We start from the raw sequence: 57,671 nt of genomic DNA on the forward strand, positions 1-57,671 counted from the left end.
TGAAACCTAATTTGAAGCCTAAGCTTCTAATTGGATTATCATCAACGAGTGCCCACACAGATTGATAGGTCTATATTTTTAAAGAGCACACTTCGAAGTCCTCTTCAAAGTGGACGGCTATTTTAGCTAGATAACTTATCGTGTCAAACACTTTTTTAAGTTATTTATCTGCGAGTTAATTTTAACTCACTAACCGTAGTTGTTTAGGTTCCGCTTCACTTGCTTTCCCGTGACAACGGAGGCGCATTATAGGGAGTTCATTAAAGAACACAAGTGCATTTTTTAAAAAAACTCACCTTTTTAGTTTATTCGTATAGAAAACAGACAAAAGACTCTAAAAAACTATAGAAAAGGGGCCAAACGGCCCCTTTAGTGTGATTTTTATCTCAATTTTACTGTATCCATACAATTATTGATGAGCACAAATTTGGTCATTAGTAACAATTAGCTGCACTGTCTTGTCTGGAACGATTTCACCAGAAAGAATTGATTTGGCTAACGGGTTCTCGACATTCTGCTGAATTGCACGTTTTAAAGGACGCGCACCATACACAGGATCGAAACCAACTTGAGCGATCAAATCGAGCGCTTTGTCGGAAACTTCTAGTTGATAGCCTTTCTCCTCTAGTCGTTTCGCCAAACGTTCCAATTGAATAGAAGCAATGGACTTAATGTGTTCTTGACCAAGTGGATGGAACACCACGATTTCGTCAACACGGTTCAAGAACTCTGGGCGGAAGTGTTTGCTAACCACATCCATCACTTCACTCTTGATACCTTGATAGTCTAATGTTGCGAAATTCTCTTGGATACGAGATGAACCCAAGTTAGATGTCATGATCACAACCGTATTACGGAAGTCAACAGTACGACCTTGACCATCCGTTAAACGCCCATCATCGAGAACTTGCAGCAGAATGTTAAATACATCCGGATGCGCTTTCTCTACTTCGTCTAACAAAATTACCGAATACGGCTTGCGACGAACCGCTTCAGTTAAGTAACCACCCTCTTCATATCCGACATAGCCTGGAGGTGCACCAACCAACCTTGCCACTGAGTGTTTCTCCATGAACTCAGACATATCGATACGGACCATCGCATCTTCACTGTCGAACATAAAGCTCGCAAGTGTCTTACAAAGCTCTGTTTTGCCCACACCAGTTGGACCTAAAAATAAGAAGGAGCCAATTGGTCGGTTTGGATCAGAAAGCCCAGCTCGACTACGACGAATGGCATTCGATACAACAGAGACCGCTTCGCTTTGCCCTACCACACGATTATGCAGCACGTCTTCCATACGAAGTAGTTTCTCTTTTTCCGCTTCTAGCATCTTGGATACCGGAATGCCGGTTTGCTTAGAAAGTACTTCTGCAATCTCGTTGTCGGTTACTTTATTACGCAATAGCGTCATTTCCTGCATTTCAGCTTGGGTTGCAAGATCTAACTGCTTCTCAAGTTCAGGAATACGACCATATTGAAGCTCCGACATACGGTTTAGATCGCCAGCACGGCGAGCAAACTCCATGTCCATACGAGCTTGTTCAAGCTCAGACTTAATATGTTGAGTGCCAGAAAGAGCTGCTTTTTCTGTATTCCAAACCTCTTCTAGTTCAGCGTACTCACGTTCTTTTTCATTGAGTTCTTCATTAAGCGCTTTCAAACGCTTTTCACTCGCTTCATCGTGCTCGTTACTTAGTGCTTGCTGCTCAATTTTGAGTTGGATGATTTTACGCTCAAGCTTATCCAAGGACTCCGGCTTAGAGTCAATTTGTAAACGAATGCTTGAAGCCGCTTCGTCGATTAAGTCGATCGCTTTATCCGGCAACTGACGGTCGGAGACATAGCGATGTGACAAGCTCGCCGCAGCAACAATCGCTGGGTCAGTAATTTCGACGTGATGATGAAGCTCATAACGCTCCTTCAAGCCACGTAAAATCGCCACGGTATCCTCAACGGTCGGCTCATCCACCAGCACTTTTTGGAAACGACGTTCTAATGCTGCATCTTTTTCGATGTACTGACGATATTCATCCAATGTTGTTGCGCCAACACAGTGCAGCTCACCACGAGCTAATGCCGGTTTTAGCATGTTGCCCGCATCCATTGAGCCTTCACCTTTACCAGCACCGACCATAGTGTGTAGTTCATCAATGAAGAGGATGACGTTGCCTTCTTCTTTAGCAAGTTCATTCAATACTGATTTTAAACGCTCTTCAAATTCCCCACGGTATTTCGCGCCAGCAACCAGTGCGCCCATATCCAGTGATAGCACACGGCGACCACGCAGACCTTCAGGTACTTCATTGTTAACTATGCGCTGCGCTAAGCCTTCAACAATTGCTGTCTTACCTACGCCTGGTTCACCGATAATCACAGGGTTGTTTTTAGTACGACGCTGCAATACCTGGATAGTACGACGGATTTCATCATCACGGCCGATAACCGGATCCAATTTACCTTGCTCTGCACGTTCGGTAAGGTCTATGGTGAACTTTTCCAATGCTTGACGAAGCTCTTCTGCATTCGGATCATTGACCTTTTGACCACCTCTGATCTTTTCGATTGCCTGGCTGACTTTTTGCTCTGTTAAGCCGATCTCTTTGAGCAATTGCCCCAATGGTCCGCGATCTTCTAAAGCGGCAAGCAGGAAGACTTCAGACGAGATATAGGAGTCTTGACGCTTTTGCGCCACTTTGTCACACAGGTTAAACAATGTGCCCATCGAGCTAGAGAGCTGAACATCCCCACCGATGCCACTGACTTTTGGTAATCGATCTAACATTTCACTCAATTTAGAGCGTAAATGCGTTACGTCCACATCCAGCATAGTAAGCAATGGACGAATTGGACTGCCATTTTGATCAAGCAAAGCCACCATGAGGTGAACTGGCTCGATATATTGATGATCGCGCCCTAACGCTAGTGATTGAGCATCAGAGATAGCGATTTGAAACTTACTTGTGAATCGATCAAGACGCATATCTACCTTCCTAACCTCAACTAAAGGAAATTCTTTTGACAGTTAGAAAGATGGATACTCGGGTGGGGAATTTCAAGGGAGTGAATGAATAAAGATAGCTTTGCAAAAATAGTAGTATGCATCTTAGCACTTTGGTGCTTATAGCTAGTCTTCGATCCAAATAAAGGTTGCTTGTCGACCAGTCTTACCATCACGGCGATAAGAGTAAAAAGAGGCTTTATCTTGGTAAGTACAAAGTCCAGAATCAAACACTTGTGTCACACCAGCCCGGTTTAGACGTTGCGTTGCCAGCACCGACATGTCAGCAAACCATTTACCGTCGATATCGCGTGGAGCAAATGCTTGATTCGCCTGTGAATCAAAATCAACAAAAGCTTGCAGAACATCTTCACCCACTTCGAAGGCTTGAGGGCCAATGGCGGGGCCAAGCCACGCTATCACTTCACCAGAAAACAACGCTAACGCATTTTCGACAATGCCATTTGCTAAGCCGCGCCAACCTGCGTGAACAGCGGCTACTTGCGTACCTTGTGTATTAGTCAATAATACAGGTAAACAATCGGCGGTCATCGCTGAACAAATAACATGGCTTGAAGAAGTAAATACACCATCCGCATCAAGCACCTGTGTTGTTGGTTCATTTGCTTGAGCCACAACGGTTGAATGCGTTTGGTTTAACCAGATTGGCGCATTTGGCATGCTTGCCTGTTGCGCCAACCAAGCTCGGTTCTTCTCTACTAAAGACAAATCATCCCCAACGTGAGCACCTAAATTTAGCCCTTGGTAAGGGCCTGTCGAAAATCCGCCTATGCGTGTTGAGGCGAAAGCTTTGACATTTTTAGGCGCTGGCCAATTCGGAATGATTCTCTTCATATTAGAACTCTTCCGGTAAGCCGTGCTCTTCTGTATCTTGACGAAGCGCTTCAGTCATCACAACCATGTCATCAGGCACTGGAGCATGAAACTCAAGAACTTCGCCCGTAATTGGGTGCTCAAAGCGCAGCATTACTGCGTGCAATGCTTGGCGATCGAAACCCCGGATCATTGCCGTTAGCTCTTCAGACGCACCTGTCGGGATGCGAGCACGTCCACCATATGCAATATCACCGAGCAACGGATGCTGAAGGTAAGACATGTGCACACGAATCTGGTGCGTACGACCCGTTTCTAGACGCAAGCGAATACGCGTGTGTTCGCGGAAGCGTTCAGCAACACGGTAGTGCGTTACTGCTGGTTTGCCCATTGGTGCTACCGCCATAAGCGTGCGCTTAGTAGAGTGACGACCAATCGGTTGATCCACTTTGCCGCCCGCAGTCATACGACCAATAGCGATCGCTTCGTACTCACGAGTAATATTACGTTTTTGCAGTGCGCGAACCAGACGAGTTTGTGCAGGAACAGTTTTCGCCACCACCATCAAACCCGTTGTGTCTTTATCCAAACGGTGCACGATACCTGCACGAGGTACTTCTGCAATATCAGGGTAATGATGCAACAACGCATTAAGTACAGTGCCATCAGGCGTACCAGCGCCCGGATGAACCACAAAGTCACGAGGTTTGTTGATAACGATAATATCTTCATCTTCATAGACGATATCTAGCGGGATATCTTGCGCTTCCCAGCGTTCTTCATCTTCTAACTCGGCTTGCAATGTAATTTCCTCGCCACCCATTACTTTGGTACGAGGTTTAGTGACAACTTCACCATCAACTTGAACTTTCCCATCAAGCAGCCACTCTTTTAGGCGCGAGCGAGAGAAGTCCGCGAATAATTCGGCGATAGCTTGGTCTAAACGTTGACCTAACTGGCTATCTTTTACGGTATTTGTTAATACAATCTGCTGAGCCATATCGAACTTTTTTAAAAACTGTGAGACTAATGCTCACGACTGTGAAAAAATAGACTATTACGTCATTGTATCTGTTACTGGAAAGAAAGTAACGGCAGCTTAAGAAATATTTAGATTCAAGGAACAGACTCCTGATATGAAACGTCAGACTTTAACAGGCCTTTTAGCGGTATCCCTTCTGTTTGGATGTGCAAGCAAAGAAGAAATCGTTCCTGATGTGCCGCCTTCGGAACTGTATGCAGACGCACAGATTTCTCTTCAAAGTGGTAATTGGCTTTCTGCAATTGAGAAACTGGAAGCATTAGACTCACGTTACCCATTCGGTGCCTACTCTGAACAGGTGCAGCTTGACCTAATCTATGCGTACTACAAAAACGACGACCTTGCTTTGGGCTTGGCAACCATTTCTCGCTTTATGCGTTTAAACCCAACCCATGAAAAGATGGATTGGGTGCTGTACATGCGAGGTCTAAGCCACATGGCGCAAGATCGTAACTTTATGCATGATTTATTCAGCGTAGATCGAAGCGATCGCGATCCTGAACCGGTAAAAAAAGCGTTTGATGACTTCAAAAAACTACTTCAACGCTACCCGAATAGCCCATATGCAGAAGATTCACAAAAACGTATGGTTGCGCTGAAAAACCGTCTAGCGAACTATGATTTAGCGACTGCTGACTTCTACCTTCGCCGTGAAGCTTGGGTCGCTGCTATTAATCGCAGCCAAGAGCTACAAAAAGCGTATCCAGACACAGAAGCTGCACGTAAGTCACTGACTATCCAGCTAGAGGCCTACAAGCAACTTGGTTTGGAAGACGCCGTAGCAAGAACTGAAAAGCTTATAGAGCTCAACCCTGTGAAGTAATTGAACTTGCTTTAAACTGAACCGCCACCGTTTTTACCGTGGCGGTTTTTTATTACTCTCAATAGTGTATTCAGCCCTTTCTTGATGATCTTCCTAGCTCCACATATGCTTAAAGTTCTCCTCCCCCCTTTATAAAAAGGATGTGAACGTGACGATATCTAAGCTTTGCGCAGTTATGCTGCTCCTATTGTCTACTTCCGTTTGCGCACTGCAAATCTCGCCGCTCAAACAGCCTCCTTATACCGGAGACCTCGATGTCATCAAGGAGAAGAATGTACTGCGCGTCTTAGTTTCTGCTGATTTAGGCTTTTACTACATTGAGGGCGGCACACCAAAAGGCATAGGCGCGGAATTGCTGGCGCATTTCGAAAAAGACCTTCGTAAACTCAAACCAAAACTTAACGTACAAATTATTCCTGTTGCCCGCGACCAGCTACTGCCAGCTTTAGAAAACGGTTCAGGTGACTTAGTTGTCGCCAACCTGACTATTACCGACACGCGCAAACAGAAAGTGGAGTTCAGTTCACCCATTCTCACTGACATTCATGAGTGGGTAGTGACAAACAAAAGCACACCAACGATGACGAAAATCGAACAACTGAGCGGCAAAGAGATTTGGGTGCGCGCCAGCTCTAGCTACTTTGAAAGCATTCAGACACTAAATAAGAAACTAAACAAAAAAGGCTTACCGCCTGTTATCGTGCACTTTATTGAAGAAACACTTCAAGATTATGAGCTGGTCGGAATGCTCAACAATGGTTACGTCAGAGCCATTGTTCTCGATAGCCATAAAGCCAAGCTTTGGCTGAAAGTGATGGATGATATTCGGGTGCATAAAAAAATCCCTATCCGCAAAAATGGCAAAATTGCTTGGGCAATGCGAGAAAATAGTCCCAAATTAAAAGCCGTCGTGAATAAGTTCATCCAGAAGTCTCGCTCTGGGACACTACTCGGTAACGTTATTTACGGTAAATACATCGATAACACGGGATGGTTGAACAGAGCTCTTAACCCTAAGAAAATTGCTCAACTAGAAAAACTCGCGGCGCTATTTTCACGCTATGGTGAGAAATACGATATCGACTATTTACTGATCGCTGCAATCGCTTACAAGGAATCAGGATTTAATAACGACCTAGTTGGAAGCCGAGGTGCCGTTGGCATAATGCAAGTCCTACCCAGCACCGCTCAAGATCCGAATATCAATATCAAAAATGTTCGACAATTAGAAAACAACATTCATGCTGGAGTGAAATACTTAGCTTTTTTGCGTAAGCAGTACTTCAGTGATCCTGATATTACTGCACAAAATAAACTCTACTTTACATTGGCGGCTTACAATGCGGGCCCCGGCAATGTAGAGCGTATTCGTAAGCGTGCAGCCCAACAAGGTTACGATCCTAATGTTTGGTTTAATAACGTGGAAGTCGTTATGCGGAAAAGTTTAAGCTCAACGGTTGGGTACGTCACAAGCATTAATCGCTACTACATAATATACAAACAACTAGAAAGTTTGGACCAAGTCAAAAGTTTAGAAGGGGTTTCACTAGCCCCAAAAGACCCCATTTTCATGATACCGCTACGAAAAGTCAGCCAAATGCCAGACAGTAAAAAGCCGCTTGTACAGCAAGCGGCTTTTTAAATGGATTCATTGGAGAGACTCAGTGATCGTCATCACACCTTACGTGTAGTTAAATTTTAACCACCTCAAATATTAGGCCGTAAAACTTCCCTAAAAACGAGGCCGTTTTCAGCTGAGTACTCTATCCAATCTACGGATTTACTAACCGATAACAAGCAATTTCACGATAAATCTCAGAAGTTCTTGAGTGAGATCACATTCATTTTTCATCATAAAAAACCCGAGCAAAATAATGATCTGAATCACATTTTTTTATGCTTAAAGCGGTAATCTGAACTCAACCCATGAGGGATGCAACAGAGGAAAAACACTTATGACAATGAATATCACTGGCAAAAACATCGAAATCACCTCTGCAATCCGAGCTCATATTGAGAGCAAATTTAAAAAACTGGAGAAATGGCAAGTAGACCTAATTGGTTGCCAAGCAACTTTCAGTGAGGAACCAAACAAACAGAAGAAATTCGAAGCGGTTATCAAAGTTCCTAAAGGCCAGCTCATTGCCTCAGCAACTCACGAAGATCTTTACGCAGCTATCAACGAAGTGGAGCAAAAACTAGAACGACAATTGAACAAGCTGACCCACAAACCTGAAGCTCGACGTGCAAGTAAGCCTGAGCTAGTGGAAGAAGAAGAGTAAACTGAACAGATTGAGGAAATAGCGCCGAAAGGCGCTATTTTTTTGCTTGACGCTCTCCCCAGCCTTGCTTATTGTGTTTAAACACTCATAAATTAAGCACTATTTATGCATTTAACCTCACTGTTTATTTTTGACTTCTTTTTCCTCCCATAGTTGGAGGGGCGAACTCGTTTGTGAAAGAAAAGTCAAAAACAAACAGAAAGCCTCCCAAATCGGGAGGCTTTTTTATAAGGAAAGAATTGATGACTGACCAACCTATTTCCCTTGAAGAAATTCGTTTACGCTTGAATGAGTTGGATGACCAACTTCTCAGCTTATTGTCTGAGCGCCGTAAACTCAGCATTGAAGTAGCCAAAAGCAAAGTACAAACCTCAAAGCCTGTTCGCGACGCCGTCCGTGAACAGCAATTATTGGTCAAGCTGATTTCTAATGGCCAAGATAAATACGAACTTGACGCGCAGTACATCACTAAACTTTTCCATACCATCATTGAAGACTCAGTTCTGCTTCAACAAAGTTATCTGCAAAATCTCGTTAACCCACAGCAAAGCCGTAAGCCACTTGCTCGCGTCGCTTTTTTAGGAGCCAAAGGCTCTTATTCGCACTTGGCAAGTCGCGAATACTTCAGTCGTAAAAATACAGAGCTTATCGAGCTCAACTGCGAGCACTTTAAAGAAGTGACTCAAACGGTTGAATCTGGCCATGCTGATTATGGCGTTCTGCCAATCGAAAACACCAGCTCAGGCTCTATTAATGAAGTGTATGACTTACTACAACACACGACGCTTTACATCGTTGGAGAGCTGACTCAACCAATCGAACACTGCTTGGTTGCGAAAAAAGACATTCGTCTGGAAGATATTAAAACGCTGTATTCTCATCCTCAGCCACACCAACAGTGCAGTGAGTTTTTAAGCCGTATGAAAGGGGTAAAGCTGGAGTCCTGCGCGAGCACAGCAGATGCAATGCAGAAAGTCCAAGAGATGGATCGTGATGATGTGGCTGCAATTGGTAATGCATCAAGCGGTAAGCTATATGGCTTGCAAGCAATTCAAGGCAACATCGCAAACCAAACCGAAAACTATACTCGCTTTATCGTGGTTGCTCGTAAACCGGTTGAAGTTTCTACTCAGATTCCAGCAAAAACCACATTGATCATGTCGACCTCCCAAGAGGCAGGTTCATTGGTTGAAACACTATTAGTGCTGCAACGTTACGGCATCAATATGACCAAGCTAGAATCACGCCCAATTATGGGGAACCCGTGGGAAGAGATGTTCTACGTAGACTTGACATCACATCTTGCTTCGACAGAAATGCAACAGGCACTTGAAGAGCTAACAAAAATCACTAAACACTTGAAAGTATTAGGCTGTTACCCGAGTGAGAACGTAAAGCCTACGCAAGTAAAATTGAGTTAATAGACACCAGTGAGTAAAAAGATCATGGCAACCCCAAAAGTCGTAATCGCATCGCTAAACCCAGCCAAAATTAATGCAGTTCAAAGTGCATTTCGTAATGCATTTCCGCATCAAGAGTTCAACTTCGTTGGCATCAGTGTACCGAGTGAGGTCGCAGATCAGCCCATGACGAATGAAGAAACTCATCGTGGTGCGCTAAACCGCGTTAAAAACGCAAAAGTAGAGATGCCAAACGCGGATTACTATGTCGGTCTCGAAGCGGGAATTGAAGCAAACGTGACGTTTGCTTGGATGGTGGTTGAGTCAGAGACTCACCGCGGTGAATCTCGTTCTGCAAGCTTAATGTTGCCGCCAAAAGTCTTGGAAAAACTCAAGGATGCGAATGAGTTGGGAGATGTAATGGACGAAGTGTTTGGTACTGATAATATCAAACAGAAAGGTGGCGCTATTAGCCTGCTAACCCAAAACCAGCTAACTCGAAGCTCGGTCTATCACCAAGCCTTGATTCTGGCTTTAATTCCATTCACAAACCCTGAGCATTTTCCTTCAAATTTATAACACTCAGCCTAGTCTCTAGATACGCAAAAGGGCGGATATTTCCGCCCTTTGTAATACGTTATCTTAGTCACTTGTAACACCAAGGCCTAAAAGCAAATTGGATATACTGTCTACTTAGATACCGCAACTTGTTCTAACAAGACTTTCAACTTGTCTTTTTCTTCATCAGATTTCGACTTTAGTTCGTTAGAGCCACGAGTAATGGTGGCAATGCCCACACCAAGCATCTGACTGATCTGACGTTGAGATAATTCTCCTTTAAGAAGTTCGTTAATTATATTAACGCGTGATATTAATGACTCTCTCTCATCACGTGACATCAGCATAGTTAACAGCATGTCATCTTGCTGGGTGCCCATACTTGTTCGAATTAGCTCAATAATCTGTTGCCAGTCTTTATACTCGGGTTCGTGCGACATCAAGTTACCTCACTCAATACTTGGTATTGATCTCATGTTGATTCAAGAACGCGCCATCGATACCCAAAAGATCACGATAGTATGTTTCAAACATCAAGATGTTTTGTACATAACCGCGCGTCTCTTTAAATGGAATTGCCTCAATAAAGGCATAAGCATCCACTTTTCCTTGGGTACGCTCTCGCCACGTTTTTACTCTGTTAGGACCTGCATTATAAGCAGCAAGAGCAAAAATACGATTATTATCGTAATCCTCTAATAAACCTTGCAAATAATGGCTACCAATTTCGATATTTTTTCCTACATTGTAGAGATCCTGCGTACCTTGATAACTCAACTTATATTTACGTGCCGTGTACTTCGCCGTTGCAGGCATGATCTGCATAAGACCACGAGCGCCAACTGGAGAGCGGGCTTCAACATCTAACGCACTTTCCTGTCGAGCGAGAGACATCATCGTGACGGGATCAATGTTGTGCTTTTTCGCATAAAAATTAAACCACCAGCGGTGTGCTATTGGGAACCTAAGTTCGATATTATCCCACATCTGCGCTTGGATACTCGCGGTCACCGTTAGGTTATGCCAACGTTTAAATGATGCATAAGCCGCCAACATCACCTTTTCATCTTTCCCTACGCGGCGCAGTAAGTGTGCCCATTCACTCTTCGCTGCTGCGATTTTATCCGTCGCGATCAACTCTTCGATACGAGCTAGCGAGTCTTGATAGGGTTGAACAACTTTCTTGTCCAACTTAACCGTATGCGTTGGGTATTTGATTGATTGCCCGATTGCATTGGCGGCAGCCACACTGTAGAAGTTTCGTTGCCCAAGCAGAGTTGCTAAACGCTGTTTCCCCGCGATGTCATCACCTAACGCTATTTCACTTCTTCCAAGCCAATATTGCCAGCGTAGCGTGGCTTGTTCTTCTTTATTTAGAACAGCAATCCACTCTTGTACGCCTTTCCAATCTGCATTTTGAATCGCTAAGCGGATGCGCGTTTCAATCAACGGTAAGTACTGACTGGTTTTCGTTTTATCATCGCGCCATTTAGCTAATGACTCAGACTCCGTACGAGTCAATCGAAATGCAATATAGTCGGCAAGTTCTTGCGCTTTTTCTGGAGAAAACTTCTGTCCTTTAATGACGGCATCGTACGCACCTTGTGCTTGGCTAGTGTTCATGCGAGCCAACTTTTCTAACGCATATTCACTTTGCGCTCGATTAAAATCATTCGCAGGTTTTTTCTTCGCGAATTCCGCAACACTTGAAGGATTATCAAACAACGCTTTCATTTCTTTGGCTTGTTGCTTTGCCTGCGCGGATTTAGGCAGTTTGAGCAAGTAACTCATCAAACCGCCATTACGAGCATCAAACGCCAGTAACATACGCTGTAGAATCAGTTCATCGGTACGCTCACCCGCCTTGTCCCATGCTTCAAATAATGGGTCACACTCATCAGCAATGCTGATGCCACGTAACCACATATGTTCAGCCCCTTTAAACGCCGCGACTTTCTTGCCTTGCTTTAATTGAGCGACGTAGAAAATACATTGGTAACGCTCACCACTAGGAATGACTTTTTGAAACTCAGTAATGGTTTTCCAATCTTTTTGCTTATAAAGATGATTGAGGTATGGAGCGCGAACTCGACGAGAAAATGGAAAAGACTCGTGCTCAGAAATAAACTCGTTCACCTGTTGTGGTGACTTTTCCGGTAACTGTCTAATAAAAGTGCGGTAATCCACATAAGGCGTTAGTGGATAGTCAGAAATTTTAGGACGAATCGAAAGGTATCCGTCGATGTCATTTTTATCTAATAAATCTTGAGCTTGCTCATATACTTCGCGCTGCTTTTCCAAACTCAGCGCGGCATTAGCACTCAAACTCATAGCACACAACGCGGCGGCGCAGCATACGTTTTTAGCCAATTCAGATACGTTGAATCTCATTTGTGTCATTTTCCCCAGACATATACTGCCCTAAAGCCTAGTTTTGTTAGAGTTCATGTGATGTTAAGGCAATTTTCACACATGCATCTATTTACACAGAATGCAGATGTCCATGTAAAGCAACTTAGTGTATTAAAAATTGTACTCGTCAAACTTTTAAGACGATGGAGACAAAGCGTTTCTAACTCGCATAGAAAACACTTCGTCATTCTTAACGAATAACAAAAGTGTATACCCTAACCGTGTAAGTTTCCGGTCAGCTCAAAATAAGAAATCCATTCGTTAGGGAAATTCTTGCAATGCGGTAACAAAAACAAAGCACTTGGTATAAAATGATGGGTTTGAATGACAGTTAATTTAGGAACGATCGGCAATGGCTGAATACGTATATACCATGTCGCGGGTGAGCAAAATTGTGCCACCTAAGCGTCAAATTCTTAAAGACATCTCTCTGAGCTTCTTCCCTGGTGCGAAAATCGGTGTTTTAGGTCTGAACGGTGCAGGTAAATCCACACTGCTACGTATCATGGCAGGTATCGACACGGATATCGACGGTGAAGCGCGTCCACAACCTGGTCTAAACGTAGGTTACCTACCTCAGGAACCAGTATTAGACGAATCAAAAACCGTTCGTGAAGTTGTTGAAGAAGCGGTTGCTGACGTTGCTGACGCTCTGAAACGTTTGGACGCAGTCTACGCAGCATACGCTGAACCAGATGCAGACTTCGACGCACTTGCAAAAGAGCAAGGCGAGCTAGAAGCCCTTATCCAAGCGAAAGATGGCCACAACCTAGAAAATGCGCTTGAGCGTGCGGCAAACGCACTTCGTTTACCTGAATGGGACCAAAAAATTGCGCACCTATCAGGTGGTGAACGCCGCCGTGTGGCTATTTGTCGCTTGCTACTTTCTAAGCCAGACATGCTACTGCTTGATGAGCCTACCAACCACCTAGATGCAGAATCAGTGGCTTGGCTAGAGCGCTTCTTAGTGGATTACACAGGTACCGTAGTAGCCATCACCCACGACCGTTACTTCCTAGATAACGCTGCGGGCTGGATCTTAGAACTGGACCGTGGTGAAGGTATCCCATGGGAAGGCAACTACACCTCATGGCTGGAGCAAAAAGACGCTCGTCTACAACAAGAAGCCTCCCAAGAGAGTGCTCGCCAAAAGACTATCGAGAAAGAGCTTGAGTGGGTACGTAAAAACCCTAAAGGTCGTCAAGCGAAGTCAAAAGCACGTATGGCTCGCTTTGAAGAACTGCAAAGCTCTGATCACCAAAAACGTAATGAAACCAATGAACTATTTATCCCACCAGGTGAGCGTCTAGGTGATAAGGTTATTGAAGTGAAGAACCTGACCAAGTCATTTGACGGTCGAGTTCTGATTGATGACCTGTCATTCAGCATCCCTAAAGGTGCAATTGTTGGTATCATCGGTGCTAACGGCGCAGGTAAATCGACGCTATTCAAGATGTTAAGTGGTACTGAACAACCAGACTCGGGCACAATTGAGATGGGCGATACAGTAAAACTGGCATCGGTCGATCAGTTCCGTGACAGCATGGACGATTCTAAAACCGTATTCCAAGAGATCTCTGAAGGTGCTGATATCATTAAGATCAACAACTTCGAAATCCCAGCTCGTGCATACTGTTCACGCTTTAACTTTAAAGGCAGTGACCAACAAAAGATTATTGGTGAACTATCGGGTGGTGAGCGTAACCGTGTCCACCTTGCGAAGCTGCTTAAAGCGGGCGGTAACGTGTTGCTACTCGACGAACCAACCAATGACCTTGACGTTGAAACACTGCGTGCTCTAGAAGAAGCGTTACTAGAGTTCCCTGGTTGTGCAATGGTTATCTCGCACGACCGTTGGTTCCTTGACCGTATCGCTACCCACATCATTGACTACCGTGACGAAGGCCAAGTTAACTTCTACGAAGGTAACTACACAGAGTACATGGATTGGTTGAAGAAAACATTGGGTCCTGAAGCCGCAGAACCACACCGTATCAAATACAAGCGTATTGCGAAGTAATCGCAACCCACAAAGTTTGATTGTAATTTGTACAAAGGCCGCTATCATAGCGGCCTTTGTTTTCTTTGTTATAAAAAGAGCTCATTAGCCCGTCTCGTTCGTTAAGAACATGACATTGCACTTACGTCACTCTGTAGCGACTTCGACACTTTTCAAACAACAATCGAACATTTTTTGTTCGTATTGATATACTATTCAATTCTGTTTGACGACCTGACGAGAATATTCATATGACAGAGAGACGACGCTTTTCACGTATTCTCCATCAAGCTCCAGCTAAGATAGAACAACGTGACTTGGCAATTGAAGCTAGGATTCAAGATCTTTCCTTGCATGGTTTACTCATGAAAGTGGAAGAGACTGAGGCTTTGGATCCAACCCTTCCAGTCCATGTGACTTTTTCATTTGATCAATCCGAACAAGTGATTACGTTAAAAGCGCAAATTGTGAATGTCTCTAAGTGTGAGGTTAGGTTGAAGATCGCTAAGATAGACATCGAAAGCATTAGCCAACTAAAACGATTTATAGAATTGAATGTAGGCAATAACGACCTTCTGAATCGAGAGTTAGAGCACCTCTCTGGTTTTTAGGAGAAAAATAAATGAACGCCTATTTAAGTAACAATAACTATGTCTAAAAAAATCATCATGCAGATCCCGACGAAAGACGGCGATCAGCAGTTCTATTTGGGCCGCAGTTCGGTCCTAGCAGTATTTGCTTCAGTATTGGCATTACCCGCCGTCGTTGGTGGTGCGTGGTACCTTAATCAGCAGCAGATGCACAATAAAGACGAACTAACACAAATCATCGCCAAACTGGAAAGTGAAAAGGCCGAAGTGACGGCTCTTTACGAAGAGCAGCTTGATACCAATCATTCGCTTTCCCAATCTTTGACGGACAAAAACAATCAAATTCAGCTATTGGGCAAACGGGTATTCGACGTTGAATCGGTTTTAGGTCTCGCAGACGAAGAGTTGATGATCGATGAGAACAGCATGGGGTTAGAGGAGCGAATTGACGCAGCCGCTATCGATTCTGCTGTTCGCGCGACGATGTTCCGTTTGATACCAAATGACAGTCCAGTCACATACCAACGTATTTCTTCTTCTTACGGCAGTCGTATTAATCCGATTTCAGGTAAGAGACATGTTCATACTGGTATCGATCTGACTTGTAAAAGAGGAGAAGAGATCCTGGCACCGGCTGACGGTGTGGTGGAAACCGTTCGCCCGAGCAATCGTGGTTATGGTAACTATGTCACCATTCGTCACTCATTTGGCTTTATGAGCTCCTTTGCTCATCTACAACGCTTCAAAGTGAAAAGCGGTCAGTTTGTTAGTAAAGGCGACATCATTGCTCAATGCGGTAACTCTGGCAACTCCACAGGGCCACACTTGCACTATGAAGTACGCTTCCTCGGACGAGCACTCAACCCTCAATACTTAATGGAGTGGACACCAGAAAACTTCAATGACGTCTTTGAAAAAGAGAAAAAAGTGAAATGGGGACCTTTGGTTCAATTGATTGATAACGTTGTACGCCTACAAGTCAATTTAACCAATTCACCCTATCGCGATACCAGTATCAACACAGTATCAAGTGAAGATACGAGTAATACTGCGACGAACTGATTTGTCCATCAACACGAAAAAGAGCAGCTTACGCTGCTCTTTTTGTTTCGGACTCTGCACGGCTAAATGACCCGTGATTAGCCGCGATGAATATTATCATTCGCCTGTTTGAGTAAGTTTTGGCTCTCATTCATAAATTGTTGAGAATAAGTACCAAACCAATCACTCACCTGCTTAAAGCTTTCGATGAATCGCGCTTTGTCTCTGCTATCCAGAATCGCTACCGCATCACCTAAACGCTGATGGAATCGCTTGATCATATCGATATTCTCTTGAGAAGAGAAAATGATATCACCGTACAAGCTCGGATCCTGACCAAACAGTCGTCCCACCATCGCCAATTCAAGGCGGTAGATTGGCGAGCTTAACTTCAACAACTGATCGATGTTCGGGTTCTCTTTGCTTAGGTGCATACCGTAAGCAAACGACGTGAAGTGGCGCAACGCCTGAATCAACGTCATGCCATGATCGTGCTCTTGTGCATCGATTTGGCACAAGCTTGCGCCCCAAATTCCAAACTGTTGCAATAGCCATTGGTAATGCTCGTGACCACGACCATCACAGTACACAATAACCTGCTTGGCAAGGCTCGGAACATCTGGGCCAAACATTGGGTGTAAACCAACTACAGGACCTTGGTGCACATTCAACATTGCTTGCAGAGGCTTCGACTTGATAGAAGTCAGGTCACACAGAATGCAGTCTTGCGGCAAGTTCCCCAGTTTTTCGATCACCCCTTCCGTTAGATGAATCGGCACCGTGACCACGACTAAACCCGCGTTGTCTAGAATCTCATCCGCATGATCCCAGTCTTTACTGCCGAGAACTTTGACCTGGTAGCCCGACAATTTGAACATACGCCCAAACAGGCCACCCAATTGACCATTACCACCAATAATAACAACTGAGCGTAAATCAGGGTTCAAACACTTAAAACCGGAATCTTTCTCGCTGGCATAAGACTCACGCATTGTTCGACGCAGAATATCTTCAATAAGCTGTGGAGGAATTCCCATTTTTTCAGCTTCAGCGCGACGAGAAGCTAACATCGCCGCTTCGCGGTCTGGAGCATAAATTGGCAAACCATGTTCGCTTTTTACTTCCCCAACTTTCTCTACGAGCGCTAAACGCTGAGCCAATAGCTCCAACATTTGCTTGTCGACTGCATCAATCTGATCGCGTAATGCGTTAAGTTCAACTGCCATTGATGTTCCTTAAATCCTGTATTAATTAGCCTTTAGACGATTTTCTAAGAAAGGCACTAGCTCTTCATGTGCATGACGTAATAGTGCCTCAGTTGAATCCCAATTGATACATGCGTCAGTGATAGATACACCGTATTTCATCTCTTCAAGAGCTAAGTCAGAAGATTGATTTCCTTCATTGATATGGCTTTCAATCATAAGACCGATAATAGATTTATTGCCTTCACGGATTTGATGAATCACATCCTCCGCGACTAATGGCTGGCGACGGTAATCTTTACGTGAGTTGGCGTGACTGCAATCCACCATTAATGAAGCATCAAGACCAGATTTCGCCATCTCTTGCTCACACTCAGTGACTGATACCGAATCGTAGTTAGTTTGCTTGCCGCCACGTAAGATCACATGTCCATTAGCATTGCCCTGGGTGGTCAACAGTGCGACTTGTCCCTCACGGTTAATTCCCATAAAACGGTGGCTAGAGGACGCAGCTTGCATCGCGTTAATTGCGGTTGCCAAACTGCCATCGGTGCCATTCTTAAAACCGATTGGCATAGACAGGCCGCTTGCCATTTCACGGTGAGTTTGTGACTCCGTCGTACGAGCACCGATGGCTGCCCAGCTAAAAGTATCCGCCAAGTATTGTGGGCTAATTGGGTCTAGAGCCTCAGTCGCGAGCGGGATTTCCATCTCTGCCAACTCCACCAGAAGTTCGCGTCCAACATGCAGACCGTGTTCAATATCGAAACTGCCGTCTAGGTGTGGGTCATTGATCAGGCCTTTCCAGCCGACCGTGGTGCGCGGCTTCTCAAAGTAAACACGCATAACAATATACAGTTGGTCACTTAGTTGTTCAGAGAGTGCTTTAAGTCGCTTTGCGTAATCCTTCGCCGCTTCTACGTCGTGGATAGAACATGGACCGCATACAACAAGCAGGCGGTGATCCTTCTTGTGAATAATATTAGCGATAGTTTGACGAGACTCTTGAATAAAGCGACGTGCTTTTTCACTCAAAGGAAGCTTGGTTTTTAGTTCCTCCGGAGTAATAAGAACCTGTTCTTCGATAATATTAATATTGCTCAACTCACTTTTCTGCATAACTCTAACCTGTATATTTATTTTTACACCCAACCAAACCTTTGGTGAGACAACTAAGCTTTAACGACAAGATAACAGGCTAAAAAAGAAAAACAAGCGTACAGAATAAAAAACATTTAGTGTAAACTTAAGCTTACAGTCAAATGAAAAGCCAAAGTATAATTAACTTTGGCTTCTCATCGCTGTTTTGAATCTTTTACAAGAGGTTTAGCTAGTCAAGCGTTTCATCGCTTCACTCGCCGCTTTCCACTCTTGAGATAGCTTAAGTTCGCTTGGAGAAAATGACTGTTTTTTCAGTAATCCATCCGCGAGTGGCACGGTTGAAACCGGTAAGTTGTCTAATACCTCAACGTGCGCTTCTCGTTTATTACACATTAACAACATATCGCAACCAGCTCTCAATGCTTGAGCACCTCGCTCGGCTGAGCTGCCCATAATCGCAGCGCCTTCCATGGTCAAGTCATCCGAAAAAACCAAACCTTTAAAACCCAATTGCTGACGCAGGACCTGTTTTAACCAGTATTCAGAACCGCTGGCTGGTTGAGCATCATAATGTGGGAAAATCACGTGAGCAGGCATCATGGCATCTAAAATACCGGCATCAATTTGCGCTTTGAAGATCGCCATATCTTGTTCAAAAATATCACTGCGCTCATCGTATGGTGTTTCTAGATGTGAGTCTGCAATCACGCCACCATGTCCAGGGAAGTGCTTGCCTGTCGTTGCCATGCCAACACTCTTCATTCCCTGCATATATGCAGTGCTATAGCGAAGAATGGTATCGGCATCTTCACCGAATGCGCGGTTACCGATCGCTTTACATTGATGGCCTTGGTCAAGTACCGGGGCAAAGCTTAAATCAATATCATGGGCAATCAGCTCTGCTGCCATTAACCAACCGCCCATACGAGCAAGCTCTTCACCATTTTGATGTTTAGCGTACTCATCAGCAGCAGGAATTAATGAGAAACCTTCACGAAAGCGCTGCACTCGGCCGCCTTCTTGATCCACACCGATCAAAAACGGGCGCTTAGCCGCCTTTCGGATGGATTGAGTAAGTGCTTGAAGCTGTTCGCTATCATGATAGTTGCGAGCAAATAGAATTAAGCCACCAACCGTAGGATGCTCCAAGATTTCTTTGTCTTCAGCGGTCAGTTCATACCCCGCAACGTCAACCCATAACGGTCCCATGTTTTCTCCTCAAAATCGGCTGAATATCTCGTATTCGATGAGGTTATTCGCTTCAGATTTGCTTTACAATAAGTGAATGAAGAATTGACGAGATCGGCTATGAAATTTAACGAACTGTACATTGGTGTGATGTCTGGAACGAGTATGGATGGTGTTGATACCGCTCTAGTTGAAATAAGCGATGAGCACGTTCGTCTGATTGCGCACGACGACTACCCAATGCCCGCAGCACTAAAAGACATGCTGTTATCTGTTTGTACCGGTCAAGCAACAAATTTAAAAGCCATAGGTGAACTTGACCATCAGCTCGGCCACCTATTTGCAGATGCTGTGTTACAGCTGCTCAATAAGTCTGATTACGTCGCAGATCAAATTCGTGCGATTGGTAATCACGGTCAAACAGTGTTCCATCAGCCTACCGGAAACTTGCCGTTTACCACTCAATTGGGCGATGCAAACATTATCGCGGTCAAGACAGGCATTGATACGGTAGCGGATTTTCGTCGTAAAGACATGGCGCTAGGTGGACAAGGTGCCCCACTCGTCCCTGCTTTCCATAAAAGCATTTTTGCGATGCAGGATTCCACAACTGTGGTGCTTAACATTGGAGGCATTGCCAATATCTCGGTACTGCATCCAGAACAACCAGTCATTGGCTATGACACAGGCCCGGGCAATATGTTGATGGACGCATGGTGTGCGCTGCATACTGGGCAAAGCTTCGACGAAGATGCACAATTTGCACTTAAAGGAACGGTAAACGCTACTTTGTTGACTCAATTACTCAAAGAAGCTTACCTCGCCATGCCTGCCCCTAAAAGTACCGGGCGAGAACTGTTCAATATTGACTGGCTGCATCTACAACTGGCCCATCACAATTTACCAATCGAAGACGTACAACGTACACTTTGCGAGTATTCTGCAATTACCATTGCCAACGAAGTCGACAAGTTTTCTCATGGCATCACACCTCAACTATTGGTCTGTGGCGGTGGAGCAAGAAACCCGCTTTTGATGCAACGACTGGCCAAGTTATTGCCACAATGGAGCGTTGCGACAACGGCAGAAAAAGGTGTTGATGGCGATTACATGGAGGCAATGGCGTTTGCTTGGCTTGCGCAGCGTCATATTCACGGCCTCCCTAGCAACTTACCGGAAGTTACGGGGGCAAGTCGTCTCGCTTCACTGGGTGTACTCTATTCAAAAAATTAAGGGCAATAGATCCTAAACAAAAAGGCTTAATTCATTATGACGAACGATGCACTTATCGCAGCTTTATCCCATCTGGTATCTGAAGGGCGAAATCCAGACACCATGGACATCGACTTGCTGCCTTCTCTCGATATTGTTCAACGCATCAACCAACAGGACAAACTCGTTCCTCTTGCCGTTGAAAAAGTATTGCCTGAGATCGCTGAAGCCGTTGATAAGATCACGGAAGCATTTAAGGTCGGAGGTCGGTTGTTTTACATCGGTGCGGGTACCAGTGGTCGACTTGGCGTTTTGGACGCTTCAGAATGCCCACCAACTTTTGGCACAGACCCAGAGATGGTCGTTGGTATTATTGCCGGTGGAAAAGAGGCAATGTTCCGTGCAAAAGAAGGGGCGGAGGACGACCCAGCATTGGGCGAGCAAGATCTTAAAGAGAATACGCTAACACAACGCGATGTCGTCGTTGGTATTGCGGCAAGTGGACGAACACCTTACGTGATTGGTGGCTTAGAGTATGCGAACGAGCTTGGTGCCACCACTGTAGCACTATCTTGTAACCCTGACTCTCCGATTGCAGATATTGCTGATATTGCGATTAGCCCCGTTGTTGGACCTGAAGCGTTAACGGGATCCACTCGCTTAAAATCAGGGACAGCACAAAAACTCGTACTGAACATGCTCACTACCGCAAGCATGATTCGCCTGGGCAAAAGTTATCAGAACTTAATGGTAGATGTGAAAGCGACGAATGCAAAGCTAGTTGCAAGAGCGGCTCGTATTGTTATGCAAGCAACAGATTGTACTAACCAAGAGGCTAAAACGGCGCTCAAAGAAACGGACTACGACGCCAAGTTAGCGATTTTGATGATTTTAACCGGGCTGGATAAAGAAAGCGCAACTGAGCAACTGAACGCCAAGCAAGGATATTTAAGAAAAGTCGTGATCGAGCAAGCTAATCAATCTTAATCAATAAAGCGCCTCACTTATTTAAAAGTCAGGCGCCTTTTATGGCTTAATTTAGTAGTTCAATCGTTCAATGTGAGTAATACCGACTTTACCTTCAAGGTCACTGAACATATGAACCATTGCTGGGTATGGTTGTGCTCCAGGGTAGACAACTTCTGCATTACAGAAAAACGCATAGTTTTGTCCGGCTACGACTTGAGTAGCCACAACCAAAGGGGAGTATTTGACACCGACAAACCCCTCGATACCTTTAGCAAATACTTCTTTATTATCTGCTGTGAGTTCATGAAATGGACTCCAGCCACCAGCCATTTGCGTTGACATAATGTGATTCCTTTTTTCTGTGCTCACTATCAAGCAGTATGAACATAGTTTAATAAGGAAGATTTTGCCACATTTATGTGATGCAGACAGTGTAACAACGGCTTTATTGACTATTAATTTGAGTATTCATTCCAACCACGTTGCCATTCCATGCGGAATTTTTGCGCTTGCTCAGTACCTTCACAAACCCCTTCGTAATACTGACCAGATAACCCCATTTGATACGCAAAAGCAGGATTACAGTACTCACGTAAACCTTCTAAATAACCTTGGTCGTAGTCACTTTGCTTAACACTACCCAACTCACGAAGCTCGCTCATCGTGCGCGATGTGTGTCCGGTTATGCCATCTTGATATCCGATCTGATGCCAATCTCCCGACTTGGCAAGATCTGCTGTCGTTGCTGTGCATCCTGCAAGTAAAGCCAGTGCCAGACCTACCGTTACCTTTTTCATGGTTCTTCCTTAAGTAGTTGTTTTCAAAAATAAGCTTACCACTAATTATTGGCGCTTGCCGCTGAGCTTGCAGATTTAACCACTGATGACTCAAATCAGCCACTCAAGACTGTCATCAACCTTTCGCCATTTTTAAAAACCGCTCAAGCAGCATATCGACCACTCAGTGCTCTATTCGACCACTCATCTACTAACCGAATGCATTTAACACAAGTGACGCATAACATGCATCCTGAGATTAAAAAATTACCCTACCCAACTAAGACCAAGGACAATTGCTATGATGTGGTTTCTAACCTGTGTCGCAGCCCTAATCGGCGGATATTTCATCTACGGCGCTTTCGTCGAGAAGATTTTCGGCATCAATGAAAAACGCCAAACGCCAGCTCACACCAAATCGGACGGTGTTGACTTCGTTCCAATGTCAACAAAGAAAGTTTACCTAGTTCAACTACTAAACATCGCAGGTGTGGGTCCAATTTTTGGCCCGATCATGGGGGCACTATACGGTCCTGCGGCGATGCTTTGGATTGTAGTCGGTTGTATTTTTGCTGGTGCAGTACACGATTACTTCTCAGGCATGCTTTCAGTGCGTAACGGCGGTGCATCTGTACCTACCATTACAGGTCGCTACCTAGGTAATGGCGCAAAACACTTTATGAATATTTTTGCCATTGTCCTATTGCTTCTAGTTGGCGTAGTGTTCGTTTCAGCCCCTGCTGGCATGATTACTAACCTCATCAATGATCAAACAAGCTTGAGTGTAAGCATGACAACGATGGTTATTGCTATCTTTGCTTACTACATCATTGCGACGATTGTTCCTGTCGATAAAATCATTGGTCGTTTCTACCCACTGTTTGGCGCCCTACTTATCTTTATGTCTGTTGGCCTAATGACAGCCGTTGCTTTCTCTAGCGAACACACAGTAATGGGTGACTTCCAAGTTTCGGACATGTTCTCTAACCTCAACCCAAATGACATGCCGTTATGGCCTGCATTGTTCATCACTATTGCATGTGGTGCTATCTCTGGCTTCCACGCAACTCAGTCTCCACTGATGGCGCGTTGTATGGAAAATGAGAAAAACGGTCGCTTCGTATTCTACGGTGCAATGATTGGTGAAGGTGTTATCGCGCTAATTTGGTGTGCTATCGCTCTGTCTTTCTTCGGCTCTCTAGACGCTCTATCAGAAGCTGTGAAAAACGGTGGCCCTGGTAACGTGGTATACAGCGCATCATTTGGTCTGCTAGGTGTGTTCGGTGGTATCCTTGCGTTCCTGGGTGTGGTTATCCTACCAATTACGTCTGGCGATACAGCGTTCCGTTCAAGCCGCTTGATCCTTGCTGAATACTTCAACATGGAACAAAAAACGCTACGTAACCGTCTACTGATGGCACTTCCACTGTTCGTTATCGGCGGTATCTTAACTCAAGTAGACTTCGGCATTATCTGGCGCTACTTCGGTTTTGCAAACCAAACAACAGCGGTAATGATGCTTTGGACTGCGTCCGCTTACCTACTGCGTCACAACAAGCTGCACTGGATTACCACTATCCCAGCTATCTTCATGACCACGGTATGTGTCACGTTCATCTTAAACAACAGCTCGCTAGGTTTTGGTCTGCCAATGCAACTATCAACTATCGTAGGTATTGTGTTTGCCCTAGCTGTGACAGGTTACGTTATCAAAACCTCTAAGGGTAAAGGTGAAACTGAACTGGCTGACGAAGAGAAACCACAAGCCGTATCAGAAACAGCGTAATACTCGTCACATCTGAGTGACTAAGATAGGAGCCTGCCAATTGCAGGCTCTTTTTGTTTTATACCCAAGTCACTTTAAGGTTCAGAAAGCACAGCGCAGCATCATTTACTTAGCTGTTCTTATCTATCTGAGCCAAGCATCTTGAGGTTACTTAGGTATACAATAACAACATTGATTCTAGGTTAGGTTCACTATGGAACTGGTCATCTCCCTTTTACAACAGATGTGTGTGTACTTAGTTTTGGCTTACATGCTAAGTAAAACGCCAATCATCTTACCTTTGCTGAGTATTTCTTCGCGCTTAAGCCACCGCCTAATTTGTTACGTACTCTTCTCTGGCTTTTGTATTCTCGGCACCTATTTCGGTCTGCACATCAACGATGCTATTGCCAATACTCGTGCGATCGGCGCAGTTATGGGCGGGCTGTTTGGTGGACCTGTTGTAGGTTTCGCCGTCGGATTTACTGGTGGCATCCATCGATACTCTCTTGGTGGCTTTACTGACCTAGCCTGCGCAATTTCAACCACCGCCGAGGGCGTAATTGGTGGCTTGCTCCACGTTTACCTTATCAAGCGAAATAAAGGCGCATTGCTGTTTAATCCAAGCGTCGTATTCAGCGTCACGTTTGTTGCAGAAGTGGTGCAAATGATTTTGCTGCTCGCCGTCGCGAAACCTTTTGATCAAGCCTATGAACTGGTGTCCGCTATTGCAGCGCCTATGATCATCGCGAACTCATTTGGTGCAGCGTTGTTCATGAGTATCCTGCAAGACAGAAAAGCAATCTTTGAAAAGTTTTCTGCGACGTTTTCGCGTCGAGCGCTCACCATTGCTGATCGCTCAGTGGGAATTCTAAGCAACGGCTTCAACACCGAAAACGCAGAGAAAATCGCACGTATTATTTACGAAGAAACCAAAGTGGGCGCTGTCGCGATTACTGACCAAGAAAAGATCTTGGCGTTTGTGGGCATTGGCGATGATCACCATAAACCGAACACGCCGATTTCATCGCAAAGCACATTAGACTCCATGGAGAAAAACGACATCATTTATCTTGATGGTGCGGAGCGTCCATACCAATGCTCCATTGCAAAAGATTGCAAGCTCGGATCTGCGCTGATCATCCCACTGCGTGCAGGGAAAGAGGTCATTGGTACCATAAAGCTGTATGAACCGAAGCGTAAATTGTTCTCGACGGCCAACATGTCGATGGCGGAAGGAATAGCCCAGCTTCTATCTAGCCAAATCCTTTATGGCGATTACCAACAACAACAAGCCTTACTCGCCCAAGCAGAAATAAAATTGCTTCACGCTCAGGTGAATCCACACTTTTTGTTTAATGCACTCAATACTATTAGTGCGATTACTCGTCGTGACCCTGACAAAGCGCGCGAGCTAATCCAAAATTTATCGCACTTCTTCCGCAGCAATTTAAAGCAGAACATTAATACCGTGACGCTAAAGGAAGAGCTTGCACATGTGAACTCGTACTTGAGCATCGAAAAAGCGCGTTTTACGGACCGCTTAGAGGTTGAAATCGATATTCAACCTGAATTGCTGGACATCAAATTACCAAGCTTTACACTCCAGCCTTTGGTTGAGAATGCCATTAAGCATGGCATTTCAAACATGCTTGAAGGTGGTAAAGTTCATATATACAGCGAAGCACACCCACAAGGTCACTTGATTACCGTCGAAGACAACGCAGGCAGTTTTGAACCGCCAAAAGAAAACCACTCAGGGCTAGGTTTAGAAATTGTCGACAAACGTCTCACTAATCAATTTGGACGTGATGCAGCGCTAAAAATTACGTGCGAGCCACATCAATTTACTAAAATGAGCTTTATCATTCCCCCAAAATCATAAAAGCACGCTGAAGCAATAAAGGTAATGTTGGATGTTAACCGCACTCGTCATTGATGATGAACAGTTTGCTCGTGAAGAGCTAGCAGAGTTACTGGATGAAACAGGCCAAGTTGAGGTCGTGGGCGATGCCTCAAACGCAATCCTTGGCCTAAAAAAAATCAATGAACTTAAGCCTGATGTGGTGTTTCTCGATATCCAAATGCCTCAAGTCACGGGGATTGAACTACTTGGGATGCTTGATCCAGAAACCATGCCTTATGTGGTTTTTGTCACGGCTTATGATCAGTATGCGATTCAAGCATTTGAAGACAATGCCTTTGATTACTTGCTCAAACCTGTCGACCCATGCAGGTTAACTAAAACGGTCAAACGACTAAACAAAGTCATTAGCCAATCCGCCCTAACGCAACAACTGTCTGCTATTACACCTGACACGTTGGATCAGATACCGTGCATCGGACACAACCGCATCGTTATCATGGCCACCGACACGGTGGAATGTGCTTACAGTGATATCAGCGGCGTGCATGTACGCTCCACCAGCCAAACCGCGAGCACCCAACTGACATTAAAAACGTTGGAAGAGAAAACCCCTCTAGTCCGCTGCCATCGTCAATACTTAGTCAGTATTAAAGCGATTAGCGAAATCAAGTTACTGGAAAATGGGTTAGCGGAAATCATCACCAAAACAGGCTTTGAGATACCAGTAAGCCGCCGCTACTTAAAGGTGCTCAAAGAGATGCTCGGCATTAGCCACTAACACAAAAACTTCACACATCATCGCTAAGTTTCCGCTAGCGTATAAATAGGACGCTCTGAAAAGACGAGGCGATGATGTATAAAGTTTTATTCATATGTAAGCACAACGCTGGACGAAGCGTCCTCGCGGAGTCAATCGCAACCAATATCCTGCCAGCAGATTTTAGTGTCACCAGTGGAGGCTCACATCCCACAGGCAAGGTGCACCCAGTGGTGCAAAAATATTTAGATGACCACCAACTCCCCATTCCGCATATCCACACGCATTCATGGGAGGAGCGAACTCAGTTTCTTCCCGACATCGTTATTATTCTCTGTGATTCTTTACATCAAGAAACCGCTCCTCAGTGGCTTGCAGGTGGTGTTCGAGTAAACTGGCAAGTTGATGCTTTTCCGACCGATGGTTCTGATGAAGACATGTACGCACATTGCGAAAAGGTTGCTCAATCGCTTGAGCGAAGAATCACGAAGATGTCTGATATGATTATCGATGGTTTAGGAAAAGACCAAATTCGTGATTACCTAAATGAGTTAAGAGAGATGTAAAAAAGGCGACCCACAGGTCGCCTTTTGAATATTCGATAAATGGAGACTAATCCACTTGCTTGATTTGCAGTTCTTTAGGTACTTCAAAGAACATATTCTCTTCACGGCCAAGTACTTCATCAACCGCTTCGGCACCGACGAGTTCTTTGATTCGCTCTAGAATCTGATTAACGAGCTCTTCCGGAGCAGATGCTCCCGCAGTCACGCCGACCTTTGTTTTGCCTTCGAACCACTCAGGTTTGATATCTTCCGGACAGTCGGTTAAGTAGCCAGGTGTCCCTAGCTTTTCAGCTAGCTCTTTAAGACGTGTAGAGTTTGATGAGTTTTTAGAACCCACCACAACCATCACATCTACGTCACCAGCTAATTCACGTACGGCATCTTGGCGGTTTTGTGTCGCATAACAGATATCGTCTTTACGTGGACCTTGGATATCTGGGAACACGCGGCGTAGCTCTTCGATAACATCGGCAGTTTCATCGACAGAAAGCGTCGTTTGGCTTACGTAATGAAGATCGGATGGATCTTTCACAATCGCCTTCAGTTTCTCAACATCGGCTGGAGTTTCAACCAAGTACATACCACCGGTTTCACTGGCGTATTGCCCCATCGTACCTTCGACTTCAGGGTGACCTGCGTGACCAATCAGAACCACTTCCATATTACGACGGCTCGCACGCGCCACTTCCATATGCACTTTGGTTACTAAAGGACACGTTGCGTCAAATACGGTCAAATCACGCTGCTTGGCTTCCTGACGAACCGCCTGCGATACACCATGAGCAGAAAAAATCACAATGTTGTTGTCTGGCACTTCATGCAGCTCTTCAACGAAGATAGCACCACGCTGTTTTAGACCTTCAACCACAAAACGGTTATGCACCACTTCATGTCGAACATAGATAGGTGGCTGATACATCTCTAGCGCACGCTCTACGATGCTAATCGCGCGGTCAACACCAGCACAGAAACCACGTGGGTTAGCTAACAGGATTTTCATTTCATTGCTCATGGAAATTATCTTTATTGGGTTCGCTATTCTACTGACAAAATTTCAACTTCGAAAGTCACGTCTTGTCCCGCTAGAGGATGGTTGAAGTCCACAGTGACTGAATCGCCTGCAATCTCTGTAATAATGCCCGGGATTTCCATGCCATCAGGGCCACTGAAGGCCATGATTGTACCAACTTCCACTTCTGCATCACCTACAAATTTAGTGCGATCCATATAGTGAATATGATCAGGGTTTGGCATACCAAACGCGTCTTCTGCCTTTAGCTCAATCGCTTTTTGTGCGCCTGTTTCGAGGCCGATCAAGCATTGCTCAAAGTTTTCACTCAAGCTGCCATCACCCATAACAAACTTCGCTGGTTTACCCATGTTATGAGTACTATCTGCAACCGATCCGTCTTTCATTTTAATCGTAAAGTGAAGGGTTACTACCGATTCATTGGTTATTGTTGTCACGTTAATGCTTCCTTGTTCTTGGGTTATTACGCTGTCAGCTTGGTCTTTTTATACATTGATATGCTGATTGGCGCTCCAACATAATAAAAAGCGTCGCTCGAATCAACGGACGACGCTTAGGGTTATTCGATATATCGCAAAAGGTTACTTGTTAGCGTCTTTTTTACGGAAGCCATCCAGAATAATCATTGCCGCACCAATACAGATCGCCATGTCAGCAAGGTTGAATGCTGGCCAGTGGTAGTTACCCCAGAAGAAGTCTAGGTAATCAACAACAAAGCCATGAACGACGCGGTCAAACACGTTGCCCACTGCACCACCAATAATCAGTGCATAAGCAATGTTGTTCCATTTTTCTTTTGCTGGAAGCTTGCTCATCCAGTAGGTCAAAAGACCCGTCACAACAAACGCGATACCTGTAAATAACCAACGCTGCCAACCAGCTTGATCGCTCAAGAAGCTGAAAGCGGCACCGTAGTTATGAACGTAAAGTAGGTTGAAGAATGGCAACACCTCAATTCGGTTTGCCCATCCGTAGCCCATGTTGTCCATCACCACCAATTTGATGCCAATATCTGCAATAAATACCAGAATTGCTAACCACAGCCAGCGAACTCCAGATTGCTTTAACGTCAGTGCTTTTTCACTCATTACTTTACCTACAAACAGCCCCAGTAAATACTGGGGCTGTTAATTTTAAAAAAAGTTCAGTCGTTCTAGGCAATTACGCGAATTTACGTACTTCACCTTCGCCGTCTACGTTAGACACACAACGACCACAGATCTTCTCGTGACCTTCAATTGTGCCTACGTCTGGCGTGTGGTGCCAACAACGGTCACACTTCTCGCCTTCAGCTGCTGCTACTTCTACAAACAAGCCTTCGATATCCGTCGCTTGTGCTGCATCCGTCTTCTCACCTAGAGGCTTAACTTTCGCCGCAGAGGTTAGTAGAACAAAGCGCAGTTCATCTTCAAGTTTGTTGATCTTCGCCGCTAGTGCGTCATCAGCAAATAGAGTCACTTCAGCTTGTAGTGCACCACCAATGGTTTTCTCTTTACGCGCATCTTCTAGAAGTTTGTTTACCGCACCACGAACCGCTTGGATCTCAGACCAGAATTCGTTGTTCAGCTCTTCACCTTCAGCAAGACCGAATAGACCGTCGAACCACTCACCAGTGAATACGAACTTGTCGCGTTGACCTGGCATTTCGTTCCAGATTTCATCTGCAGTGAACGACATGATTGGCGCCATCCAACGAACTAGCGCTTCTACGATGTAGTAAAGTGCAGTCTGACAGCTACGTTGAGCGTTGCCGCCACGTTTTGCTGTGTACTGACGGTCTTTAATTACGTCTAAGTAGAAAGAGCCCATTTCGATTGAACAGAATTGCATTAGACGCTGAGTTACACCGTGTGTGTTGTACTCTTCGTATGCTTTAACAATCTCTTCTTGTGCTGCTAGTGCACGACCAACCGCCCAGCGATCTAGCGCAACCATCTCTTCAACAGGAACGATGTCTGTTTCAGGGTTGAAGCCGCTCAAGTTAGCTAGGAAGAAACGCGCTGTGTTACGGATACGACGGTACGCATCTGCGCTGCGTTTTAGGATTTCATCAGAAACCGCAACTTCACCAGTGTAGTCTGTAGAAGCAACCCATAGACGAAGAATGTCAGCACCTAGCTTGTTGGTTACGTCTTTTGGCGCAACCACGTTACCGATAGATTTAGACATCTTACGACCCTGACCGTCAACCACGAAACCGTGTGTCAGTACTTGTTTGTAAGGTGCTTCGTCTTTCATCGCAATAGATGAAATTAAAGAAGATTGGAACCAACCGCGGTGTTGGTCAGAACCTTCTAGGTATAGGTCTGCACTGTTGCCGTTGTACTCTTCACGAGCATCAACAACAGAGAAGTGAGTGACACCTGAATCGAACCATACGTCTAGCGTATCTAGCACTTTTTCGTATTGGTCAGCGTCAGCACCTAGTAGTTCAGCGGCATCTACATCCCACCATGCTTGGATGCCTTTCTCTTCAACCAGCTTAGCGACTTTCTCGATCAGCTCTAGCGTGTTTGGATGAAGTTCTGCTGTTTCTTTATGAACAAACAGAGCAATTGGCACACCCCAAGTACGTTGACGAGAGATACACCACTCAGGGCGACCTTCGATCATACCTTCGATGCGGCTTTGACCCCACTCAGGCATCCACTCTACATTCTTGATTGACTCTAATGCTTTAGCACGTAGGCCAGCTTGGTCCATAGAAACGAACCATTGAGGTGTAGCACGGAAGATGATTGGGGTCTTATGACGCCAACAGTGTGGGTAGCTGTGCTCGTAAGCGTGGTGGTGTAGTAGTGCACCTTTTTCTTTTAGTACTTCTACTACTGCATCGTTCGCTTTAAATACGTGCTGACCAGCAAATAGCTCTGTATCTGGTAGGTAAACACCGTTTGAGCCAACTGGGTTTGCTACTTCTAGGTTGTACTTGTTACCAACCGCGAAGTCTTCTTGACCGTGACCAGGAGCAGTGTGAACAACACCAGTACCTGAATCAGTCGTAACGTGATCACCAAGGATCGCCGGTACAGTGAAATCGTAGAATGGGTGTTGGAATTGAGAAAGCTCTAGGTCCGCACCTTTAGCAAAGCCAAGGTTGTGGAAGTGCTCGATACCCGCACGGTCCATTACGTCTTTCGCTAGCTCAGCAGCAACGATGATACGCTCAGCGTTGTCGCCTTCTGTTTGGATAAGCACGTACTCTAGATCATCACGTAGACATACTGCGCGGTTTGCAGGCAGTGTCCAAGGTGTTGTTGTCCAGATAACGATAGATACGTCACCGTGACCTTCATGACCTTCTGTCAGTTCAAATTTAGATAGCAGTGCCGCTTCGTCAGCCGCTTTAAAACGAACGTCGATAGATGGCGATACTTTATCTTTGTATTCTACTTCCGCTTCAGCAAGAGCAGAACCACAGTCTGTACACCAGTGAACAGGTTTGAAACCTTTTAGCAGGTGACCATTGCTTGCGATCTTACCAAGAGCACGAATAATGTTCGCTTCAGTTGCGAAATCCATAGTGCGGTATGGCTTGTCCCACTCACCCATGATACCAAGGCGTTTGAAGCTCTCTTTCTGACCTTCAACCTGACCTGCTGCGTATTCACGACATTTCTCGCGGAATTCCGCTGCTGTCACTTTTTGGCCTGGCTTACCTACTTTCTTCTCTACCATTAATTCGATTGGTAGACCGTGGCAGTCCCAGCCTGGGATGTAAGGTGCGTCAAAACCTGAAAGTGTTTTGGATTTAATAATAATGTCTTTAAGAATCTTGTTTAGTGCGTGACCAATATGAATGTCACCATTTGCGTAAGGAGGGCCATCGTGCAATACGAATGACTTTTTGCCTTTCTTAGCTTTACGGATTTCACCGTAAAGATCTTCTTTGTACCAACGCTTAAGCATTTCTGGCTCACGATTGGCCAGGTTGCCGCGCATTGGAAACCCTGTTTCAGGTAAGTTCAGGGTATCTTTATACTCACTCATCGATTCTTAATTCCGTTATATTGGGCGAAAATTAGACATTATGTTGAACGGTGGAATAAACCGCTCAACGCTTAAGCTGACGCAGCCACACCCTTGCTGCTTCAGCATCCAATTCGATTTGTTGTTTAAGTGCTTCAAACGACTCAAACTTTTGCTCATCTCGAAGTTTATGCAAAAGTTCCACTTCTAGTTGCTTGCCATATAAATTGGCATGAAAGTCGAATAAGTGCACTTCTAACTGTTGGCGAACACCATTGACGGTTGGTCTTTGACCAATATTAGCAACACCACCAACTGGCTTATTTCCTAAGCCAAGCGCTTGAACAACATAGACTCCGGAAACCGGAGAAACACAGCGTTTCAAAGGAATATTTGCAGTAGGGAACCCAATGGTTCGACCTAGCTTTCTTCCGTGAGAAACACGACCGCTGATGCTGTAGTTTCTTCCCAGCATCTGTTGCGCGGAATGCAAATCGTCACGCGCCAGCGCTTGACGGATAGCCGTACTGCTGACACGTAATTGTTGTAAACAAAAGCTCTGGGTACTTACGACATCAAAGCCGTATTTTTCCCCTGCTTCCTGCAGCATTGCAAAGTTACCTGTACGGCCTTTGCCAAAGCAGAAATCATCACCAACGACAAGAAACTTAACACCCAAACGCTCGACCAACAAGTCACGGATAAACTCTTCCGCGGTTAAACTTGCAAAATGGCGATTGAAATTGACACACAGTAAGCGGTCAATATCGAGCTTACTCAATTGCACGAACTTATCGCGTAATCGCGTCAACCTTGCAGGTGCCTTGTCTTTGGCAAACAGCTCCATCGGCTGAGGTTCAAAGGTCATCACAACAGAAGGCAAGGATAGCCTGTCCGCTTGCTCAGACACTTGCTGCAATACTTGTTGATGGCCTTTATGGACACCATCGAAATTGCCAATAGTCAGCACACAACCATGATGTCGCGGGTTGATATTGTGAATGCCTCTAATCAGTTCCATTGGATACTGCTTTCTGCCTCTGTTTTACTTTACACTGTGTGAAACTGACGGATTATATACTAATCACCCTCAGTCTGTCCCAGCTTTTAGGTCTTTTAAACGCGCACCAGTTAAAAATAGAACCACTAGGTAAACTACGGCTCCTAAACCGATCAACATCCCTAGCACCGCGCTTCGGTGAGCAAAGCTCCAGCCCAGCCATACTGACATATCTTCCAGTTGCCATAAGATTGCCGCCACCATCGCCGCGCCAGCAATAGCTAAACGTATAATAAAGAAGACGGTTCGCTTAGTGATTTGGTATACCTCTGCGATGTGCAGGCCACGATACAGCAGTGCCATATTCACAAATGCCGATAGTGCCGTCGCGATAGCCAAGCCAACGTAGCCATAGAAGTACGCAAAAATTGCATTAAATACCATGTTGGTCACCATCGCAATGATGCCGTATTTCACTGGCGTTTTAGTGTCTTGACGCGAGTAATAACCCGGAGCGAGCACTTTAATCAGCATAAAGTTCAACAAGCCTGAAGCGTAAGCAAAGAGTGACAATGATGCTTGATGTACGTCTTGTGGCGAAAACTCACCTCGCATGAATAACACCATCAACATAGGTTTTGCCAGTACCATCAAACCAAGCATTGCAGGAAGGCCAAGTAAGATCACCATGCGCACCCCCCAGTCCATGGTTTGTGCGAATCCTTCATTTTGTGCGTCAACATGTTTGCGTGATAATGCTGGTAAAATCACCGTTGCAATAGCAATACCAAACAGACCTAACGGGAATTCCAACAAGCGATCTGAATAGTACAACCAACTGATCGAACCGGTTTGCAGAAAGCTGGCAATAAAAGTATCAAACAACAAGTTGATTTGGCTTACCGACACACCGAACAAAGCAGGAATCATTAAGGTTCGGATCTTCACCACGCCCGGATCGCGCCAGCCCCATTTCGGCTTAACCATAACCCCCGCTTTAATAAGGAAAGGGATTTGAAATAAGAACTGAACCAAACCACCAAGGAAAACACCGATGGCAAGGCCAATCTCTGGCTGTGACATCTGCGGCGAGATAAACCATGCTGCCAAAATGATCATTACGTTGAGGAAGACGGGAGTAAACGAAGAAACCGCAAACTTACCTAGTGTATTGAGAATGGCTCCCGATAGGGCAACAAAAGTGATGAACCATAAATAAGGAAAGGTAATCTTGAGCATCACGCTAGCAAGTTCGAACTTCTCAGCCGCGGGACCACCATGCATCCAGTCTAGGAACCAACCAAAACCAAACAGTGCAGTCACCACTCCGGAACCTAGAACACCTAAGATGGTAACAATTGAGACTATCACCCCTAATGTACCCGCCGCACGAGCAATGAGCTCCCGAGTTTTATCCATGTCGCCTTGAGCATGGCTTTCCGTTAAAACAGGTACAAACGCTTGGGAAAAAGCACCTTCAGCAAACAAACGTCGTAAAAAATTAGGAATTTTATTGGCGAAGAAAAAGACGTCTGCGCTTGCTCCTGCCCCCATTAAATTTGCCACTACAACATCACGAACTAGGCCAAGAACGCGGGAAATAAATGTCATAGCACTGACGATCATGCCAGACTTGAGTAGTCGTTTACTCACTGTAACCTCGGAATATCACCATAAGACAGCTAACCCTATACTGTTTCTCTGACAGGTGCTGCAAATAGACGTCAAAAATCTATCCGCGGGTTGTAAGGAATAAGTGTGCCTTTCGCGGATAATTATTAGCATTGGTATAAAAATGCTGTTAGAATCCCCGCCATCTTAACCGCGATAACCTCTCTTACCAAAATTTGTTTTGGCTTAGATCGGTTTTTGCACAAATCATTTGACATTTAAGCGCAAATGAGGGATATTCCTCGCCCTTAAATTGTCACAGAACTAAGTTTTTGGGAGTTAGACCCTTGGCAAATAGTAAATCTGCTAAGAAGCGCGCTATCCAAGCTGAGAAACGTCGTCAGCACAATGCTAGCCGTCGCTCAATGATGCGTACTTACATGAAGAAAACTGTTGCTGCTATCGAAGCAGGCGACAAAGAAGCTGCAACTGCTGCATTCGCTGTAGTTACACCTATCCTAGACCGCATGGCAACTAAAGGCCTTATTCACAAGAATAAAGCAGCTCGCCATAAGTCTCGTTTCGCTGCACAAATCAAAGCTCTTTAATAGAGTCCTAATTTTACAGTGAAGAAAAAACCGACCTTGTGTCGGTTTTTTTATATCTACAAAGTTTTCTTAATAAAAAAAGCTGGCAATGCCAGCTTTTCTTTTTCTGAATGTCCCATTTAAAGACATCAGCTTATTCATTACCCATATAACGCTCAAACTAGAAAGCACTAATAAAACACTTGAGAACAAAGCAAATTGGTCGATGAGTAGTACCCTATCATCAAAATTTTAGCGCCACTCTCAAATATTCCAACAAGTTAGATTCACACTCTAAGATGAGCAGTATATTAGGACTATTTAATTAATGTTGAGCACTCTCAGCACAATAAAGACTATGCAGTGTTTTTATTAACGCTTTCACTTCATCACTCTTTAATGTGTAGTACACCGTCTGTGCTTCTTTCCTTGTCGTGACTAACTCATCACGGCGAAGCCAAGCAAGATGCTGAGATAATGCCGACTGGCTTAGCTCTAACTTTGCACACAGCTCTCCCACGGACAGCTCTTGGTTATGCAGCATACAAAGGATTTGTAGGCGTCTCTCGTTTGCCATCGCTTTGAGCAACACGACGGCTTTTGCGGAGTTCTGCTCCATTTCTTGTAGATTCATGTGTTGGACCTCTAGCTACAACTTACTTATTCCAACCCTGGCCAGCTTGTTGTGTTGCACTGATTTATATATCTAAGAAAATCAAGATACACTTCCAGAGTCTTCATTATTAGAACCTCTAATTTAGTTGTTAGTGATACACCAATATTATCCACCAAGGATTTTAATTGGTGCGCCATCAATAATTAATAGTTTTGCTCACTAAAACAAGTATCTTGCTTACTTAGATATTATTTAGAATTATATTTTTATTGATAGTAATCTATTTATTTACGCAACGATACGGGTTTACTCAAACATTTGACTGAAATCAGCATCACAAACATTTTTTACCGCGGGGTGTTGGATCATTCGTTCCGCAAAAATCACGTAGTACTCTTCTTTTAGCCCATCGACATGGCCAATTAGCTGTAAATTTCGGTCGTCTTCAATCTCCGACATGTATACGGTCGGTGCCAAGAAAATCACATCATCGTGGTACCGAGCAAAAGCTTTCATCAACGCAACATCATCAAACTCCCCCAGCACATTGGGTTGAAGACCTTGACGATCAAACCATTGAATAACTTTACGCCCCATAGCCGTTCGGCTCGCGGGAATCAGAAGTTTTTTTTGTTCCAAGATCTCAGGGAATCGCACATTTTCAATTTCAGAAGAAGCAAAAAAGCTCATGCTACTTTCACCTAACTTTTTGCTATAAAGGCCAGGACTTTGAGTAGAATCAACGGGACAATCCGAAAGGATCATATCTAGCTTGTGCTGAGAAAGGCGTTCAAGTAGCAGTTCGTGGGTCGATTCATAACAGCGTAAATGAATACTGTTATCTTCCGGGACGGTCGTCATCAGTACTTTACTGACCAAGCGTTTAGATAATGCATCGGCTACACCAACTTCAAATAGAATGTTCGAGTGCTGGCTGTAATTGACGATATCTAACATCTCATAGCTCAAACCGAACATCCGGTCGGCGTACTTAAACACAAGCTGACCTAACTCAGTGGGCTCAACTGTACGACCATTGCGCTTGGTTAACTTTCCTTTCATGCGCTCTTCAAGCGCTTTAATCTGTCCTGTCACGGTTTGCGGTGTCAGGAAGAGCGCGTCAGCCGCCTTAGTTACAGAGCCCTGTTTGCACACCATCCAGAAATAATAGAGATGGTTGTAGTTTAGATGTGACATGATCGAGTCCCGAAAAGAAAGTGATACTTTTTATACCAAATGTGACAGAGACAAACAATAAACTCGACAAAACCATACAATACCTTACAAAAGCATAAGTTTTACCGAAAGTATAAAGTCAACACTGTCATAAAAGTTGAACTGAGGCGCATTTTCTCTACAAAAAAAACGCAAAAACCAAACAAAACTAAATCAAAATTTAACCATTAAAATCAACAAGTTAAAAATTAATTTTCTTCCTCTTTTACGCCATTATCAAAAAGAACAATAAAAATCTCTCACAGCAAGAAATCTGTAATATTACTGAAATATTTGTTCTCTAACATCGCCCGCAGATTCAACTACAGACCGAAAAATGAACTGAAAGGTCAACGGAGAAAATTATGATGAACCAAGCTACTTCAACAGTGGCACCAATTTCGAGCACAGCTCGTTGGTTACGCTGGGCTAACTTGGCATTCATGTTATATCTGCTTCTTCTAGCAGTATCTATGGTTGGTAGTGGCTTTAAATGGGCAACTGGCGATCAAGCTAAGGTGCTATTTGAATTTGCCGCACACCCAGTTGCAGGTCTAATGATCGGCTTGGTGGCAACAGCCTTAATTCAGTCTTCAAGTACTGTAACGTCTATTATTGTAGGCTTGGTTGCAGGTGGCTTACCTGTAGAAACCGCTATCCCTATGGTGATGGGTGCTAACATTGGTACCACAGTGACCAATACGCTTGTGTCTCTTGGCCACGTGCGCTGTAAAGAAGAGTTCAAACGTGCATTTGCAAGTGCAACCATTCATGACTTCTTCAACTTGCTTGCTGTCGCTATTTTCCTTCCGTTGGAAATGATGTTCGGCATTTTAGAGAAAGTTTCTCACTGGCTTGTTTCTCCACTGCTTGCTACTGGTGATATGAGCATTAAAGGCTTCAACTTTATTAAACCAATTACAAAGCCAGTCGTAGGCGCAATTAAAGAGCCACTTTCTACCTTCGGTGATACTGTTGGCGGCGTCATGCTTATTGCTTTGGGTATTGCGACTATCTTCGTTGCAATCACAGTGATGGGTAAATTGATGAAGAGCCTAATGGTTGGTCGCGCACGTGAAATTTTGAAAAACGCCATCGGTCGTGGTCCTATTCACGGCATCGTATCAGGCTCAATCGTGACCGTTCTAGTACAATCTTCCTCAACCACGACAAGTTTAATGGTTCCGTTGGTTGGTACTGGCGTGTTGAAAGTACGAGATATCTACCCTTTCACTCTGGGTGCTAACATTGGTACTTGTATTACGGCACTACTAGCAGCGACAGCGGTATCTGGAGAGTTCGCAGTATTCGCACTTCAAATCGCTCTAGTCCACTTAGTATTTAACATCATGGCGACGCTGTTTATCTTTGGAATTCCATTCCTACGTGAGATTCCGGTTAAAGGCGCTGAGATGATTTCTGAAATGGCTATTAAGAATAAAGCAGTTGTTGGTGGTTACCTAATGTCAGTATTCGTTATTCTACCAGGTGCAATTCTAGCCCTAACAACGTAACAACAACGACATACCATCGCTTATTGTTTAGGCTCCACATCGTGGAGCCTTTTTTATGATAATTAAACTGTTCAAATCGATTGTCCGGTGATAATTTGAGCCACATCAGCATGATTATGCTGAGCTATCTCATTTGGAGTCGACAACATGACGCAGCTTAATGACGCTATTTCTGATCAGCTACTCGCAATAGACGAAAACCTAACCCAACTGGTTGCTGATATTGATATCCTCAGTAGCGTGAATCCTCTTAATTATGCTCAAGAAAGAGAACGTTTCATTAAAAACAAATATTCTCAAGAGCCTAGTTTTCAATATTCAATTACTAACGTAGATACCCACAGCGCAAAGCGACGTCTATATGAGCTACCTCTAGAAAACATTCAAGACACCCAATTGCAGAGGCTGTACGCGGATGTAATTCAGTCTTATGCTGATAAACTAGATCAAGTGAATACCATAGGTACGCAAGAGTTTCTTTATAACTCCTTACGCTATTATGGGGAACCGAGCGCCAAAGATATTGCCAACGCCCATTTCATATTGCACCTTCCTACAGAAGAAGAAAAAGAACCTCAGCACGATAGCCGTGCAATAGCACGTTTCATGCAAAATTTTGCTCAACGCAATGGGTATGAATGTGAAATACAGGTGTTGGACGGGATGTTAGCAAACGCACTAGTTTCAGGATCTCGAGTCAAAATTAACCACGCGGCGTACATCACCACTGATGAGCTGGAGGCTCTTGCACATCATGAAATGGGAGTACATCTCCTAACTACGCTTAACGGTCGTCAACAACCGCTAAAAGTCCTGAGCTTAGGTTGTCCTGCCAATACCAACACTCAAGAAGGGCTGGCTATATTATGTGAGTATCTGTCAGGACATTTCAGTATCAAGCGCCTAAGAACCTTAGCCTTACGAGTTCTGGCAGTAGAGTCGATGATCAAGGATCGCGATTTCCGCCATACGTTCATGCTATTAAAAGAACAGTATAAAGCTTCTGATCTTCAAGCATTTACAACGACTGCCCGAGTCTATCGAGGTGGAGGTTTAACGAAGGATTACTTGTATCTTAGAGGATTCCGAGAGGTGCTCAATGCCTATGATAGATTGGGCGATGACTTTTCACTATTGTTGTGCGGGAAAACAGAGCTGAAGTACTTTGAGCTTATCCGTTCATTAGTGAGTAAAGAAATATTCACTCAACCTAAGTTTATTAGCCCGGCACTGTCCACACCGATGCAGACCAACCCAATTCACCGTTATATTGTCAGTGCACTAAAATAATACCTTCTAAGTACAAAAAAGAAAAAAGCTCCATTCGGAGCTTTTTCTATATCTTGAAGAACGATACTCGTTACACTGAGAATGGGTAACGAATAGGATCGTGATGCTCGTACCCTTCAACCCAAAAGTCATCCAGTGTGACCCATGTTTCCAAATCTTCTAGAGATTTAATCTCTGGGTTGATATGGAACGTCGGCGCTTTTAATGGCTCACGCTTCAACTGAACATCGCGCATAAGTTCAAGCTGGTCTTCATAAATGTGAGCATTCACAATCTTATGAAATGCCTGACCAGGTTTCTTGCCCGTAATTTGCGCCATAATCGCCAAGAACACGTAAACTTGAACCATATTGAAGTTTAAGCCAAGCGGTACATCACACGAACGCTGAGTACTATTCAGGTAAAGCGTATCATCCAGCAATGAAAAATGGTGACTGTACATACAAGGACGCAAGCACCCCATGTGGAACTCACCCGGGTTGTAGAAGTTCAAGATTTCACCGCGGTCATCAACACCACGCGTTAAGTCATCCACTATCTTACGTAGCTGGTCAACATGACCACCATCAGGTTTCGCCCAGGCGCGCCCTTGAACCCCATAGACACGGCCCATGTCGTCTTCACCTTTACGGTATGGGTTATTCAACCAGGCATCATTTAGGTTGGCATTGGCATCCCAGGTTTTCGTGCCCAGCTTACGAAAATCTTCCGCATTATCGTAACCGCGAATATACCCTAATAGCTCTGCAACGGCCGCTTTCCAAAAACTTTTACGTGTGGTGACCAACGGAAATTGATTGTTCGCAACATCGTAGGTTAAATCCGCGTTGATTACGGTCAGGCAGCGCTTGCCTGTACGCTCATTTTCAACCCAAACACCTTGGTCAACGATGCGTTGACACAAATCTAAATACTGTTTCACACCAATACCTTACTTCGTCTTTTGTGGTAATTCGTCTTTGTAATGACCACGTTTGTATGCCCAAACCATCATGAGGACACCGATAACCACCATTGGCAGGGATAAAATCTGTCCCATGGAAATAAAGCCACCGAATAAACCCAAATGAGCGTCTGGTTCGCGCACGTACTCAACTAAGAAGCGGAATGTACCATATCCAGCTAAAAATAGCCCTGAAACAGAACCTAGAGGACGAGGTTTCTTGATGAACCAATTCAAGATGAAGAAAAGTACGATACCTTCAAGCGCCATTTCATAAAGCTGTGATGGATGACGTGGCAGTGGACCGCCATTTGGGAAAACGATCGCCCAAGGCACATCCGTTACTCGGCCCCACAACTCGCTGTTCATGAAGTTACCTAAACGCCCCATACCCAAACCAAATGGCACAAGCGGCGCGATAAAGTCAGCAACACCGAAGAAAGTTCGCCCGTTTTTGTGTGCATACCAGAACATCGCAGTAATCACACCCAGTAAGCCCCCGTGGAAAGACATACCACCGGTCCACACTTTAAATAGATACAAAGGGTCAGCCAGGAAGAGCTCAAAATTGTAGAAAAGCACGTAGCCTACACGGCCACCAATCACCACGCCAAGGAAGCCTGCGAACAACAAATCAGAAACCTGCTCTCGTGTCCAACCACTTCCAGGCTTATCTGCACGTCGGTTCGCTAACCATAGAGCAAACATAAAGCCCACAAGGTACATCAAACCGTACCAACGAACCGAAACAGGACCAATAGAGATTAAAACCGGATCAATATTGGGAAATTCAATATATCCCTGAGACATAAATCATTCTCTTCTTATCACAACAAAATAAATATACCCAAGTAACCTCTAGATGCTTGGTTCAGCGAGAATGACTTGGGTACAAACTTAGAGCAGCATGGTCGCTGCAACAAACATTAAGAACACCGCGAATATCTTTTTTAATACCGCAGTTGGAAGGCTAGTTGCGAGCTTCGCACCCACTTTTGTTGTGAGCATCGAGGCCATAGCAATCGCTAATAAAGCGGGAAGATAAACATAGCCAATACTGTATGAAGGTAAGCCTTCCACTTTATAGCCATGTAAGATGAAGCCGATCATACCAGAAATAGCAATCACGCAACCACAAACGGAGGATGAGCCCACCGCTTTACGCATCTCTATCCCATGTTTATTTAAAAATGGTACCGACAGTGAGCCACCACCAATACCAGCAAGGCTTGATACGACACCAATTCCCGTGCCGTAAACTACAGTCACAGGGCTGCTCGGCATAGGTTTACTGCTCGTAACTTTAATGGAACGAAACATTTGTACTGACAGGCAAAGAACAATGACACCAAACACTTTCGGCAAATAGTGTGTAGGGATCCACTCAGCAATATTGGCACCAACAAAGCCACCAATGACCACACCAGGCATCAACCATTTTACGACAAACATATCGACATTGCCGAGCTTAAGGTGATTCATCGCCGATGAGCCAGACGTGACAATAATACTCGCTAACGAAGTGGCTAAGGCCATGTGCATACTCATTTCTGGAGAGATCCCAGCAAGAGGAAGCAAATACAACAAGGCAGGAACAACAATCAAACCACCACCGATACCGAGTAACCCCGCCATCACACCCACAAAAGCGCCTAGCGCCAACAATAACAAAAATAAAGAGACGGTCACGATTTCCTACTTTTTACCTGCACGGATAAAGCCCGCAAAACCCTGTTGGATGAAGAAGTCATGCATCATTTGATGAATGTCCTCCCCGTAGGACTTTGTCATTGCTTGCTCCGCTAATTTTTCTAATTCTTCTTGTTGGCTATGACGAATCAAATATTTCACCTTAGCCACGTTGGAGGTGTTCATACTCAAACTGGTATACCCTAACCCAAGTAAGAGAAGAGCGCCAAATGGGTCGCCAGCTAACTCACCACAAATACACACTGGCACCCGATACTTATCGCACACGTCATGGATTTGCTTAAGCGCTAACAGTACCGCAGGATGCATAGATTCATAGACATCCGCGACGCGCGAATTGTTCCTATCTACCGCTAATAAATACTGAGTTAAATCGTTTGTCCCGACAGAAACAAAATCAACACGGTGAGCGATCGTTGGCAACAGATACACCATCGATGGTACTTCAATCATGACCCCAATTTGTGGGAATTGAATTCTATCATCAAGCAAAACGGCTTCGCTGTGAGCTTGATTAATCAAGCTAATGGCATCGTCTAGCTCTTTTACCCCTGACACCATTGGCAATAAGATACTTAAGTTTCCGCTTTCTGCACTCGCTCTTAACATTGCACGCAGCTGGATCAAGAAAATGTCTGGATGATCCAATGTAAAACGAATGCCACGCCAGCCTAGAAACGGATTATCTTCTTCGATGGGCAAATACGGCAAAGGTTTGTCACCACCAATATCCAAAGTACGCATCACTACTCGTTGATTCGGATAGCTGTTAAGTATTGCTTGGTATTGATGATACTGTTCATCTTCCGAAGGAAAGTGATGCTGAAGTAAAAATGCAATCTCAGTTCGGTACAACCCAACACCATCAACACCTGTGTTGATGGCAATATTACTGTCTGCACTGAGTCCCGCATTCAGCATAATTTCGATATGGTGATTATCTTGCGTAACCGCAGGGAGTGCGAGGTCCTTGTTTACCATGGCAAACAGTTCAGACTCTTCGCTTACTAAGCTGCGATACTCTCGCAACAACTGGCGGTTTGGCTCTAAGAAGATCTCACCCGTATAGCCGTCGACTATCCCGAGTTTGCCATTCACCACATCCGGATTAATGTTGGCGCCCATGACTGCAGGGACCCCAAGAGCTCGAGATAAAATGGCAGCGTGAGAGTTTGCGCCTCCCTCTAATGATACGACGGCTAACAAAAACTCTTTAGGTACAGAAGCGAGCAAGGTGGCAGTGAGTTCGTTCGCCACCAAAATAATGGGACGATCAATTGCAGAATTTTCTTGCTCACTGTTGTGCAGAAAATAGAGCAGCCTTTGCCCTAACTCTCGGATATCTTGCGCTCTTTCACGCATGTATACATCCGACATTCTTGCAAATCGATTCGAGTATGACTCTACAACTTGGCGTAACGCCCAGTCTGCCCTGTCTCCTTTTTCAATCTGCTTCTTCAAATCACCGCGAAGCATCGGATCATTCAGTAAGTGAGTAAACAGATCGAAGATCGCCAGCGCATCTTTGTTGATTTCACTGTCCAGTTTTTTCCGCATGCGGCGAAAGTCATTTAACGCTCGCTCTATGGCCACCAGTAGTGTCTCGTGCTCGCGTTCCTTATCTAACGTGGACGAAGGGAAAATATCCGATAAACTCGGCTGGGTATTGTCGAACCAAAACTCTCCAATCGCGACACCAGTAGACGCAGGCAAACCTTTTAATACCGTGGGTTTAGATGCTAACTGCCAATGCCCAAGATTCTGCGCATGTGCAATGAGCACCGCTAACTGAGCGGATAAGGTAACAAGAAACGATTCTTCCATTTCACTAAACAAGCGCGGCGTTTTTTGTTGGATCACCAACACACCTAAAACTTGTTTACGATGAATGATTGGAGTAGCTAAAAAAGAGTGGTAAATCTGTTCGCCGAGTTGAGGAAAGAATTTGAACTCGGGGTGTTTTGAGGCTTCGGCAAGGTTAAGGGGTTCAGCGCTTCGTTTTACCAACCCAACCAAGCCTTCATTGAAGTTGATATGAATACTATCACCTTCAAAAATAAGGCCTTGAGTTGCCATTAACTCAAGGCGCTGCATTTCTTCATTAGCAAGATAGATAGTACAGCACTCAGTACTAAGGGCAGCACAAGTCTCTTTCACCAATATATCGAGTGCCAGATGCACATCATCGACCCTGGAGACTTTCTCAACTATTTCCCTTAGCTGACTGAGCATGATTATCCTCTACGTTGCTTTTTTCTTTTCCCTTTCGCTTTTCTCTCTCGAAAAGGCATGGCTAAGGATGCAAATTCTTTCATCGCTCGTCGATAAACATCTCGCTTGAAAGAAACAACTTGCCTAACTGGATACCAGTAACTTACCCAGCGCCAACCATCAAATTCAGGGGATTTTCCGCGTTGCATATTAATGCGAGACTCATCGCATTCTAATCTCAGCAGAAACCATTTCTGTTTTTGGCCGATACAAACAGGCTTGGAGTCCCAACGCACCAATCGCTTTGGTAGCTTATATCTTAACCAATGACGACTTGTTGCAATGATCTTAACGTCTTTTTTCGTTAAACCGACTTCTTCGTATAACTCCCTGAACATGGCTTGTTCAGGGGTTTCACCTTCGTCAATCCCACCTTGTGGAAATTGCCATGAGTGTTGCCCGTATCGTTTAGCCCAGAAGACCTGACCATGGTTATTACATATCACAATACCAACATTAAGTCGGTAACCATCGCCATCTATCACTGGCTAACCTCTATGAATAAATTTTTTATTACCGTGATTTTTCCACATATCCCCATTACTAGCAAACTTACTGATGTGATATGAGCAAGATTTATTACCTTTTCAGCATTTTTGGATATCTTTTAATCAAACCATACCTTATCAACACAAGAGTGAGACATTGCCCACATTTATTCACCTTTTCTGTGAATAACTTTGTGAAGAATTCAATTCAAATGAGTAATTCAGTTCAATCCCATCAAATGAAAAACAAATGAATAAACAAAAAAAACAAACATAAAGCATTGATAAAAAAGTATTTATTTTTAAAAATAACGATAATTCGATCTTCAATTTCTTGATGATCTTTTCACCAAACTCAGATCGGTCAAAGATCCACCAACAGGCTATTTATCCACACTTACCTGCTATTCGTTTAGATGATTACAACAAAATCAACCCCAAAAATGCATTTTAACCCCTGTTTATTCATACAGACCTCGTCAGGATCTTATCAATACCTCCTCCACCTGTGGATAAGTTATGAATTGATCGTTCTTACACCGCCTCGGTGAAATCTTAAACAGTAGATTTGGTCGGAGTTTGATAAACTATATTTTTTGTAATGCCACCTTGTAACTATGAAACCAGAACCACAAACAGAAGCAGAGCTATTGGAACGAGCGCATGATATGGCAGGACTCAGTTTTGCTGAGTTGGCCGCCGAGGCGAATATGATTGTTCCTGAAAACTTAAAACGTGATAAAGGTTGGGTGGGTCAATTACTCGAATGGCACTTGGGCGCTCCAGCTGGCAGTAAACCTCAACAAGATTTCGCAAAACTAGGGATCGAGTTGAAAAGTATTCCGATCAGTTACTCTGGCAAACCTTTAGAAACAACCTTTGTTTCTGTGGCCCCCCTCACTGGTGTTCATGGTCTTACATGGGAAACAAGTCATGTTCGAAACAAGCTATCTCGTGTGCTTTGGGTACCCGTAGAAGGAGAACGAGAAATCCCACTCGCTGAAAGACGTGTGGGCAGTCCACTCATTTGGTCACCAGATGAAGAAGAAGAACGGATTTTGCGAAATGACTGGGAAGAGTTAATGGAGATGATCGTCTTGGGAAGATTTGATCAAATTTCCGCCAGACACGGAGAAGCGCTGCATCTTCGCCCTAAAGCCGCAAATGCAAAAGCGCTCACCGAAGCATATAACTCAAATGGTAAGCCGATGAAAACTCTGCCCCGAGGCTTTTACCTTAGAACACAGTTTACTGAACAGATCTTACTCAAGCACTACATTAACACTCAACCAGAATAAAACTATATCAGCTATTTAGTGCGTCACGAGCGATAACTCAATATCGCAGTACGAGGCTGCCTCTTCAGTGCCACATTCGTCATACGCATTACGCAGCCTTAAATACGCTTTATCGACCCCTAGCCTCAATAATTCTTCTTTTACTAAGTCTAGAGAGCCAAAATGTATCGGGTCTTCACCGTCTTTAATCGGCTCAAGTTGATGCTTGTACTCCACAGCTAAAAGATAGTCAGAGACATCAGAACACCCAATCACAAATACTTTGGGAGTTTTATAAGTATCTTTATGTGGACCATGTAGCCACATGTCCAATTGATGCTTCTGCATAACATACCTCCTTCACACGATTATTTAAGTGTAGTTAGGATAACTGTAGCTTTCGAGTTTGCTCTCCCTTTATACGTAAATCATTTGCGATTGCGGCTAAAAATCCCCTATATTGGAGTCACTTATTTAGTCGGTAACTCTTCAAGGACGTGATATGCAATACACAAAACTACCGCACTCATCACTTGAGATCAGTAAAATCTGCCTCGGCACTATGACGTTTGGCGAGCAAAACACAGAAAAGGACGCCTTTGAACAGCTCGACTTTGCCCTCGATCATGGGGTGAACTTCATCGATACCGCAGAGATGTACCCTGTACCGCCAAACTCGGAAACACAAGGGCTCACCGAGCAATACATCGGTAATTGGTTAGCAAAAAGCGGCAAAAGAGAGAAAGTAGTACTGGCAACAAAAGTGGCAGGCCCTCGCAATGTTCCTCACATTAGAGACAACATGAGCCTTAATCGTCGCCACATCCATACAGCAATTGATGACAGCCTTAATCGTCTACAAACCGATTATGTCGATTTGTACCAACTACATTGGCCGCAGCGTCAAACCAACTGCTTTGGTCAACTCAACTACCCATACCCTGACAAACAAGAAGAAGTCACGTTAATTGAAACGTTGGAAGCGCTTACTGAATTAGTGAATGCAGGTAAAGTGCGCTATATCGGCGTATCCAACGAGACGCCGTGGGGTGTGATGTCGCTATTGCGTTTGGCAGAAAAACACGATTTGCCAAGAATTGTCTCCATTCAAAACCCATATAACTTATTGAACCGCAGCTTCGAAGTTGGCTTGTCTGAAATCAGCCATTACGAAGGCGTTCAGTTACTTGCCTACTCTCCTTTGGCATTTGGCTGCCTGAGTGGTAAATACCTAAACGGGGCAAAACCTGAAGGCGCTCGATGCACTAAGTGGGAGCGTTTTGCGCGCTACTTCACTCCGCAAGGTGTTAAAGCGACCGAAGCTTACGTCAATTTAGCTCAAGAGCATGGTCTAAACCCTGCACAAATGGCGCTCGCGTTTGTCAATCAGCGTCCATTTGTTGCTTCTAACATTATCGGAGCAACAAACCTAGACCAATTAAAAGCCAATATCGACAGTATTGATTTGCAACTTAGCGACGAACTACTTACTGAAATTCAAGCAATAGGTACAACTTACTCGAATCCTTGCCCTTAACAGTACCACCTTCAAACGAAAACAGCTGATCTTCAAGATCAGCTGTTTATCCAATGAAGTCATACTTCATATAAAAAGTTAAGCGTGTTGAATGACTCGTTAGCAACTCAGTCAGCCCAACACGCTAACGATTACGTCATTATTCGCGACGTTAAGACTCGACGAAGGTGACGAACTCGACGTTCAACTTTTACTGCATCCGGAACATTGGCACGTGTAGAACGACCATCGCGATCTAAACCAATATCTCTCAATAGATGAACATTCGTCCATGGAATATCATGAGCAGTTCGGCGTATGGTGCGCTGCCATTGCTTTTCTTCGCGTTTAAGGTCTGCTTTCAATAGCAAAGTGGCCAATTGTAGGTAAATAGAGTGACGCATAATATTTTCTCCGATTATCGATGTATTCGACTGGGAAAAATAGTGCGTAAAATGAACAGAAATATTCTGTTGATACTAAGCCGCTACTTTTCCGCAGCCTAGTAATAAATATGATAGGTTACGGATTAATTTTTATCTTGTGAGCCAGTGGTATTGGTATCATCCGATTTAAGGGTTATCGGAGCGATAGGCATACGATCAGCGCAAGCAGTGGTGTTAACAACGTAATGTTTCATCTTGCGCCTCCTAGCTAAAAATTAATCCGTTTATGAAAGGTATAACTCATTGAGTTACGGTTAAATTGTAAGCTTTGATGGATATATATCAAACATTTTTTGCCTTTTTGATTAAAAACAAATCAATACACCGCAATTTAGTTTCATATACTTTTACGTATAACATATTCACCTGAGGAATATATAAATTTGCGGATTTTATAAATCAAACCAAACAAAAATAAAAAGAGCGGCTCTGTGGCCACTCTCTTTTATTGTATTTATTCGCCTATTTAACACAGGGAAAGGCCAACTACATGGCTTGTTCGGAAATCAAGTTATGTTTATTAAGTAGTCGATACATGGTTGCACGCGAAACTCCGAGCTCTTTCGCCGCATTTGAAACTTGACCAGAATGAGATTCCAAAACAACCAGCAACGCATCACGTTCACTCTTCTCTCGGATTGATTTCAAGCTGCGCTTTGAGTCATTACGTTGAGGTAAATCTAAGTGATGCTCTTCAATCATTACGCTGTCGGACATTAATACCGCTCGCTTCACTTGGTTCATCAGCTCACGCACATTTCCAGGCCAGAAATAACGTGTCAGTGCCTTGAATGCATCCTCAGAAAAGCTTTTTGCTTGCGAGTTGTACTCTTTTGAGAACTCTTGTAAGTAGAAACGAGCCAGCAATGCGATGTCACTCGCACGTTCTTTCAAGCTAGGGACATTGATGCGCAAAACGTTGATGTAATGGTAAAGCTCTTCATTGAAGTCACCGTCAATCAAAGCTTTTTCAACATCTGACGAGTTAGCAGCAAGAATACGCACGTTAACCGCTTTTACGCCATCTTTGGTATCAATGGTGCCTTCTTGCAAGAATCTCAGCAGATTCATTTGCTGCTCTTTTGAAATGGTAAGAATGTCGTTAAACAACACGGTGCCGCCATCTGCTTGTTCAAGCAGGCATGCTTCCATATCTTCATCGGCGTTAATACCAAATACTTCAGCTTGGAAACGTTGTTCATTGAGTGCGCGACAGTTAATTGCCATAAACGGTTTATGAGAGCGTGAAGAGACTTTATGGATGGCCCTAGCAACCGCCTCTTTACCAGTCCCACTTTCCCCAGAAATCAGAATGCTGACGTCTGTTGGACCGATGCGCTTCACTTGATCGCGTAAACGTTTCATCGGGATAGATTCACCGATCAGACCCATATCTAAACTGCTACCAAAACTAGGCCAAACTTTTTTCTCCAACTTAAGCATGCCAAGCTGGTGACCTATTGTGCTTAATAACTGTGCATCTGGGATCGGCGCTGTAAAAAAATCGATACAAAAGTTAACAATGAACTGGCATATGGTGTCAGTGCCAAGCTGAGATTCACGAATAAACGCTAACCAACGTACGTGTTTGTGAGAGCTGACTAAGTTCGCCAAACCATTCAAGCTGAACTCGTCATGGCTGAGATCAACAATACCGATACATGGACCAATATCTTCTAACAGCGTATTAGCTTTGCGTAAGTCACCTACTTGGTGACACTTCCAGCCCACTTGCTCCAGTACCGATAACCAAGGCTCATAAGTACCGCCAACTACCACAAGCGATCCCGGGATGGAATCCATCTTAAACTGCCCAGCCATTCTCTAACCCTTTTTCATTGTTAATAGAAATTTTGTGCCACAAACTTATCTTTGCGAGCGGGTAACATTATCGAGACTCCGCCCCCTCACGTCTGTCTCAGTATTAAGACTATGCAATAGATTGAGATTTGGCGAATGTTTATTTGCATATCCCATTAAAAGGCAAATGCAACAACTTGAATCAGCTTAACTAAAAGGCAAAAAAAAACCACCCGAAGGTGGTTTTTTACTCATCCTATCGAATTACGCTTGCGGGCGCATTGCAGGGAATAAGATCACGTCACGGATAGTGTGCGTGTTAGTCAGTAGCATAACCAAACGGTCGATACCGATACCTTGGCCTGCTGTTGGCGGTAGGCCGTGCTCTAGAGCAGTGATGTAGTCTGCATCGTAGAACATTGCTTCGTCGTCACCAGACTCTTTCGCTTCAACCTGTGCTTTAAAGCGTGCATCTTGGTCTTCAGCATCGTTAAGCTCTGAGAAACCGTTCGCTACTTCACGGCCACCGATAAAGAATTCAAAGCGGTCTGTAAAGAACGGGTTGTCATCGCTACGACGAGCTAGTGGAGAGATATCTGCTGGGTAGCCAGTGATGAACGTAGGCTGCATTAGCTTAGGTTCTGCTGTTTCACCAAAGATCTCTTCAAGAAGCTGACCACATGTCCAGAAAGGTTCTACTTCAACGTGAACAGATTTCGCGATAGAAACCATTAGATCACGGTTTTGTAGGTCTTCTTCTGTTAGCGCTTGGATTTGCGCGTGGTCTGGGTTGTAGTGCTTGATTGCTTCGAACATGCTCATACGAGTGTAAGTACCACCAAACTCAACCGTTTCATCACCGTAAGGCATTGACGTTGAACCTAGAACTTCTTGCGCCACTGAGCTTAGTAGTTCTTCAGTTAGGTCCATCAGATCTTTGTAGTCTGCGTACGCCATGTAGAATTCCATCATTGTGAATTCTGGGTTGTGACGTGGAGAAAGGCCTTCGTTACGGAAGTTACGGTTGATTTCGAATACGCGATCAAAACCACCAACAACTAGACGCTTCAGGTATAGCTCTGGCGCGATACGTAGGTACATTGGCATGTCTAGTGCGTTGTGATGCGTGATGAATGGACGCGCACTCGCACCGCCAGGGATAACGTGCATCATTGGCGTTTCAACTTCCATGAACTGCTTAGAGATCATGAAGTTGCGGATTGCAGACATTACTTTAGAACGTACTACAAACGCTTGACGAGAGTCTTCGTTAACGATCAGGTCAACGTAACGTTGGCGGTAACGCATCTCTTGGTCAGTTAGACCGTGGAACTTCTCTGGAAGTGGACGTAGTGCTTTGGTTAGCAACTCGTACTCTTCCATGTTCACGTATAGGTCACCTTTACCAGACTTATGAAGTGCACCTTTAACACCGATGATGTCACCGATATCTAGACCTTGGTATTTTTCTTTAAGTACTTTTTGAACCGCTTTGTCAGCGTAAGCTTGGATACGGCCAGAAGTTTCTTGAATTACCAAGAATGGACCACGTTTAGCCATGATACGGCCAGCGATTGCTACTACGTGGTTAAGCTCTTCTAGCTCTTCCTTCGTCTTTTCACCGAACTCTTTCTGAAGGTCGCCCGCTAGTGCGTCACGACGGAAGTCGTTTGGATGGCCGTTCGCTTTGCAGCTCTTTCGGATTGCATCCAGTTTAGCGCGGCGTTCAGCAATCAGCTTATTTTCTTCTAGTACAGTTTCGTTTTGAACAGCATCAGTCATTTTCGATGTATCCTGTTTTTGTCGGTGAAAAGCTTTATAGACCTGATTTCAGGCTAGCTTCAATAAATTTGTCCAGATCGCCATCAAGAACCGCTTGAGTATTACGGTTTTCAATGCCCGTACGGAGGTCCTTAATACGTGAGTCATCCAATACGTAAGAACGGATCTGGCTACCCCAGCCAATGTCAGACTTAGCGTCTTCATTAGCTTGTTTTTCCGCATTTTGCTTTTGCAATTCAAGCTCAAATAGCTTCGCTCGAAGCTGTTTCATTGCCTGATCTTTGTTCTTATGTTGAGAACGGTCATTCTGACACTGAACCACTGTGTTCGTAGGTACGTGCGTAATACGTACCGCAGATTCTGTGGTGTTTACGTGCTGACCACCTGCGCCTGACGCACGGTAAACGTCAATGCGTAGGTCGGAAGGATTAATGTCGATGTCGATGTTTTCATCAATCTCTGGATAGATGAACGCAGAAGCAAATGACGTATGGCGACGACCGCCTGAATCGAACGGAGATTTACGAACAAGACGATGAACGCCCGTTTCTGTACGTAACCAACCGTACGCATACTCACCAGAGATGCGAACTGTTGCCGACTTAAGACCCGCGACTTCACCTTCAGAGACTTCAATCACTTCAGCTTTGAAGCCCTTCGCTTCTGCCCAACGTAGGTACATACGCAGCAGCATGTTAGTCCAGTCTTGTGCTTCTGTACCACCAGAACCAGCTTGCAAATCGATGTAACAATCAGAGCTATCGTGGTCGCCAGAGAACATACGACGGAATTCAAGCTTTTCTAGCTTCTCTTCCAACTCAGCAAGTTCTGGTTCAATTTCGTCAAATGTTTCTTGATCTTCTTCTTCTACAGCCAGCTCAAGAAGACCTTCTACATCTTCCACACCTTGCTCTAGTTGATCAATGGTTTCAACAACCGCTTCTAGTGATGCACGCTCTTTACCCAGTGCTTGCGCACGCTCAGGTTCGTTCCATACATCTGGTTGTTCAAGTTCTGCGTTGACTTCTTCTAGACGCTCTTTCTTCGCGTCATAGTCAAAGATACCCCCTCAGGACATTTGTGCGCTGAGACACGTCCTGCAGACGGTTTTTAATTGGATTGATTTCAAACATGTTTACTCAACATTTTAGAATAGAATTTAACCGAGAAATTCTACTGAAAAATGTGACCGAGATACAGGAAAATTTCGGATGAGAAATCAGATTGCGGTGAGAGAGAGCACGGTCATAAAATTTTACGCCCACTTAGGGGCAACCGTACTCTATAAGAAAGGTTAATCTAGGTATTACTTAGCTTCGATATGGTCGATCATCAATTGCAATGATTGATTACCACGAAATTCATTCACATCCAGCTTATACGCGAGACGTACTGTTTTAACCGATGCATCTGGCCATCGACGTAGATCAACATTGAATGCAATGCCGTCGATCATCACATTGGTAGGGTGACCTTTATAAAGCGGCTCTAACATCAATTTAAGATGCTTCTCACCCACCAGCTTTTGATGCAGTACTTTAAACTCACCATCAAAGATTGGTTCAGGGAAGGCTTGTCCAAAAGGGCCACCCGATCGCAGCAGTTCAGCAACATGCATAGAGAACTCTTCCGGCTTAAGTTCACCATCTGACATGATCACGCCTTTTAGCGCCGCTTCATCGAGTTCCTTTTTTACCACTTCATCAAACAAACGACTGAAACGCTCAAAATCCTGCTCTTTAATCGTTAAGCCTGCTGCCATGGCGTGTCCACCAAACTTGATGATCAAACCCGGGTTTTGCGTGTCGATGAAATCCAACGCATCGCGCATGTGTAGCCCCGGAATAGAACGACACGAGCCTTTAATCGTCCCTTCTCCGCCATCAGCAAATGCAATGACTGGACGGTGAAACTTCTCTTTAATGCGCGAAGCCAAAATACCAATCACACCTTGATGCCAATCACGTTGGAATAAGGCTAGGCCATAAGGAAGCTCATTGCCTTCACCAAACTGAAGGCGCTCACAGAAAGCCATCGCTTCTTGCTTCATGCCTTCTTCAATCTCTTTACGAGTCTGGTTCAAGCCATCCAATTCACTTGCCATGCGACGAGCTGCGTGGATGTTGTTACACATCAGCAGTTCAACACCGAAAGACATGTCATCAAGACGACCTGCAGCATTAATACGTGGACCTAAAGCAAAGCCAAAATCGGACGCAACTAAACGACGCGCATCGCGCTTCGCGACCTCAATTAACGCTTGGATGCCGGGACGCGCTTTGCCCGCACGAATACGTTGCAAACCTTGGTGTACAAGAATGCGGTTGTTTTCATCCAATGGAACGACGTCGGCGACGGTACCCAGTGCAACAAGGTCAATCAGTTCCATCAACTTGGGCTCTTGCATCCCCTGTTCTGCAAACCAATTGTGTTTTCGCATATGAACGCATAGTGCCATCATGAGATAAAACGCGACCCCCACACCCGCAAGCGCTTTAGATGGAAAGCTACAGCTCTCAAGGTTTGGGTTCACCATTGCATCCACATCAGGCAACACTTGTCCTGGTAAGTGGTGATCGGTAACGAGCACGGTAATGCCATTTTCTTTTGCGTAACGCACACCTTCGATTGATGAGACGCCGTTATCCACCGTCATGATCATCTCAGCGCCAAGCTCTAACGCTTGGTCAACGACTTCTGGGCTTAACCCATAACCGTCTTCAAAACGATTTGGCACTAGGTAATCCACATTGTGACTACCAAGCATACGCAGCGCGAGTACTGATAATGCTGAGCTTGTCGCACCATCAGCGTCAAAATCACCGACAACGATGATGCGTTTTTGTTCTTTTATCGCCTGAAACAAAAGATCGACAGCTTGCTCAATCCCCCCGAGTTTTTGATATGAATGCAACCCACGGGCCGACGTTTCTAATTGTGAAAGATCCGTTATCCCACGGTTGATGTAGATACGTTTAAGAATCGGAGGAATGGAATCAGGAAGAAGGGAAAGATCAGGTTCAGGACGTCGTTGAATTTCTATCATGCTTAAAAGAGCCGACAACTTTGCCGGCTCTGCTCCTAATGGATTATAGTTGCTTTAAACGTTTCAATAGCTCTGCAGGTGGTAGGTAGCCACCAACCATTTCGCCATTCGGTAAGAAGATTGCTGGCGTACCAGAAATACCCAATTGGCGACCTAGATTGTAATGCGCCTGGATGGTTTCTTTACACTGTTTTAAGTCTTTCGCAGGGTTATCAAATGTACGATTCACTTTCGCGTTGTGCATTGCCGACGCCGGATCTTCAGCACACCAAATCGTTGCCATTTGCTCTGCCACAGGGCCAGTTGCACCTTGGCGAGGGTAAGCCATGTAACGCACTGTGATACCTAGATCATTATAGCCTTGCATTTGGCTATGCAGACGCACACAGTAACCACAGGTGATATCAGTGAATACGGTCACAACGTACTTTTCATCGTCGGCTTTGTATTCGATCATGCTATCGGAGAACTGCGCAATTTTCTCGGCGTTAAGCGGCGCTTGACGCTCTGCTATGACATCTTTGTAACTGCCATCATCATTAATGGCATAAAGCGTACCGGCGATAAAGTGGCTACCATCATTTGAAGCAAACAGGATCCCGCCATTGGTTTGAATTTCCAATAAGCCAGCGACGTCTGATGGTTGAATATCAACGATAGATAAACCAAGCTTTGAGAACTTAGTTTTTAATGCTGCTTCATCAAAGCCGCTTTGTGCAGCTGGCGCTACTTGTTGCGCAGGAGTCTCCGTTTGAGCCTGACTTTCTTCTGCACCACAAGCGGTAACAAAAAATGGTAAAGTCAGCAGAGTTAGTCGGCGTAATACGCTCATGAAATTCACCTTAATGTAAAATCGTTTTTCCAAGAAGACATGGATGAATCTAACCATTGTTACGCTCTTGGGTGGTGTTGACTGTGGATCTGCTTCAATCGTTCAGTCGCCACGTGAGTATAAATTTGCGTGGTCGATAAGTCACTATGTCCTAAAAGCATCTGTACGACCCTGAGATCTGCGCCATAGTTCAATAAATGCGTGGCAAAGGCATGACGCAGTACGTGCGGCGACAGCTGATCAGTATCAATCCCTGCTATCAAAGCATAGTATTTAATACGGTGCCAAAACGTCTGACGAGTCATCTGTCTTGCGCGTTTACTAGGAAAAACAATATCAGATGATGTATCACCAAGTAACGCAGGGCGCCCTTGTTGAATGAACGTCTCGATCCAATCGACCGCGTTTTCCCCCATAGGAACCAGGCGTTCTTTACCACCTTTACCAGTCACGCGCACCACCCCTTGGCGCAAGCTAACATTTTCCATGGTCAAACTGACGAGCTCTGTCACACGCAACCCTGTCGCGTAGAGTAGCTCTAGCATCGCTTTATCGCGCAATTCTATAGGGTCATTCGGGTCTGGCGCTTCGAGCAACGCGTCCACTTGCTCTTCACTAATATCTTTGGGTAAACGTTGTGGCAGTTTAGGACTAACCAAAAGCGCACTCGGGTCATCAGCACGCACCTTCTCACGATGCAGGTATTGAAATAAACGGCGAATCGCCGACAACATACGCGCACGAGACGTCTGTTTGTAATCTAAATCTACAAGGTGGCTTTGATATTCTTGCAAGCCAGACAAACTGATAAAATCAAGACGGTATCGATGTTTTTCCATCCACACGAGCAGCTTCATTAAATCGTTTCGGTAGGAAGCCAACGTGTTCTCTGATAGGCCACGCTCCATCCACATCGCATCTAAGAATTGCTCAACAAGCGAAAAATCTTGTTGATTGACAGGCTGTTGTGCCGTCATGAATGCTTCCTTATCTGTTTATATTTACAGTATTTAGATTAAAGCACCTGCCAATCCAATACCATAAAAAATCATCCCACATAGGATATTCGCTGCAATCTTCCTCAATTTATGGTTAGAATCTTCCACAACAGCAACACAAATAACGACGAATATAATGAAAATCGGACTCTTTTACGGCTCAACGACCTGCTACACCGAAATGGCAGCAGAGAAAATTCGTACCCTTATTGGTGAAGACCTTGTCGACATTCACAATGTGAAAGAGACACCGTTATCACTAATGGCGGACTACGACTTATTACTCCTTGGCATCTCAACTTGGGATTTTGGTGAAATTCAAGAAGATTGGAACGCGATTTG

Annotated in this window: 51 protein-coding genes and 1 other annotated feature (1 of these 52 running past the window's edge); of the genes, 20 read left to right on the forward strand and 31 right to left on the reverse strand. The window is 44.6% G+C overall.

Annotated features, from left to right (window positions below; genetic code table 11):
- Window positions 1-409: 409 nt before the first annotated feature.
- The 3 genes from clpB to rluD all read right to left on the reverse strand — a co-directional run bounded on the left by clpB (window position 410) and on the right by rluD (window position 4,835).
- The gene (gene clpB, locus R7Z49_RS06670; protein WP_005381873.1) at window positions 410-2,983 is read right to left on the reverse strand and encodes an ATP-dependent chaperone ClpB; all 2,574 of its coding nucleotides are present in this window, start codon (window positions 2,981-2,983) and stop codon (window positions 410-412) included.
- Between the two features lie 144 nt (window positions 2,984-3,127).
- Window positions 3,128-3,856, reverse strand: coding sequence for a peptidoglycan editing factor PgeF (gene pgeF, locus R7Z49_RS06675; RefSeq protein ID WP_017636152.1), 729 nt, complete (start codon window positions 3,854-3,856; stop codon window positions 3,128-3,130).
- 1 nt (window position 3,857) lies between these two features.
- Window positions 3,858-4,835: a 23S rRNA pseudouridine(1911/1915/1917) synthase RluD gene (gene rluD / locus R7Z49_RS06680; protein ID WP_005381875.1), complete on the reverse strand. Its 978-nt coding sequence runs from the start codon at window positions 4,833-4,835 to the stop codon at window positions 3,858-3,860.
- 136 nt (window positions 4,836-4,971) lie between these two features.
- On the opposite strand from rluD, the gene bamD reads away from it, so the two are divergent.
- The 5 genes from bamD (at window position 4,972) to yjjX (ending at window position 9,961) form a co-directional block, all read left to right on the forward strand.
- Entirely contained in the window at window positions 4,972-5,700 is a 729-nt protein-coding gene (bamD, locus tag R7Z49_RS06685) for an outer membrane protein assembly factor BamD (protein WP_005381876.1), read from the forward strand.
- A 148-nt stretch (window positions 5,701-5,848) separates the two neighbouring features.
- Window positions 5,849-7,342: a lytic transglycosylase F gene (locus R7Z49_RS06690; RefSeq protein WP_309474429.1), complete on the forward strand. Its 1,494-nt coding sequence runs from the start codon at window positions 5,849-5,851 to the stop codon at window positions 7,340-7,342.
- Between the two features lie 313 nt (window positions 7,343-7,655).
- The gene (gene hpf / locus R7Z49_RS06695) at window positions 7,656-7,982 is read left to right on the forward strand and encodes a ribosome hibernation-promoting factor, HPF/YfiA family (RefSeq protein WP_005381889.1); all 327 of its coding nucleotides are present in this window, start codon (window positions 7,656-7,658) and stop codon (window positions 7,980-7,982) included.
- A gap of 108 nt (window positions 7,983-8,090) precedes the next feature.
- Window positions 8,091-8,212 (forward strand) — a sequence feature (Phe leader region).
- A 12-nt stretch (window positions 8,213-8,224) separates the two neighbouring features.
- Window positions 8,225-9,403 (forward strand): prephenate dehydratase, encoded by a 1,179-nt coding sequence (pheA, locus tag R7Z49_RS06700; protein ID WP_318111481.1) that lies wholly within the window; start codon window positions 8,225-8,227, stop codon window positions 9,401-9,403.
- A gap of 24 nt (window positions 9,404-9,427) precedes the next feature.
- Window positions 9,428-9,961, forward strand: coding sequence for an inosine/xanthosine triphosphatase (yjjX, locus tag R7Z49_RS06705; RefSeq protein ID WP_175413428.1), 534 nt, complete (start codon window positions 9,428-9,430; stop codon window positions 9,959-9,961).
- A gap of 110 nt (window positions 9,962-10,071) precedes the next feature.
- On the opposite strand, the gene trpR is transcribed toward yjjX, so the two are convergent.
- Complete coding sequence (trpR, locus tag R7Z49_RS06710; RefSeq protein ID WP_005381892.1) at window positions 10,072-10,380, reverse strand: trp operon repressor; 309 nt, start codon at window positions 10,378-10,380, stop codon at window positions 10,072-10,074.
- 13 nt (window positions 10,381-10,393) lie between these two features.
- Window positions 10,394-12,340 (reverse strand): murein transglycosylase, encoded by a 1,947-nt coding sequence (gene sltY, locus R7Z49_RS06715; RefSeq protein ID WP_005385932.1) that lies wholly within the window; start codon window positions 12,338-12,340, stop codon window positions 10,394-10,396.
- 364 nt (window positions 12,341-12,704) lie between these two features.
- Here sltY and ettA point away from each other — a divergent pair, with 364 nt between their 5' ends.
- From ettA to R7Z49_RS06730, 3 genes are all read left to right on the forward strand, one after another.
- Window positions 12,705-14,372, forward strand: a complete 1,668-nt coding sequence (gene ettA, locus R7Z49_RS06720) for an energy-dependent translational throttle protein EttA (RefSeq protein ID WP_005381894.1) — start codon at window positions 12,705-12,707, stop codon at window positions 14,370-14,372.
- Between the two features lie 230 nt (window positions 14,373-14,602).
- Window positions 14,603-14,962: a PilZ domain-containing protein gene (locus tag R7Z49_RS06725; RefSeq protein ID WP_065274196.1), complete on the forward strand. Its 360-nt coding sequence runs from the start codon at window positions 14,603-14,605 to the stop codon at window positions 14,960-14,962.
- A gap of 39 nt (window positions 14,963-15,001) precedes the next feature.
- Window positions 15,002-16,003, forward strand: a complete 1,002-nt coding sequence (locus tag R7Z49_RS06730) for a M23 family metallopeptidase (protein WP_005381900.1) — start codon at window positions 15,002-15,004, stop codon at window positions 16,001-16,003.
- A 77-nt stretch (window positions 16,004-16,080) separates the two neighbouring features.
- Here the strand turns inward: R7Z49_RS06730 and tyrA are convergent, their stop codons facing one another.
- The 3 genes from tyrA to nagZ all read right to left on the reverse strand — a co-directional run bounded on the left by tyrA (window position 16,081) and on the right by nagZ (window position 19,497).
- A complete protein-coding gene (tyrA, locus tag R7Z49_RS06735; RefSeq protein ID WP_115385744.1) occupies window positions 16,081-17,208 on the reverse strand; it encodes a bifunctional chorismate mutase/prephenate dehydrogenase in 1,128 nt (375 codons plus the stop codon).
- Window positions 17,209-17,229: 21 nt separating this feature from the next.
- Entirely contained in the window at window positions 17,230-18,306 is a 1,077-nt protein-coding gene (locus tag R7Z49_RS06740) for a 3-deoxy-7-phosphoheptulonate synthase (RefSeq protein WP_005381904.1), read from the reverse strand.
- A 207-nt stretch (window positions 18,307-18,513) separates the two neighbouring features.
- Window positions 18,514-19,497, reverse strand: coding sequence for a beta-N-acetylhexosaminidase (gene nagZ, locus R7Z49_RS06745; RefSeq protein WP_104975871.1), 984 nt, complete (start codon window positions 19,495-19,497; stop codon window positions 18,514-18,516).
- Between the two features lie 99 nt (window positions 19,498-19,596).
- Between nagZ and R7Z49_RS06750 the strand changes: the two genes are divergently transcribed.
- Both R7Z49_RS06750 and murQ read left to right on the forward strand, forming a co-directional pair.
- Window positions 19,597-20,709, forward strand: a complete 1,113-nt coding sequence (locus tag R7Z49_RS06750) for an anhydro-N-acetylmuramic acid kinase (RefSeq protein ID WP_186584459.1) — start codon at window positions 19,597-19,599, stop codon at window positions 20,707-20,709.
- Window positions 20,710-20,745: 36 nt separating this feature from the next.
- Window positions 20,746-21,675: an N-acetylmuramic acid 6-phosphate etherase gene (gene murQ, locus R7Z49_RS06755; protein ID WP_025768437.1), complete on the forward strand. Its 930-nt coding sequence runs from the start codon at window positions 20,746-20,748 to the stop codon at window positions 21,673-21,675.
- 51 nt (window positions 21,676-21,726) lie between these two features.
- On the opposite strand, the gene R7Z49_RS06760 is transcribed toward murQ, so the two are convergent.
- Both R7Z49_RS06760 and R7Z49_RS06765 read right to left on the reverse strand, forming a co-directional pair.
- Window positions 21,727-21,999 (reverse strand): hypothetical protein, encoded by a 273-nt coding sequence (locus R7Z49_RS06760; protein ID WP_053350226.1) that lies wholly within the window; start codon window positions 21,997-21,999, stop codon window positions 21,727-21,729.
- Window positions 22,000-22,112: 113 nt separating this feature from the next.
- On the reverse strand, window positions 22,113-22,454 hold the full coding sequence (locus R7Z49_RS06765; RefSeq protein WP_005381912.1) for a DUF2799 domain-containing protein: 342 nt from the start codon (window positions 22,452-22,454) through the stop codon (window positions 22,113-22,115).
- A gap of 280 nt (window positions 22,455-22,734) precedes the next feature.
- Between R7Z49_RS06765 and R7Z49_RS06770 the strand changes: the two genes are divergently transcribed.
- The 4 genes from R7Z49_RS06770 to R7Z49_RS06785 all read left to right on the forward strand — a co-directional run bounded on the left by R7Z49_RS06770 (window position 22,735) and on the right by R7Z49_RS06785 (window position 27,388).
- On the forward strand, window positions 22,735-24,219 hold the full coding sequence (locus R7Z49_RS06770) for a carbon starvation protein A (RefSeq protein WP_005381914.1): 1,485 nt from the start codon (window positions 22,735-22,737) through the stop codon (window positions 24,217-24,219).
- A gap of 193 nt (window positions 24,220-24,412) precedes the next feature.
- Window positions 24,413-26,083: a sensor histidine kinase gene (locus tag R7Z49_RS06775; protein ID WP_005381915.1), complete on the forward strand. Its 1,671-nt coding sequence runs from the start codon at window positions 24,413-24,415 to the stop codon at window positions 26,081-26,083.
- A gap of 31 nt (window positions 26,084-26,114) precedes the next feature.
- The gene (gene btsR / locus R7Z49_RS06780) at window positions 26,115-26,843 is read left to right on the forward strand and encodes a two-component system response regulator BtsR (protein WP_005381917.1); all 729 of its coding nucleotides are present in this window, start codon (window positions 26,115-26,117) and stop codon (window positions 26,841-26,843) included.
- 71 nt (window positions 26,844-26,914) lie between these two features.
- Window positions 26,915-27,388: a low molecular weight phosphatase family protein gene (locus tag R7Z49_RS06785; protein ID WP_017636163.1), complete on the forward strand. Its 474-nt coding sequence runs from the start codon at window positions 26,915-26,917 to the stop codon at window positions 27,386-27,388.
- Between the two features lie 46 nt (window positions 27,389-27,434).
- On the opposite strand, the gene ispH is transcribed toward R7Z49_RS06785, so the two are convergent.
- The 6 genes from ispH to murJ form a co-directional block, all read right to left on the reverse strand.
- On the reverse strand, window positions 27,435-28,400 hold the full coding sequence (ispH, locus tag R7Z49_RS06790) for a 4-hydroxy-3-methylbut-2-enyl diphosphate reductase (RefSeq protein ID WP_005381920.1): 966 nt from the start codon (window positions 28,398-28,400) through the stop codon (window positions 27,435-27,437).
- A gap of 23 nt (window positions 28,401-28,423) precedes the next feature.
- Window positions 28,424-28,855: an FKBP-type peptidyl-prolyl cis-trans isomerase gene (fkpB, locus tag R7Z49_RS06795; RefSeq protein ID WP_005381922.1), complete on the reverse strand. Its 432-nt coding sequence runs from the start codon at window positions 28,853-28,855 to the stop codon at window positions 28,424-28,426.
- 144 nt (window positions 28,856-28,999) lie between these two features.
- Window positions 29,000-29,506, reverse strand: a complete 507-nt coding sequence (gene lspA, locus R7Z49_RS06800; protein ID WP_005381924.1) for a signal peptidase II — start codon at window positions 29,504-29,506, stop codon at window positions 29,000-29,002.
- Between the two features lie 73 nt (window positions 29,507-29,579).
- On the reverse strand, window positions 29,580-32,408 hold the full coding sequence (ileS, locus tag R7Z49_RS06805; protein WP_017821497.1) for an isoleucine--tRNA ligase: 2,829 nt from the start codon (window positions 32,406-32,408) through the stop codon (window positions 29,580-29,582).
- Between the two features lie 64 nt (window positions 32,409-32,472).
- Window positions 32,473-33,408 carry a bifunctional riboflavin kinase/FAD synthetase gene (ribF, locus tag R7Z49_RS06810; protein ID WP_005381933.1) on the reverse strand — a complete coding sequence of 312 codons (936 nt, stop codon included), beginning with the start codon at window positions 33,406-33,408 and terminating at the stop codon, window positions 32,473-32,475.
- A 69-nt stretch (window positions 33,409-33,477) separates the two neighbouring features.
- On the reverse strand, window positions 33,478-35,040 hold the full coding sequence (gene murJ / locus R7Z49_RS06815) for a murein biosynthesis integral membrane protein MurJ (protein WP_005381936.1): 1,563 nt from the start codon (window positions 35,038-35,040) through the stop codon (window positions 33,478-33,480).
- A 305-nt stretch (window positions 35,041-35,345) separates the two neighbouring features.
- Between murJ and rpsT the strand changes: the two genes are divergently transcribed.
- Window positions 35,346-35,606: a 30S ribosomal protein S20 gene (rpsT, locus tag R7Z49_RS06820; RefSeq protein WP_005381938.1), complete on the forward strand. Its 261-nt coding sequence runs from the start codon at window positions 35,346-35,348 to the stop codon at window positions 35,604-35,606.
- Between the two features lie 304 nt (window positions 35,607-35,910).
- On the opposite strand, the gene R7Z49_RS06825 is transcribed toward rpsT, so the two are convergent.
- Both R7Z49_RS06825 and nhaR read right to left on the reverse strand, forming a co-directional pair.
- Window positions 35,911-36,219: an ArsR/SmtB family transcription factor gene (locus tag R7Z49_RS06825; RefSeq protein ID WP_005381940.1), complete on the reverse strand. Its 309-nt coding sequence runs from the start codon at window positions 36,217-36,219 to the stop codon at window positions 35,911-35,913.
- Between the two features lie 288 nt (window positions 36,220-36,507).
- Window positions 36,508-37,398 (reverse strand): transcriptional activator NhaR, encoded by an 891-nt coding sequence (gene nhaR / locus R7Z49_RS06830; protein ID WP_005381942.1) that lies wholly within the window; start codon window positions 37,396-37,398, stop codon window positions 36,508-36,510.
- A gap of 386 nt (window positions 37,399-37,784) precedes the next feature.
- Here nhaR and R7Z49_RS06835 point away from each other — a divergent pair, with 386 nt between their 5' ends.
- Window positions 37,785-38,930 carry a Na/Pi symporter gene (locus R7Z49_RS06835; RefSeq protein WP_025768431.1) on the forward strand — a complete coding sequence of 382 codons (1,146 nt, stop codon included), beginning with the start codon at window positions 37,785-37,787 and terminating at the stop codon, window positions 38,928-38,930.
- Between the two features lie 147 nt (window positions 38,931-39,077).
- Complete coding sequence (locus R7Z49_RS06840; RefSeq protein WP_130544982.1) at window positions 39,078-40,220, forward strand: flavohemoglobin expression-modulating QEGLA motif protein; 1,143 nt, start codon at window positions 39,078-39,080, stop codon at window positions 40,218-40,220.
- A 70-nt stretch (window positions 40,221-40,290) separates the two neighbouring features.
- On the opposite strand, the gene R7Z49_RS06845 is transcribed toward R7Z49_RS06840, so the two are convergent.
- From R7Z49_RS06845 to rppH, 5 genes are all read right to left on the reverse strand, one after another.
- Window positions 40,291-41,142: a thymidylate synthase gene (locus tag R7Z49_RS06845; protein ID WP_005381947.1), complete on the reverse strand. Its 852-nt coding sequence runs from the start codon at window positions 41,140-41,142 to the stop codon at window positions 40,291-40,293.
- A gap of 9 nt (window positions 41,143-41,151) precedes the next feature.
- Window positions 41,152-41,973 carry a prolipoprotein diacylglyceryl transferase gene (lgt, locus tag R7Z49_RS06850; protein WP_005381948.1) on the reverse strand — a complete coding sequence of 274 codons (822 nt, stop codon included), beginning with the start codon at window positions 41,971-41,973 and terminating at the stop codon, window positions 41,152-41,154.
- A gap of 87 nt (window positions 41,974-42,060) precedes the next feature.
- Window positions 42,061-42,852 carry a sulfite exporter TauE/SafE family protein gene (locus R7Z49_RS06855; protein WP_005381949.1) on the reverse strand — a complete coding sequence of 264 codons (792 nt, stop codon included), beginning with the start codon at window positions 42,850-42,852 and terminating at the stop codon, window positions 42,061-42,063.
- Window positions 42,853-42,858: 6 nt separating this feature from the next.
- Window positions 42,859-45,105 (reverse strand): phosphoenolpyruvate--protein phosphotransferase, encoded by a 2,247-nt coding sequence (gene ptsP, locus R7Z49_RS06860; RefSeq protein ID WP_186584460.1) that lies wholly within the window; start codon window positions 45,103-45,105, stop codon window positions 42,859-42,861.
- 2 nt (window positions 45,106-45,107) lie between these two features.
- Entirely contained in the window at window positions 45,108-45,629 is a 522-nt protein-coding gene (gene rppH, locus R7Z49_RS06865) for an RNA pyrophosphohydrolase (RefSeq protein ID WP_005381953.1), read from the reverse strand.
- 620 nt (window positions 45,630-46,249) lie between these two features.
- Here rppH and mutH point away from each other — a divergent pair.
- Window positions 46,250-46,930, forward strand: a complete 681-nt coding sequence (gene mutH / locus R7Z49_RS06870) for a DNA mismatch repair endonuclease MutH (protein WP_017821501.1) — start codon at window positions 46,250-46,252, stop codon at window positions 46,928-46,930.
- A gap of 15 nt (window positions 46,931-46,945) precedes the next feature.
- Here the strand turns inward: mutH and R7Z49_RS06875 are convergent, their stop codons facing one another.
- Window positions 46,946-47,257, reverse strand: coding sequence for a DUF6482 family protein (locus R7Z49_RS06875; RefSeq protein ID WP_005381772.1), 312 nt, complete (start codon window positions 47,255-47,257; stop codon window positions 46,946-46,948).
- A gap of 154 nt (window positions 47,258-47,411) precedes the next feature.
- Here R7Z49_RS06875 and R7Z49_RS06880 point away from each other — a divergent pair, with 154 nt between their 5' ends.
- Window positions 47,412-48,446, forward strand: coding sequence for an NADP(H)-dependent aldo-keto reductase (locus R7Z49_RS06880; RefSeq protein WP_005381774.1), 1,035 nt, complete (start codon window positions 47,412-47,414; stop codon window positions 48,444-48,446).
- A gap of 131 nt (window positions 48,447-48,577) precedes the next feature.
- Here the strand turns inward: R7Z49_RS06880 and R7Z49_RS06885 are convergent, their stop codons facing one another.
- The 7 genes from R7Z49_RS06885 to xerD form a co-directional block, all read right to left on the reverse strand.
- Entirely contained in the window at window positions 48,578-48,829 is a 252-nt protein-coding gene (locus tag R7Z49_RS06885) for a hypothetical protein (protein ID WP_005381776.1), read from the reverse strand.
- 528 nt (window positions 48,830-49,357) lie between these two features.
- Window positions 49,358-50,692, reverse strand: coding sequence for a cyclic-di-GMP-binding transcriptional regulator VpsR (gene vpsR, locus R7Z49_RS06890; protein ID WP_017635067.1), 1,335 nt, complete (start codon window positions 50,690-50,692; stop codon window positions 49,358-49,360).
- Between the two features lie 243 nt (window positions 50,693-50,935).
- Complete coding sequence (lysS, locus tag R7Z49_RS06895) at window positions 50,936-52,453, reverse strand: lysine--tRNA ligase (protein ID WP_005382861.1); 1,518 nt, start codon at window positions 52,451-52,453, stop codon at window positions 50,936-50,938.
- A gap of 34 nt (window positions 52,454-52,487) precedes the next feature.
- Window positions 52,488-53,586 (reverse strand): peptide chain release factor 2 gene (gene prfB / locus R7Z49_RS06900; RefSeq protein ID WP_100068604.1). Its coding sequence is split into 2 segments (ribosomal slippage): window positions 52,488-53,510 and window positions 53,512-53,586, totalling 1,098 coding nucleotides; the frame shifts between segments, so codons are not numbered across the junction.
- A gap of 173 nt (window positions 53,587-53,759) precedes the next feature.
- Window positions 53,760-55,499: a single-stranded-DNA-specific exonuclease RecJ gene (gene recJ / locus R7Z49_RS06905; RefSeq protein ID WP_186584461.1), complete on the reverse strand. Its 1,740-nt coding sequence runs from the start codon at window positions 55,497-55,499 to the stop codon at window positions 53,760-53,762.
- A gap of 43 nt (window positions 55,500-55,542) precedes the next feature.
- Window positions 55,543-56,331, reverse strand: coding sequence for a bifunctional protein-disulfide isomerase/oxidoreductase DsbC (gene dsbC, locus R7Z49_RS06910; protein ID WP_005381786.1), 789 nt, complete (start codon window positions 56,329-56,331; stop codon window positions 55,543-55,545).
- 59 nt (window positions 56,332-56,390) lie between these two features.
- The gene (xerD, locus tag R7Z49_RS06915; protein WP_005381788.1) at window positions 56,391-57,308 is read right to left on the reverse strand and encodes a site-specific tyrosine recombinase XerD; all 918 of its coding nucleotides are present in this window, start codon (window positions 57,306-57,308) and stop codon (window positions 56,391-56,393) included.
- A gap of 157 nt (window positions 57,309-57,465) precedes the next feature.
- Here xerD and fldB point away from each other — a divergent pair, with 157 nt between their 5' ends.
- On the forward strand, window positions 57,466-57,671 hold the 5' end (the start) of the coding sequence (gene fldB / locus R7Z49_RS06920) for a flavodoxin FldB (RefSeq protein ID WP_005381790.1). It continues 313 nt past the right edge of the window; 206 of the gene's 519 nt are visible here — the first part of the coding sequence; its start codon is at window positions 57,466-57,468; its stop codon lies off the right edge, out of view.

The organism is Vibrio sp. 1562, from assembly GCF_033340155.1.
In the GTDB taxonomy this organism is placed as follows: Bacteria; Pseudomonadota; Gammaproteobacteria; order Enterobacterales; family Vibrionaceae; genus Vibrio; species Vibrio alginolyticus.

What these genes read in the sequence shown, in the direction of transcription:
- clpB (WP_005381873.1), bottom strand. Translation starts at nt 2,983, where the DNA reads ATGCGTCTTGATCGATTCACAAGTAAGTTTCAAATCGCTATCTCTGAT.
- pgeF (WP_017636152.1), bottom strand. Translation starts at nt 3,856, where the DNA reads ATGAAGAGAATCATTCCGAATTGGCCAGCGCCTAAAAATGTCAAAGCT.
- rluD (WP_005381875.1), bottom strand. Translation starts at nt 4,835, where the DNA reads ATGGCTCAGCAGATTGTATTAACAAATACCGTAAAAGATAGCCAGTTA.
- bamD (WP_005381876.1), top strand. Translation starts at nt 4,972, where the DNA reads ATGAAACGTCAGACTTTAACAGGCCTTTTAGCGGTATCCCTTCTGTTT.
- hpf (WP_005381889.1), top strand. Translation starts at nt 7,656, where the DNA reads ATGACAATGAATATCACTGGCAAAAACATCGAAATCACCTCTGCAATC.
- pheA (WP_318111481.1), top strand. Translation starts at nt 8,225, where the DNA reads ATGACTGACCAACCTATTTCCCTTGAAGAAATTCGTTTACGCTTGAAT.
- yjjX (WP_175413428.1), top strand. Translation starts at nt 9,428, where the DNA reads ATGGCAACCCCAAAAGTCGTAATCGCATCGCTAAACCCAGCCAAAATT.
- trpR (WP_005381892.1), bottom strand. Translation starts at nt 10,380, where the DNA reads ATGTCGCACGAACCCGAGTATAAAGACTGGCAACAGATTATTGAGCTA.
- sltY (WP_005385932.1), bottom strand. Translation starts at nt 12,340, where the DNA reads ATGACACAAATGAGATTCAACGTATCTGAATTGGCTAAAAACGTATGC.
- ettA (WP_005381894.1), top strand. Translation starts at nt 12,705, where the DNA reads ATGGCTGAATACGTATATACCATGTCGCGGGTGAGCAAAATTGTGCCA.
- R7Z49_RS06725 (WP_065274196.1), top strand. Translation starts at nt 14,603, where the DNA reads ATGACAGAGAGACGACGCTTTTCACGTATTCTCCATCAAGCTCCAGCT.
- R7Z49_RS06730 (WP_005381900.1), top strand. Translation starts at nt 15,002, where the DNA reads ATGTCTAAAAAAATCATCATGCAGATCCCGACGAAAGACGGCGATCAG.
- tyrA (WP_115385744.1), bottom strand. Translation starts at nt 17,208, where the DNA reads ATGGCAGTTGAACTTAACGCATTACGCGATCAGATTGATGCAGTCGAC.
- R7Z49_RS06740 (WP_005381904.1), bottom strand. Translation starts at nt 18,306, where the DNA reads ATGCAGAAAAGTGAGTTGAGCAATATTAATATTATCGAAGAACAGGTT.
- nagZ (WP_104975871.1), bottom strand. Translation starts at nt 19,497, where the DNA reads ATGGGACCGTTATGGGTTGACGTTGCGGGGTATGAACTGACCGCTGAA.
- R7Z49_RS06750 (WP_186584459.1), top strand. Translation starts at nt 19,597, where the DNA reads ATGAAATTTAACGAACTGTACATTGGTGTGATGTCTGGAACGAGTATG.
- murQ (WP_025768437.1), top strand. Translation starts at nt 20,746, where the DNA reads ATGACGAACGATGCACTTATCGCAGCTTTATCCCATCTGGTATCTGAA.
- R7Z49_RS06760 (WP_053350226.1), bottom strand. Translation starts at nt 21,999, where the DNA reads ATGTCAACGCAAATGGCTGGTGGCTGGAGTCCATTTCATGAACTCACA.
- R7Z49_RS06765 (WP_005381912.1), bottom strand. Translation starts at nt 22,454, where the DNA reads ATGAAAAAGGTAACGGTAGGTCTGGCACTGGCTTTACTTGCAGGATGC.
- R7Z49_RS06770 (WP_005381914.1), top strand. Translation starts at nt 22,735, where the DNA reads ATGATGTGGTTTCTAACCTGTGTCGCAGCCCTAATCGGCGGATATTTC.
- R7Z49_RS06775 (WP_005381915.1), top strand. Translation starts at nt 24,413, where the DNA reads ATGGAACTGGTCATCTCCCTTTTACAACAGATGTGTGTGTACTTAGTT.
- btsR (WP_005381917.1), top strand. Translation starts at nt 26,115, where the DNA reads ATGTTAACCGCACTCGTCATTGATGATGAACAGTTTGCTCGTGAAGAG.
- R7Z49_RS06785 (WP_017636163.1), top strand. Translation starts at nt 26,915, where the DNA reads ATGATGTATAAAGTTTTATTCATATGTAAGCACAACGCTGGACGAAGC.
- ispH (WP_005381920.1), bottom strand. Translation starts at nt 28,400, where the DNA reads ATGAGCAATGAAATGAAAATCCTGTTAGCTAACCCACGTGGTTTCTGT.
- lspA (WP_005381924.1), bottom strand. Translation starts at nt 29,506, where the DNA reads ATGAGTGAAAAAGCACTGACGTTAAAGCAATCTGGAGTTCGCTGGCTG.
- ileS (WP_017821497.1), bottom strand. Translation starts at nt 32,408, where the DNA reads ATGAGTGAGTATAAAGATACCCTGAACTTACCTGAAACAGGGTTTCCA.
- ribF (WP_005381933.1), bottom strand. Translation starts at nt 33,408, where the DNA reads ATGGAACTGATTAGAGGCATTCACAATATCAACCCGCGACATCATGGT.
- R7Z49_RS06825 (WP_005381940.1), bottom strand. Translation starts at nt 36,219, where the DNA reads ATGAATCTACAAGAAATGGAGCAGAACTCCGCAAAAGCCGTCGTGTTG.
- nhaR (WP_005381942.1), bottom strand. Translation starts at nt 37,398, where the DNA reads ATGTCACATCTAAACTACAACCATCTCTATTATTTCTGGATGGTGTGC.
- R7Z49_RS06835 (WP_025768431.1), top strand. Translation starts at nt 37,785, where the DNA reads ATGAACCAAGCTACTTCAACAGTGGCACCAATTTCGAGCACAGCTCGT.
- R7Z49_RS06840 (WP_130544982.1), top strand. Translation starts at nt 39,078, where the DNA reads ATGACGCAGCTTAATGACGCTATTTCTGATCAGCTACTCGCAATAGAC.
- lgt (WP_005381948.1), bottom strand. Translation starts at nt 41,973, where the DNA reads ATGTCTCAGGGATATATTGAATTTCCCAATATTGATCCGGTTTTAATC.
- ptsP (WP_186584460.1), bottom strand. Translation starts at nt 45,105, where the DNA reads ATGCTCAGTCAGCTAAGGGAAATAGTTGAGAAAGTCTCCAGGGTCGAT.
- mutH (WP_017821501.1), top strand. Translation starts at nt 46,250, where the DNA reads ATGAAACCAGAACCACAAACAGAAGCAGAGCTATTGGAACGAGCGCAT.
- R7Z49_RS06875 (WP_005381772.1), bottom strand. Translation starts at nt 47,257, where the DNA reads ATGCAGAAGCATCAATTGGACATGTGGCTACATGGTCCACATAAAGAT.
- R7Z49_RS06880 (WP_005381774.1), top strand. Translation starts at nt 47,412, where the DNA reads ATGCAATACACAAAACTACCGCACTCATCACTTGAGATCAGTAAAATC.
- R7Z49_RS06885 (WP_005381776.1), bottom strand. Translation starts at nt 48,829, where the DNA reads ATGCGTCACTCTATTTACCTACAATTGGCCACTTTGCTATTGAAAGCA.
- vpsR (WP_017635067.1), bottom strand. Translation starts at nt 50,692, where the DNA reads ATGGCTGGGCAGTTTAAGATGGATTCCATCCCGGGATCGCTTGTGGTA.
- lysS (WP_005382861.1), bottom strand. Translation starts at nt 52,453, where the DNA reads ATGACTGATGCTGTTCAAAACGAAACTGTACTAGAAGAAAATAAGCTG.
- recJ (WP_186584461.1), bottom strand. Translation starts at nt 55,499, where the DNA reads ATGATAGAAATTCAACGACGTCCTGAACCTGATCTTTCCCTTCTTCCT.
- dsbC (WP_005381786.1), bottom strand. Translation starts at nt 56,331, where the DNA reads ATGAGCGTATTACGCCGACTAACTCTGCTGACTTTACCATTTTTTGTT.
- xerD (WP_005381788.1), bottom strand. Translation starts at nt 57,308, where the DNA reads ATGACGGCACAACAGCCTGTCAATCAACAAGATTTTTCGCTTGTTGAG.